This is a genomic window from Luteibacter sp. HA06 (assembly GCF_054061215.1).
On the sequence record NZ_JBSSDZ010000001.1, the window covers coordinates 1,644,756 to 1,700,887 of the forward strand.

Consider the following 56,132-nt stretch of genomic DNA (forward strand, 5'->3'; position numbering starts at 1 on the left):
GGCACCGTCGAGGCTCTTCAGCAAGGCATCGTCGGCCTGGCCGAAAGCGGGCTCCATGTCCGGAAAGGCGTCGCGGATGTCGCCGGCGGTTTCGCGCAGTCGGGTCAGGTGGGCGGCGTTGCCCTTGGCATCGCACTGCTTCGCCCGCACGTTCGAGCGCAGTGCGCCGATGTGGTGCTGCATCACGGCCATCACCCCGTTGTGGAAAGGCGTGCCCTGTCGAAGGGCTGAGATAGCGAACGTGGCGCCCATGGCGCCCATGGCCAGTCCCAGGATGACAAGAAGCAGCGCGCGCATCGGTGATCCATGGCTTTCCGGACTGTCAGCATAGCGGACGGTCCCATTCTTTCAATATGAGACAATGGACACAGTTCCCCACACCGAGATCCCCGTGAGTACGGCCCAGGCCGAACGTTTCGCCGGCATCGAGCGGCTCTATGGCCGCGGCACCCTGGACCGCCTCGCCAACGCACACGTCTGCGTCATTGGTGTGGGTGGCGTCGGCTCGTGGGCCGCCGAAGCCCTGGCTCGCAGCGGCATCGGCCGGCTCACCCTGATCGACGGCGACGACGTCTGCCTTTCCAATACCAATCGGCAGATGCACGCCCTGGACGGCCAGTACGGCAAGCCCAAGGTTGGCGTGGTTGCCGAACGGGCGCATGCCATCAGCCCGACCATCCGCCTCGAGGCCATGGAGCGTTTCCTCACGCCCTCGACGCTGGATGAACTGCTCGACCGCAAGTACGACGTGGTTATCGATGCCTGCGACGCCCTCAAGGTGAAGCTGGAGACCGTCGTGTGGTGTCGACGCCGGAAGGTGCCCCTGGTGACGGTGGGCGCCGCCGGTGGTCGCACGGATCCCACCCTGATCCGCGTGCGCGACCTCTCGCGGACGGAGCACGACGCCATGCTCAGCATGATCCGGAAGAAGCTGCGGCAGGAGCACGGGTTTCCGCGCAACCCCGACCGTTTCTTCGGCGTCTCGGCGGTCTATTCGATGCAGAATGTCCAGTATCCGCAGGCCGACGGCAGTGTCTGTGGCGTCCGCCCCCCGGGGAGCGACGCCCTCAAACTCGATTGCGGCGGCGGCCTCGGCGCGGCCACCCATGTCACCGGGGCATTCGCGTTTGCGGCGGTCGGCAAGGCCCTCGAGAAGCTGACGGCGACGGCCTGAGGCTCAGCGAACGCTGGCCACGATCCGCAGAGCCTCGTCCAGCCGGGCCACATCTTCTTCTGCGGCCAGGCATAAGCGCACTCCCGTCGCATGCTCGCCGTCGGCGGCAAGCGGCTTCGACGGCGTAAGGCGTACGCCCTGCGCCAGGGCACGTGCTTCGAGGCCCGTTGCTTCCTTGTGGGGCAGCCAGGCGTGCAGTCCGTCTGCCGTCACCAGGTCGACACCGATGATGGACCGGGCGAGGCGGTTGCGCTCGACCATGCTTTCTGCAAGATGCGCCAGCAAGGTGTCCGCCGTGCCGTCCGCCATCCAGCCTGCCACGATGGACGGGAGCAACGCAGGGATTCCGTCGGTCGCCAGACGAATCGCCGATGCCGCGCGCTCATGGCTCGCGTCGTCGGGAAGCAGCAGCCAGCCCACGCGGAGGCCCGGCCCCAGCACCTTGCCGATGCCGCCAGCGTGCAGGCAGCGGTCCGGAACGAGGTCTGCCAGCGGCGGAAGCGCGTCGCGCTTGTGCCAGGCGAGCGGTGAGTAGACGTCACCTTCGATAACGGTGAGGTCCCGTGCCGTCGCGACCGCCGCGATGTCCCGGCGCCGCTCTAGCGGCATCGTCGCGGTGGTGGGGTTCTGCAGCGTCGGCTGCAGGTACACGCTGCGAGCGCCGGTCGTCTCGGCCAGCCGGTCCAGTTCTCCCGGCAGCATGCCGTCCCCGTCCATGCCGACCCCGACGACGCGGATGCCGCGTGCCTCGGCACTGGCGCGGAAGCCGTGGTACGTGGACAACTCTACCAGCAGCGTATCGCAGGCGAAGCAGGCTTCGTCGAGGGCCAGCGACAGCGCATGCCGTGCGCCGAGGGTGAGGACGAGGCGACGGGGATCGACGACTACGTGCCCGCAGCGGCGTCGCATCCAGCCGGCGACGGCTTCGCGCACGCCGAGGCTGCCTTCCATGGATGGATAGGCCAGCAGGTCCGGGCCGACGGGAAACGTCGCGAGGGCGACGGCGAGACGCTCCGCTACGGCTGTGCGCAGCGGCAGGTTGACGCCGAGGTCGTAGCTGCCATTCATCGGGCCATTGTAGGCGGCAGACGGTACCCTTACGCCATGTGGTGCGTTTATCTCATCGAATGCCGCAACGGCGCCTGGTACGCGGGGATCACCAACGATCTGCCGGCGCGCTATGCCGCGCACGTCGCCGGGAAGGGCGCCCGCTACACGCGGGCCAATCCACCCGTGCGCCTGCTCGGTTCGCGCGCGTTTGCCGACCGCTCCGCCGCGTCGAAAGCCGAGTGGGCGGTGAAGCGCCTGCCGAGGGCTCGGAAGCTGGCGTGGCTGCAGGAAGAGGCCGATACCGGCACAATGTGAGCGATAGCATCGCAACGACGCAGGTCAGGCATTTGGAAACGCGCTTCCACACGAAGGTCACCCAGGATTGGCAGGACTGGATCCGCGAGGCGCTGGCGGCGGGCAACGCCCCGGCCGACCTGTTGAAGACCATGAAGGAAAACCAGTTCGACGAAGCGGTGGCGCGCGAAGCCCTCGTCACGGCATTGTTCGGCAGCGCCGTGGCCCCCGTGGCCGCGCATGCGTCGGCCCTGACGCCCTTTCACGGTCGTCTCGCCGAAGGCCATGTGCTGCATACGCCCGATCGGGATGTCCGCGTGCTGCTGCGTATCGCGCGGCCCACCATTGCCGTGCTCGACAACGTGCTCGACGCCGATGAGTGCGACGCGCTGATGCGCATGGCGATTCCCCGCCTGGAGCGCTCCGCCGTCGTCGGTGTGGCCGATGGGATCAACACCGTCATGGATATCCGCACCAGCGATGGCGCCTACTTCCAGCGCGCCGAGAACGACCTGATCCGTCGTATCGACGCGCGTACATCGGCGATCATGCGTCTACCTGAAGATCGCGGCGAGGGGCTGCAGGTGATGCGCTACGGTGTCGGCGGCGAGTACCTGCCTCACTTCGATTATTTCCAGCCCGACGAGAAGGGCAGCCAGCCGCACCTCGCCACGGGCGGCCAACGTGTCTCCACGCTGATCATGTACCTGCATGACGTCGAAGCCGGTGGGGAAACGATCTTCCCGCGCATCGACTTCAGCTACGTGCCGCGCAAGGGGCAGGCCCTCTATTTCGAGTACACCGACGCCGAGGGCGTCCTCGACCCGCTGTCGCTCCATGGGGGTGCGCCTGTCGTCCGCGGCGAAAAATGGATCGTCACCAAGTGGATGCGCGAGCGCGTCTTCCCGGGCTGAGTCGCGGCGCTCGACCGTGACCTCTGGCCTATATCGGGTCGAGGCTGGAGCCAGCAATCTCAGTGCATTACAGGGGAGGGTGGATCCATGCGCCGAAGGGCAGCCAGTGTCGTTTATTGCCTTGCCGCGGGGGCTCTCTTAAGCAGCGCGGCCGCCTGGGCCCAGGTCGGTGCACCGTCGCCGGCATCTGCAGCCACCGGGATGCCCTTACCGGCGCCCGCATCGTCACCCGCAACGGCCTCGTCGACATCCGTTGCCGCTGTCCCTGTCGAGATTCCGTTCGCGTCCCCGCATGCTGCCTTCGTCAGGACGCCCAGCGCGCCGAACGCGTGGGGTGGCGCTCGCACGGGTAGCGAGGCGACGCTGTCGGATCGCGTCGTGTCGTATCGCATCCAGGCACGACTGGACCCGGTCAAGCACACGGTCGATGGCCAGCAGCAGCTGACCTGGCGCAACCGTAGCGACCAGCCGGTAAGCGCCGTCTTTCTCCATCTTTACCTCAACGCGTTCGAAGGCCAGGGCAGTACCTTCTTCACCGAGCGCGGCGTGCTTGCCGCCCACGGCGGCTCGCGGGGCATTGCCGAGGTAAAGAAGGGTGAGTGGGGTCACATCGATCTGGGCAACGTCGAGCAGGACGGAGCCGCGCTGAAGTGGCGCTTCGTGCACCCGGATGGCGGCCCGGCCACCGACCACACGGTGGTTCGCGTCGATCTTGCGCAGCCGGTGCCGGCGGGCGGCAGTGTCACGCTCGACATGAACTTCCATAGCCAGTTGCCGCGCGTGATCGAGCGCACTGGCTATGTCGGCAGCTTCCATCTGGTCGGCCAGTGGTTCCCGAAGATCGGCGTTCTCGAACTACCCGGCGAGCGCGGTGCCACGGCGCCTCGCTGGAACGTCCACGAGTTCCACTTCAACAGCGAGTTCTTTGCGGACTTCGGTGAATACGACGTGCGCATGACGGTGCCGAAGGATTATGTGGTTGGCGCCGTGGGTGAGCAGCAGGGCGATCCCACGCCTGAAGGCAATGACCTGACCTGGCATTTCGTCCAGGCCGATGTGCATGACTTCGCCTGGATGGCCGCTCCCGGCTACAAGACGATCGATAGCGCATACACCGGTCCCGGTAGCCCGACGGTGAAGGTTCGCGTGATCTACCCGGCGGAGTATGCAGAAGACGCGAAGCCGGTGATGAAGGCGTCACTCGATTCCCTCGCCTACTTCTCGCAGACGCTTGGACTCTACCCGTACAAGACATTGACGGCGGTCGTGCCGCCGTTCAACGCGAGCGAAGCGGGCGGCATGGAGTACCCGACGTTCTTCACCGCCGATAACTACACGCCGGTAGCACCGAAGACGCTCAACGAATACCTGCTCGATTTCGTGACGATCCACGAGTTCGGTCATGGATACTTTTACGGGTTACTCGCGTCGAACGAATTCGAAGAACCGATGCTGGACGAAGGCCTGAACGAGTATTGGGACGGCCGCATGTTGCGCGAGCGCAACCAAGTGGTCTATCTCACGACGCCGTTCTGGAAATTCTTCGGCGTCGAGGCGCCGATCGGCGGCTTCATGCTCGAACGCATGTTGTCGACGCTGACGCATCCGGCCGATCCCCTCGGCGAGAACTCGTGGGACCGCCTTTCCAGCTCGGACTACGTCACCGTGTATTCGCGCACGACGACGGCCATGCACGATCTCGAGGAACGCCTGGGCAAGACCGTCATGGAGAAGGCCTTCCGTGACTACTACGCCACCTGGCACTTCCGTCATCCCTCGATTGCCGACCTGCAGGCCAGCCTCGCCGAATCCTCGGGCAAGCCCGACGTGGTAGCCCAGGTGTTCGAGCAGTACGTCTACGGCACCGAGAGCGTCGACGACCGCATCAGCGAAATCGTAAGCGACGAGGTGCTTCCGCTTGCCGGAACCTCGATCAAGGATGGCAAGCGTGTCGAGCTGAGCAACGACGACAACGACGATGCCATAGCGAAGCAAAGGAAGACGTGGGAATCAGCGCACCCCGACGCGAAGCCTGGCACGGGGCCGTTTCCGTGGAAAACCACGGTCACCGTAAGGCGCAACGGCTCGCAGGTTCCCCAGGTGCTGAAAGTGACGTTCGCCGATGACTCGGTGGAAACCGTGCGTTGGGACGACAACCGGCGCTGGGCACGGTTCGTCTTTACCAAGCCCGTGAAGGGAACCTCCGCCGAACTCGATCCGGAGCGGAAGATCTACCTCGACGCGAACAAACTCAACGATAGCCGCACGGTCGAAGAGAACCACGCCGCGTCGAATCGTTGGGCTTCGGATTTCGCTGCCCTGTTGCAGGGTATCTACGCCACGCTGGGGACGCTATGAACAACAACGCAAAACGTTCTGCCTTCGCAGCGTTAGGAAACGGTGCCGTCGGCGGCCTGCAGTGGCGTCTGCTGTTGCTCTGGATACTGATCTCGTTGCTGCCAACGCTGGTTGTCGCGCTACCGTTGTGGCGCACCCTGGACGCGCTGCTCGGACACTCCGTGCACGCGGAAGCGTGGGCCACGCACTTCGACGGCCTCATGTTCGGTGACGTTTACACGGCATTGGGAAGGGACAATCCGTGGATCGGCATGGCCTTCGTCGCCGGCATGATCCTCACTCTGGCGATCTCCCCGTTTCTCACCGGCATGGCGGTCGCCGGTGGCCGCGCCGGACGTGCGCTGAGCTTCGGCGGCCTGCTGCAGGGCGGCGCGACGGAATACGGACGCATGCTGCGCCTGCTGGTGCTGACGATCATTCCTTATGGACTGTTCGGCCTGATCGCGAAAGTGGCGTCGTCGCTTGCAGACGACAAGACCGACGTCGCCTTGCTTCCGTCCACGGCCGATATGTATTCCTACGGCGCGTTGGCCGTCGCCCTGTTGTTTTTCGTGATCGCCCAGGCAATCGTGGAATCGGCGCGTGCGCAGTTCATCGCCGATATCACGTTGCGCTCGGCGTTCCGCGCACTTGGCCGCGGCTTCATGCAGTTCGCGAAGCGTCCGTTCGCAACGGTGGCTGTCTATCTCGTGATCACGCTGTTTGGCACGGCGCTGGTCGTGTTGATCGCAGCATGGCGCGGCCACACGGTGGCGGCGGGGAGCGGCCTGCTGGTCGCCTTCGTCATCGTGCAGTTGGGTGTCATCGTGATCGCGTGGATGCGCACGGCTCGCCTTCTGGCGCTGGCGCGTATTGCCGCTGTCAATCCCGCACAGCGTCGTCGTCGCACGGATTTCGCGCCAGCACTTTAGCTGGCGCGGCGGACTTCGCGATGCGGCGGGTAGTAGGCGAAGAGATGCGTCGCGCCGCCGAGAAAATCGATGTTGTCGATATGTTCGCCGCCGAGGCGTTCTGCGACATGGTCGGACGCCTCATTACCGATGCGGACGAGGCTGATCACGCGCTGTGCGTGCATCTCGTTCCATGCAAAAGCGAGGATGGCTTCGCCGGCTTCGGTGGCGTAACCGTGGTGACGGTGTTCGGGTTTCAGCATCCAGCCCAGTTCGAGGTCAGGCCAGCCTTCCGGCTTCATCAAGCCCGCGCGGCCGATGAACTCGCCGCTGCTTTTCAGCTCGATCGCCCACATGCCGCAGCCGCGGAGCGCCCAATGGCCGAGCAACATGGCCATGGAGCGCCACGCGTTCATGCGATCCAGGGGCTGACCGTCGCCGATCCAGCGCGTGCTTTCGGCGTCCGCGAGCATTTTCGCGTAATCGTCGAAATGGCGTTCGGTGAGGGCGGTAAGCCGCAGGCGCGGCGTTTCCAGAACAGGGATATCGGACATTGCCATCGAAGTGACCAAGGTATCAGCCGAGCAGGGCGGCAAGGGCGCGTGTGCTTAACGCGAGACTGTCCTGCCAGGACAAGCCGGTTATTTTCTCACCAGTTGCCGCGTCGTTAAAGCTCTCGTTCTCATCTGGCGGCAGAAGGTGGCGATAATCGACTGTGATTTCAGTGCCTTGCGGAAGGTTCTTTGCGGCAAAAATAAATCCCAAGTGCCAGATTCCGGTCGGTTCAAAGCTGTGATTGACGTAACACTCGTCCGGCCAGTCGGGCGAAACGGTGTAGCGGTCCTCGAACCAGCGCGCCGCCGCGTACTGATTGACGGCAAGCGCGGGCGTGGCGAGGATCTCGGCCCAGGAGTGGGTACGGTCGATGGCATCGGGCGCGGTGACGATGCGTCCGGCGTCGACGGGTTCGTCGACGAACAAGCCCTTGCCAGCCCCGGGAATACCGGAAGCGGCGATGCGGTAACGCGGCAGGATCATTGGATCATCAGGCCCCTGTTCCCACCGGCAGGGCGCATGAAAAGCGCCGCCGGCACGGGGCGCGAGTGTAGCGCGTTCGGCCGGCGACGGAAGGGGGCGTTAGTCCTCCGTGTCAGCGCCGCGGGCCTTGGCCGGGCGGGCGGGACGCGCCTTCTTCGCCGGCTTGGCGGCGTCTTTGGAGCCCTCCTTGGCGGCATCGACAAGAATCGACTCGCGATTCCGGTCGACCAGCGACTGGCCGATCCCCTTGACCGAGGTGAGCTGGTCGGCGCTGTCAAAAGCGCCGTTCGCCTCGCGCCAGGCGACGATGGCCTGGGCCTTGGCAAGGCCGACGCCATCGAGGGCCTGGGCCAGGGCGTTGGCATCCGCCGTATTGACGTTGACCGGCGTGCCGGCCATGGCGGGCAGTGCGAAGAGAAGCGCCGTGAGGGCGAGAACGACAGGTTTCATGAAAGCTCCTTGGTGAGGCGCGGGATGGCGCCGATGCACTCTGCCCCTCGGCCCGGCAGCCGCGAACCGGCGTCGCGAGGCACGACCTGTCCGCCGTCGACCCGGCGCGAAGCGCTCGCACGCCCCGTTTGGGCCAGCCGAGCCCTACAGCGTGACGAGGCGGTCCTACGGGGCGCTGTTACAATCGTGCTTTGACCTCACGAGTCCTCCCCGTCATGGATACCTCCCGCATTTCGTCCTTCGTCAGCGACCTCTGGGACGCGGAGATCGTCCCGCAGCTGGTCGAGTACATCCGCATTCCGAACAAGTCACCGATGTTCGATACGAAGTGGCGTGAACATGGCTACATGGACCAGGCCGTGACCCTCATGGAGACCTGGGCGCGCTCGAAGCTGGGCGCCCTGGAAGGCGCTTCCCTGGAGGTGGTTCGCCTGGAAGGCCGCACGCCGCTGATCTACATCGACGTCCCGGCGCAGGGTGTGCAGGGCGCGGGCACGGACCAGACCGTCGTGCTCTATGGCCACCTGGACAAGCAGCCCGAGATGACAGGCTGGGCCGACGACCTCGGTCCGTGGACTCCGGTGATCAAGGGCGACAAGCTTTACGGCCGCGGTGGCGCGGATGACGGCTATGCCATCTTCGGTTCGCTCGCGGCGCTGCTCGCGTTGCGCGACCAGGGGGTGCCGCATGCTCGCTGCGTCATCATGATCGAGGCCTGCGAGGAGTCCGGCAGCTACGACCTGCCGTACTACGTCGATCACCTCGCCGAACGCATCGGCAACCCGGCCCTCGTGGTCTGCCTCGACTCGGGCTGCGGCAACTACGACCAGCTCTGGCTGACCACCTCGCTGCGCGGCATGACCGGCGGTAACCTCACGGTGCAGGTGCTCGAAGAGGGCGTGCACTCGGGCGACGCGTCCGGCGTGGTGCCCTCCAGCTTCCGGATCCTGCGCGATCTGCTCAGCCGTCTGGAAAACCCGCAGACGGGCGCCATCGTGCCCCCCGAGCTCTACGTGGACATCCCCGCGCAGCGTGTCGACCAGGCACGTCGTTCCGCCGAGGTACTGGGCAACGATATCTACGACAAATTCCCGTTCGTCGAAGGCATGAAGCCGGTGACCGACGACCTCGCCGAACTCGTGCTCAATCGCACGTGGCGCCCGCAGCTCGCCGTGACCGGCGTGGGCGGCATGCCGGCTCTCGACAGCGCGGGTAACGTGCTGCGTCCGAAGACGGCGGTGAAGCTCAGCCTGCGCGTACCGCCGACCCTGTCCGGCGCCGAGGCTGGCAAGTTCCTCAAGCAGCTGCTGGAGAAGGATCCCCCGTACGGTGCGAAGGTCACCTTCGATCTCGAAAAAGACGGCAGCGGCTGGAACGCGCCGGCGCTGTCGCCATGGCTCGAGGAAGCGGTGGCGAAGGCCTCCGAGCACTACTTCGGTGCCCCGGCTGCCTACATGGGTGAGGGCGGCAGCATCCCCTTCATGGGCATGCTGGGCGAGAAATTCCCGCAGGCCCAGTTCCTGATCACCGGCGTGCTCGGGCCGCATTCCAACGCACACGGTCCGAACGAGTTCCTGCATATCCCGACCGGCAAGCGCGTGAGCATGGTCGTGGCCGACGTCGTGGCACGCCACTTCCAGGAAGCGGCGAAGGCATGACGGCCGACCTCGCCACGCTCGGCGGTCGCCTGGCCGCCGTGCGGGCGGCGATAAGCGCGGCCTGCGCGAACGCGGGCCGCGACCCGGCGGAGGTCACCCTGCTGCCGGTCAGCAAGACCTTCGACGCCGACGTCGTTCGCGAGGCGATCGGCCTGGGTCTGCGCCGGTTCGGTGAGAACAAGGTCCAGGAGATCCAGGCCAAGTCCGTGGCCCTCGCGGAGGAACGGCTCGACTGGGTCGTTATCGGCCACCTGCAGACCAACAAGGCGAAGCCCGTGGCGGCGATCGCCAGTGAGGTGCAGTCCCTCGACCGCCTCGAGCTCGCCGTCGCCCTGGACAAGGCCCTGCAGGCCCAGGGGAGGGGCATCGACGTCCTGGTGCAGCTGAAGACCTCGCGGGAAGACAGCAAGTTCGGGCTCGCCCCGGAGGCGTTGCCGGGCTTTCTAGAGCAGATGCGCGCTTTCTCGTCCCTGCGGGTGCGCGGCTTGATGACCCTGGCTGAAGCCTCGGACGACGAAGCCGTCGTGAGGAGCTGTTTTCGGACCCTGTATCAGTGGCGCAACAGGGGTCGCGAGGCTGGATTTTCCCTCGAGCGATTATCCATGGGCATGAGTGGCGACTTCGCTCTGGCGATTAGTGAAGGCAGTACCGAAGTGCGAATAGGGAATGCCATCTTCGGGGCGAGGAACTACAAGCCCTAGCGGTGTCCAACAAGGGTAAATGTCAGTCCGGCGCTCGTGACGAGCCCCGGATCCGGTCACATATGTGAAAGCAACCCCTTATATCCATTCAGAATTCCCTCCCGCAGGCCGCAGTTTCCTGCGACTTCTCTGAATATTTCCTAGGAATGGCGTTTTTTAACTTTATGCCAACAACTATCTGGACGGGGTTTGCTAACTTCACTCATCGTTCACGGTCGTCCCACACTTTGGCGGCTTAACTTTCCGATGAAAAGGCCTTCTCGCTCATGCTGTTAAAGCGACTGACCGCTCTCGCGTTAGCCACCACATGTATCGCCGCCGTAACACCTGCCTTTGCCGATTCCGTCACGCCTTCGCAAGGCCTCGACCAGTCTGCTTCGCTGCTGTTGACCGACCTCCCGGTGTTCGCCCCGGCCGCGGCGCTCGCCCAGTCGACCATTCCTGACCTGGCCGCCCTGACCGCCTCCAAGGCGCCGGCGGCAGCTGCCAACACCCAGATTGCCGCCGCCGATGCGGACACCGACAACACGGCCGATGACGACGACGACAGCCTCGTTGCCGCCGCCACCGCCAAGCTCGCCGGCCACGTCGACGGCCACGCTCGCGAGTCGCTCCTGGCCTTTGCCATGAAGCTCCGCGACATCCGTTACCACCGCGGTGGCCGCGCTCCGTCCACCGGCTTCGATTGCAGCGGCTTTGTCCGCTATGTGTTCATTCACAGCATCGGCCTCGATCTCCCGACCAACTCCGCTAGCCAGTTCCTCGCCGGCCTGAAGGTCAAGCGCAACGAAATGAAGACGGGCGACCTGGTCTTCTTCCGCACCCGCGGCAAGGCCGTCTCGCACGTCGGTATCTACATCGACAACGGTCAATTCATTCACTCCCCGTCGGCGGGCAAGACGGTGCGCGTGGACAGCCTTAACGAGGCCTACTGGGCCCAGCACTTCGTCGGCGCCAAGCGTCCCGAAGGCATCGCAAAGATCTGACGGAAGCCCTTCAACGACTATTTCCGAAACGGTGTGCTCCGGCATGCCGTTTTTTTTGTTGTGGGAGCCGCTTCAGCGGCGAAAAACCAGGTTACCGCGCTCTTCCCGGTAGGCCCGCTGCCGCGTTCCGGTGGTGCGGCGTTATCCTGTACCGATGCCCTTCCAGCCTCGCCTCCGGCCACGCCACCCCTCCACACCCGTCTTCGGCCTCGCCCGCGTGCTCTCGAAGCGCGGCATCTGCTCTCGTAGCCAGGGTGAGAAGCTGGCCCGCGAGGGCAGGGTGCGCGTGGACGGCAAGATCGTCCGCGACCCCGAGTTCCCGATAGCGGGCCACGAACGGATCGATGTCGATGGCACCGGTACGGAGGTCGCCGCACCGGTCTATATCGCCATGAACAAACCGCGGGGCATCGTCGTCACCGCGGCGGACGAGAAGGGTCGCGAGACCGTCTATTCGCTGATCGAGGGCGCAGGTTTACCGTGGCTCGGCCCTGTCGGACGACTCGACAAGGCGAGCGAAGGCCTGTTGCTGCTGAGCAACGACACCGTATGGTCAGCGGGGATCACGGAGCCGGCTACGCATGTGGCGAAGACCTACCACGTGCAGGTCGAGGGGCAGCCTGGTGAGGAAGCCTTGGGAGCCATGCGGGAGGGTGTCGTCGATGCAGGCGAGGTGTTACGCGCCACATCGGTCTCGCTACTGCGCCAGGGAGAGCGCAATGCCTGGCTGGAGGTGACGCTCGATGAAGGGCGCAATCGCCATATCCGTCGGCTGCTCGCGGCGTTGGGTTTCGACGTGAAGCGCTTGCTGCGTACAGCGATCGGGGATCTGGTCCTGGGCGAGTTGGCCAAGGGGCAGTGGCGGCATCTGACGGGTGCCGAGGTGGCGGCATTGAGGCGGCGGTGAGGCCGGTATGCGGCGGTGAGGCGAGCACTCATCGCCGATAAATCGGCTCCCACAGGAGCCGTGCCCTGTGTGGGAGCCGATTCATCGGCGATGCTCTTCGTAGGAGCCGATTCATCGGCGAACCGCGTGACAGCGCGGCCGGGCTTACCTCAACCCTTCAACACACCCAACTGCTTCCCCACCTTGGTAAACGCAGCAATCGCCTTATCCAGATGCTCACGCGTATGCGCCGCACTCATCTGCGTGCGGATGCGTGCCTTGCCCTGTGGCACCACGGGGAAGAAGAAGCCGGTGACGTAGATGCCTTCGTCGAGCAGGGCCGTGGCCATGGCCTGTGCCTGCTTCGCGTCATAGATCATCACAGGGACGATCGGATGTATACCGGGACGGATGTCGAAACCCGCCTCGGTCATCTTCTCGCGGAAGTAACGCGTGTTCTCCTTTACCTTGTCACGCAGGTCGCCAGCGGCATCCAGCATGTCGAAGACCTTGCTGCCGGCAGCGACGACGTGCGGCGGCAGTGAGTTCGAGAACAGGTACGGGCGCGAGCGCTGGCGCAACAGTTCGATCACTTCGCGGCGGCCGGTGGTGAAGCCACCAAGCGCGCCGCCGAGGGCCTTGCCCAGCGTGCCGGTAATAATGTCGATCTTGTCGAGCACGCCGTGGAGTTCGGCGGATCCGCGGCCGGTGTCACCGAGGAATCCGGTGCAATGGCATTCGTCGATATGGACGAGCGCGTTGTACTTCTTCGCCAGTGCGGTGATCTCGGCGAGCGGCGCCACGAAGCCGTCCATCGAGAAGGCGCCGTCAGTGGTGATCAGCTTGGTGCGCGCGCCAGCCGCGTCGGCGGCCTGCAGCTGCGCTTCCAGGTCGGCCATGTCGCAGTTGGCGTAGCGGAAGCGCTTGGCCTTGCACAGGCGGATGCCGTCGATGATCGACGCGTGGTTCAGTGCATCCGAAATGATCGCGTCTTCTTCGCCGAGCAGCGGCTCGAACAGACCGCCGTTCGCGTCGAAACACGCGGCGTACAGAATGGTGTCTTCCTTGCCGAAGAAGCTGGCGATCTTCGCTTCCAGCTCCTTGTGGAGGTCCTGCGTGCCGCAGATGAAGCGCACGCTGGCCATGCCGAAGCCGTGGGTGTCCAGCGCGTCCTTGGCCGCCTGGATCACCTCGGGGTGATCCGCCAGGCCCAGGTAGTTGTTCGCGCAGAAGTTGAGCACCTTGCGGCCGCCTTCGAGTTCGATCTCGGCGGACTGCGGCGAAACGATGATGCGCTCGCTCTTGAACAATCCCTGTTCACGAATGGAGTCGAGTTCGCTGGCGAAGCGCGTCTGGCCCGGGTAGGTCATGGTGGAAGTCCAGGGAGTGGGAGTATTTCTCAATTGTGAGGCCTCTGGCCCATTGAGAAAACCCGACAGTCGCCCCGGCGTGTCAGTGCAGGCCGAAATCCACGCGGGTGGTCTTCCCGCCGTCGTCTATGCCCTTGGGATCGAGCTTGGGCGCCTGGACGAACAGCCGTTTGTCGTCGACCTTGCCCTGGAGCCACTGGCGCACCGCATTGGCCCGCCGTTCGGCCAGATGGCGCAGCGCGTCGGCGTCCACAGGCATATTGGTCTCCATCAGCGTGCGCATTTCCTCCGGCGGCTGGGACTTGGTCAGGCCGATCACGTTCTTCGGCTTGGGGAAATCGGCATGCCGATAAGCCCGTTCGAGGTACTTGTCCTGCTCCTCCGCGGTGGGCGCCGTGGTGTCGTCACCCTTGGCGTTCACCTGCTCCTTATGAATGAGATCTTCGACCATCACCTTGCGCAATCCAGCCTCATCCTTGCTCGTGTCGATGCGACCGATGATGTCGAGGCTGATCGAGGGTTTGTCGGCTAGCACCTTGACGATCTGGCCCAGCTTTTCCTGCGCCGACGCGTCGAGCACGTCCGATCCGGGAGCGAACTCCACGTAGCCGAGGTCCTCGCGACCGCCACCGCCGCCGATGGAGGCGAGGAGGCGGAAGGGCGAGGTCACCGCCTTGACGATGAGGTTGCCGATCGCGCGCCAGACCAGGCCGCCGACGCTGAAGTGCGGATCGTCGAGTGAGCCTGACACCGGCACATGGACATCGATCCGTCCCTGGCTGTCCTTGAGTAGCGCCACCGCCAGCTTGACGGGCAGGTGGCTGACGCCGGGTCCCTCGATACGGTCACCGAAGGTCAGCTGGTCGATGAAGATGTGGTTGTCCGCGCTCAGCTTGCGCTGGTCGAGCGTGTAGTGCACATCGACGTTGAGCCGCCCGCTGGTGATCGGATAGCCGGCGTACTTGCCCGAGTAAGGCGACAGGTTGGTGAGCTGGATGCCATCGGCCTTGGCCGTGATGTCGAGAAACGCCACCGGCGCGAGCGGATTGATCGTGCCCTCGATATCCACCGGCGCATTGCTGTCGAGCTGGCCCTGCAGGGTCAGGGCAGCCGGGGGCGCCCCACCGGCCGTGCCGAACGCGCCGATCTTGCCGGTCAGTTGAGTGATGTCTGCGGTGTAGTTCGGTTTGATGAAGTTGTCGGTGTAGTTCAGTTGCCCGCGGGTGAGGGTGATCTGGCCGATCCGTAAGTCAGCCTCGGGGCCGGAAGCGGCGGGGACCTCCACGGGTGCCGCGGCGGGCGCAGCCTTCGGCGCAGGATTGGCCTGCGTCTGGGTGACCGACACCGCACCAGGCGCTTCCGGGCTGGCAACCACGTCCTGCAGGTTGAGACGCCCTGTCGCGTTGATGATGACGCGTGCGTAGAAGTCGTCCAGCGCCAGGCCGCCGATCGCAACTCGGGGCACACCGTCACCCAGTGCGACCACCATGTTGCTCGCGCTGAGCGAGGTCCAGCGCAGGAAGTCGTCGTTGGTGACCTTGTCGAGAATACGAACACGCCCGAGCGTGGCGTTCCCGCGATATCCGACTTTCGCGGTGTCTTTGCCTTGCACGCTGTAACGCACCTGGCCATCCATGCTGAGCAGGCCGCTGCCCACGCGGACATTCAGCGGCACGGTGACCAGGGTCTGCAGCGGTGCGACATCGACGCGTGTGGTCTGTACTTTCAGGTCGGCGTCCAGCGGATCGGGCCTGACCGTGCCACTGACCAGGAAAGACCCGTCCCCAAGGCCGCCTTTCAGATCCAGCTTCAAAGGCTTGCGCAGGTCGTAGGATAGACCGTCGACGCTGAAAGCGCTCGCATTCAACGTCACGGCGTTGCGTTTGCCCGGCGCCTTCGCCTCGCGCAAGGTGACCTTGCCGTCGTTCAAGCCGAGATGCGCAACGCTCCAGTGCCAGTCAGAACCGGCCGGATGCGCTGCAGACGCGGAGGGCGGCATCACGCTGGCAAGGTCGAAGTTGCCATTGGCCAGGCGCTGTACGTCGAGGCTCAGGCCACCCAGCAGTACCTCGTCCACGCGAGCCTCGCTGGTGGCGATGTCGACCAGGGCGATCGATGCGCTTAGCGATGTCCACGTGACTGGGGACGCGCGGCTGCCGCGGGGCACCAGCGTGAAACCGTCCAGGCTTGCCTTCGTGCTCGTGATGCGAATCTTTGCAGCGTCGTGCCAGTCGATGGCCAGCGTGCCGTCAGCTGCGACCTTGCCACCGGTGATGTCCGCGTTGAGAAGAGGCGGAGCCAAGGGCATCAGGGAGGCGAGTGACACGTCCTTGAGGACAAGCTTGCCGGCATAGTTGCCCGCCGGGAGGTTCAATTTGCCCTGGGTGGTCGCTGAGCCATCGGCCATCCGTGCCGACATGTCGAGGGTCGCCGGGGCGGCCTTGACCGTGCTGAGTCCCCGCAGGCTGCCTTGCAGATGGTCGAGGTTGAGATGTGCGGGAGAGGGCGCGGCAAGGTCCGCGTACTCCAGATGCGAATCCTTGATCGTGAGGTTGTCGATCCGGACGTCCATCGGCGGCGCTTTTGTATCGACCGTAGTCGCTGGCTGCGCTACGGTACCCTGCGCGGTGAGGGCATCGATGTTGCTCTTGCCGCCCGGCAGGCGCGCATAACGGATCGAAGCCCGTTCGAGCGTCACGGCCCCGAGCCGATAACGGGACGTGAGTGGCTCGAGCACGGTCAGGTCGGCGTCGCCATGCCCCACCTCGAACAACGCCCCCCCATCCTTGCCGGTGACCTTGAGCTCGTCGAGCGTCAGCCGCCCCGTGAGCCGGATGCTCGGATGTGCCTCGGCCATCACGAAGTTGAGCGTCAGTAAGCCGGTCAGCTTGCCACTGGGAACGACGACCGGCAGTGGCGTGGGTACGAAGCCGACGTAGCGTGCGAGGTCCAGGCGATCGAAACGGAAGGTGATCGAGGATTCGCGACTGCTGGCGAAGGGCTTGGTCTGACCCTGCGCTTTCAGTGGGCTGCCGTCGACGTTCATGGCCAGGAGCGGCTGCACGAAGATATCCGTGTCGCTGGGTAGGCTGGCGACGAAGGGGATGCCGAGCTCCAGATGATCGATCCGGTGCGTCGCATTAAGCACGCGGTCGTCGAAATCGATCTGGCCGCCGTGCAGGGCGATATTGGAAACGGCGAAACGCGCGGGTCCGGTATCCGGCTTCGCCGGTCCGCTGGCGAGGCGTTCGAGAATGTCGGTGAAATTGAATCGCTGCGGCGCGGTCCGCTGGATACGAATATGCGGCCCTTCCACGCGAAGCTCGTCCAGGATCGGCGCCGCACGGAAGAGCGAAGCCCACGAGGCGTTCGCCGTGAGCCGGTCGACATCGACAAAGGCGGTGCGGCCGTCGGCTTCGCCAATGTGCAGGCGCTCGACGGTGAGCTTGAGAGTGAACGGGTTGAGGCTTACATCACCGACGGCGACTGGACGGCCAAGCGCAGTGCTGGCGCGGGAGGCGATCTGCGAACGAATCAGGGAGGGCGCGGCGAGGAAGCCGAGCAGGCCGAAGAGGACGACGGCAATGAGGAGCCAGAGTCCGATGCGCCGGCTTCGGCGCGAGCGATAGACGACCAGGGCCTGATCGCGGCCCTTGTCCCAGCGAATGTTCCGCCACGTTTTGCGAGTGTCCATACTTCCGCCCCTTTTACCGCGTGGCCCCCGACGGAAAGTGTACTCGTCGAGGGCCCGCGTGGGCGGTTGTCAATGACCCTGGTGACTCAGGTCCAGGAGCAAACGACCTTGCCGCACTGTCCGGCGTCCATCAGGTCGAAACCCTTCTGGAAGTCGTCGATGGCGATCTGGTGGGTGAGCACCTTCTGCAGCGGGAAGCCGGTCAGCACCATCTGGGTCATCTTGTACCAGGTCTCGTACATGCGACGGCCATAGATGCCCTGCAGGGTGAGGCCCTTGAAGATGACCTTGTCCCAGTCGATGCCGGCGCCACGCGGCATGATGCCGAGCATGGCGATCTTGCCGCCGTGGTACATGCAGTCGAGCATGTCGCCGAAGGCGCGCGGGTTGCCGCTCATTTCCAGGCCGACGTCGAAGCCTTCGATGTGCAGGTCCTTGACGACGTCCTTGAGCGACTGGTTGGCGACGTTGACGACGCGCGTGGCACCCATGTCGGCGGCCAGCTTCAGGCGGTAGTCGTTGACGTCGGTGACGACGACGTTGCGCGCGCCGATATGCTTGGCGATGCCGGCGGCGATGATGCCGATCGGACCCGCACCGGTGATCAGCACGTCTTCGCCGATCAGGTCGAATTCAAGCGCGCAATGCGCAGCGTTGCCGTACGGATCGAAGAACGCGGCCAGCTCGGACGGGATCTGGTCGGGGATCGGCCACAGGTTCGAGGCCGGCATGGTCATGTACTCGGCGAACGCGCCGTTACGATTCACGCCGATACCGACCGTGTTCGGGCAAAGGTGCTGGCGCCCTGCACGGCAGTTGCGGCAGTGTCCGCAGACGATGTGACCTTCCGCGGAGACGCGGTCGCCGATCTTGTAGCCGGTGACGCCGGGGCCCATGTCGACCACGCGGCCGACGAATTCGTGGCCGATGGTCAGGCCGGGGGTGATCGTGCGCTGGGACCACTCGTCCCACTTGTAGATGTGCAGGTCGGTACCGCAGATGGCGGTTTTCTCGACCTTGATCAGGACTTCGTTCGGGCCGACCTGCGGTACCGGCACTTCTTCCATCCAGATGCCCTGTTCGGGCTTGCGCTTGACCAGCGCTCTCATCGTCTGCTGCATGGTTATCCAGGGTTGTCGTGGGGACGGTCCGCGGCGCGGACCCAAACCGGCATTATAGGCCCGTAAGCCCGTCAGGGCTTGTGCGGCGCGGCATTGCCAGCGCCGGAAGCGGCCTCTATGGTCGGGCGGAGTCAATCGCCGACAGGGGCAACGAAATAATGCGGATCCGCTCGATGATGTTGGGAGCAGCCATGGCGCTGGCGCTGGACGCGAAGGCAGACGAGGGCATGTGGCTGCCTTCCCAGTTGCCCGGAATTGCGAAGAATCTCAAGGAAGCCGGGTTCCAGGGCGACCCGAAGGACCTTGCAGAACTCACCCGTGCGCCCCTGAATGCGGTCGTCCGCATTGGCGGCGGCACCGGGTCCTTCGTTTCGGCCGACGGTCTGGTGGTGACCAACCACCACGTAGCCTTCGGTGTCATCCAGTACAACTCGAAGCCCGACCGCGACCTGATCACCAACGGTTTCGTGGCTGCGGACCGTGCCGGTGAGTTGCCGGCCAACCCCGATTATCGCCTTCGCGTTACCGTCGGCTTCGACAAGGTCACTGATCGCGTGCTTGCCGGCGCCAGGCGCAAGACCGGCAGGGCGTACTACGACGCGGTGGACGCCGCGAGCAAGGCACTGGTCGCCGAGTGTGAAAAGGACGGTATCAAGTGCAGCGTAGCCAATATGTTCTACGGCCGCGATTTTTACCTGGTACGCCAGCTGGAGCTTCGCGACATCCGTCTTGTGTACGCGCCACCGCGAGCCATCGGTAACTACGGCGACGAGATCGACAACTTCGTGTGGCCACGCCACGCGGGCGACTTCACCATCCTGCGCGCGTACGTCGGCAAGGACGGCAAGCCGGCCGATTTCTCGCCGGACAACGTGCCTTACCACCCGCCGTCGCACCTGCAGATCGCCACCGAAGGTGTGGCCGAGGGCGACTTCGTGATGCTCGCCGGGTATCCGGGCATCACCTACCGCCATCGCACGGCTGCCGAGTTCGCCGACCAGATCGAATGGCGCCTGCCGACGTCGGTCGCGGTGCTGAAAGCCTTGCAGAACGTGATCGAGACCGAAGGCAAGGTCGACAAGGAAGCCGGCATCCGTTACGCCTCGCAGTTGCAGACCCTGAAGAATGGCATCAAGCGTTTCAGCGGGGAGCTGGAAGGCCTCGAGCGCAGCGACGCCGTCACGGTTCGCCGCGAGGACGAGGCCGCCATGCTGGCCTGGCTCGCCGCGCAGCCCGATGCGAAGACGTTGAAGCCGCAGATCGACCAGGCCATGGCGCTCATCGCGCAAGGCAAGGACGTACGTGAGCGCGATCTGCTCGTGGGATTGCTCTCGAGCCAGACGCAGCTGATGCGCGGTGCGCTCTCGGTTGACAGGCTCGCTGTCGAGAGGCTCAGGGCGGATGCCGAACGTGAGTCGGGTTACCAGAAGCGCGACGAAGAGCTCATCCAGAGCCAGCTGAAACAGATTCAGCGTCGCTACGATGCGCGCGTCGAGAAAGCCCTGGTGACATCGTTGATGACGCGCTACCAGAAGCTGCCCGACGCCCAGCACCTTCCGGAGGTCGACAAGTTGTTCGGCCGAACGCCGGCAGAACTGGCGAAAGCACTCGACCACATCTACGGTACAACGACCTTCGGCGATGACGCCGAGCGTACGCGCTTGTTCTCGGCAGCGCCGGCCGACGTCGACCGCAGCGACGATGCCTTGTTCGTTGCCGCACGCACGCTACGTCCCGCCCTCCTGCGCATCGAGGACGAGCGCAAGACACGCGAGGGTGATCTGCTGCGACTTCGTCCTTCCTACATGCAGGCGTTGATCGGCTATCGGGAGAAGCAGGGCAAGGCGGTTTATCCGGACGCCAATTCCACACTCCGCGTGAGCTACGGAAAGGTCACTCCGCTGAAAGCGCGTGACGCGGTCACCTACGCACCGCTGACCACCGTGCAGGGGATTGTCGAAAAGAATACGGGCATCACCCCGTTCGATGCACCGAAGCCCTTGCTCGATGCCATCCACAAGGGCGACTTCTCCGGTTATGCCGACCCGAAGACGGGCGCGATGCCGGTGGACTTCCTCAGCAACCTCGATACAACGGGCGGTAACTCCGGCTCGCCCGTGCTCAACGCAAAGGGTGAGCTGGTGGGTCTCAACTTCGACAGCAACTGGGAAGCGGTGAGTGCCAGCTGGATGTACGACCCGCGCTACAAGCGGGCCATCCACGTCGACATGCGCTACATGCGCTGGTTGATGGACAAGGTGTATCCCTCGCCTGCGCTGCTCAAGGAGCTCGGGGTTCCAGCGAAGTAGTGCGACGGCAAGTGTCAGGCGTTATCCACAGGGATTGTGGATACGACCTGCATAAACGTGTGGATAAGTCTGATCTAACCTTAGCAGGCAAGGACTTGCGTTGTGCTGATTAGTTTCTGCTCAGAGCGAAAGCAGTTTGACGAGTGCGTGGACAAACGCGATAGCTATACCAATCCACGTGAATATCATCGTGCCGACGACCGCATAGGGAAACCAGCGGACTTCCAGCTGGATCTTCAGGGTTTCCATCGTGAGCTTCGTTGCATCAGCATCGGCTTTCTTCGCATCGGCGTCGGCCTTCTTCGCGTCGGCTTCGGCTTTCTTTGTCTGGGCTTCGGCCTTGTCCGTCTCGGCACGCAGCCTTAATGTCTCGTCTATGGATCGAGCGGCTTCGATGTTCAGCTTCCGCATCTCCGCGTACATCTTCTCGGCCTCCGCACGCGTGCGATTGAGTTCAGCGTAGAACTTCTCTCTCTCCGAGCCGGCTTGAAGGGTTGTCATCGAATAGTCCCCGCCATTCAGCTGAAAAGGTGCTTGCTTGCAGCAAATACGGCGCCGGTGAAAGCAGCGCCAGCAACGAACGGATACCAGTCACTTTGCTTGTCGAGCCGACGGCTTTCCGCAACGAGCTTGCTGATTTCAGCCTGGATTAGGTCGCGCTGGAGGTCGTATTCCCGTTGACTGCGAGGGGCATTCGTGGGGCGTTCCATGAGTCTTGCTCCGTGCGCGGAATGGCAGTTCGGGGAAGCCTAACGCAGCGCGCAGGGCGAGTGAGGTCGGGGGTCCCTCATTCTCATGCGCGGGATATCCACAGGGAATGTGGATACCGCCTGCATAACCATGTGGACAAGTCGTATTCGGCCTTCGCCACCATGCACTTGCGTTGTGCTGCTTACTTATTGACCACGTGCCGGAATCAGCCTTCGCGATATCCACAGGCGGTGTGGACAGTCCTTGCATAAGCCTGTGGACAAGTTCGTTCTCGCCTTTGCCGCCATGCACTTGCGTTGCGCTGCTTACTTAGTGACCACGCGTGCGACGACACCCTCGCGAGGGCGATATCCACAGGCTGTGTGGATACGCCTTGCATAACCATGTGGACAAGTCGGATTACGCCTTACGCAGCATGGAGTTGCGTTGCGCTGCTTATTATTTGACCGGCCTTGCGCGGCAGTCGGCGGGGCAGGCGAGCCACGCCTTGGTTTTGCGGTAGTCCAGCGTCATCACGAAAGCGTCGAGGACGTTCGCACCGACCGCACCGTGAACCGTGCGATCCATGTATTCGGACATGAACGACTCGAAATTCGAATCAGCCCGCTCCGTGAACCACACCGGGCCAACGAGCCAGCCGGCAATGACGACGCCAGGCACCTGAATGGCTCTCGTCGCTTTTCCTTTGCCGAGCGCATCGTCGGCGGCATCGACGACGGGCCACTCGGGATGAGCAGCATGCCAACGGCTCATGATGGAGCTGGTGATGTAGCTCGCAACGCCTAGCCCGTTCACTGTCGGTGTTTTCATCGCAGCCTGGCCGGTCTGCGTCGGTTGCGCGGTGGCGCCGGTATCCAGCAGGACGTCGATGGATTCTCCGCCCACGTCGATCGTTACGCGAGGATAGGCAGAGACAAGGCCCCCCGCCGCGTTGCGCTGCATCCCAAGATCCATCGGGTGAGCAGCGAGCGAAGGGCGCCAGTGGTCATCTTCGACGCGAAGCTGGTGTGCGGGGTAGTCGAAGGTCCAGGTTCTTCCCTCGAGGTAGCGGCCGCCGGCGATGCCGTCGGCGTTGTCGAAGCCGGGCGGTTTCGCTATGGCGAGCACGTCGCCGCAGTGGTTCGTCGCCTTGGGTAGCGCCGCGCCCGCCACGTAGTCGGGGCGGGCGACGAACGTGTCCTGCGAATCCGCGTTGCGGGGGGCTGCCGTGCAGCTCGAGGCCTTTAGTTTCAACCGGGCCGCGGCATCGCGCGTGATGAAGTAGTTGCTGCCACCGGCTCCCGTGTCGAACAGGATGCGCAGCGACTTGCCATCGCGCGTCGTCGGCGTGGCATAGAAATGCCCGGCCTCGTAAACGGTAGGTACAACCGTGGCTCCCTCTGCCACGGCAATGCAGCTCCATGCGGCGGCAAGCGCCATCAAAACACGCAACATGCTTCCGTTCTCCCTTTGAGTGCAGGCCGATCCTCGCACCCGCGGCGGGCGCGTGTCACCGGGGTGCGCTAATCTTGCGGTCGTTTGATCGCCGTCCGCGTGCATGAGTCCCGACAACCGCCCCCTTGCGATCTTCCTGATGGGCCCGACGGCATCGGGCAAGACGGCGCTCGCCTGCTCGCTGGCCGACCGTTACCCGGTCGGCCTGATCAGTGTCGATTCGGCGCTGGTCTATCGTGGGCTGGACATTGGCTCGGCCAAGCCGGATGCGGCGACGCTGGCGAGGTACCCGCACGAGCTTGTCGACATTCGCGATCCGGCGCTGCCTTACTCGGCAGCGGACTTCCGTCATGACGCCCTGGCGGCGATGACCCGGGTGAGCAACGCCGGCAAGATTCCTCTTCTTGTCGGCGGCACGGGGCTCTACTTCCGTGCGCTCCAGCGAGGGCTGTCGGATCTGCCCCAGGCCGACCCCGCGCTGCGCGAGCGTCTGGGTGCCGAAGCCGCAACCGTGGGTTGGGGAGCGATGCACGCACGCATGGCCGCCCTGGATCCTCTCGCGGGCGAGCGCATCCGGCCCGGCGATGCCCAGCGCATCCAGCGAGCCCTCGAAGTCATGGAGCTCACCGGGAAGCGGCTGACGGATCTGCAAAAGCAGGCCAGTGGCGATCGTTTGCCCTGGCGCGTGCTCAAGCTGGCCCTGCTGCCGGACGACCGCAAAGCTCTTCATGAGCGGATCGCCACCCGGTTCGACGTCATGCTGGCGGATGGTTTCCTCGACGAAGTCCGCGCCCTGAAGGCGCGTAGCGACCTCCATGCCGACCTTCCGGCGATCCGCGCCGTGGGCTACCGACAGGCCTGGGAGTATCTGGACGGGCAGGGCGACGCCACGAACCTCCGCGACCGTGGTATCTATGCAACGCGCCAACTCGCGAAGCGGCAGATCACCTGGCTGCGTAGTGAACTGGACGCACGTACGTTCGACCCGGACCGGGGGGATCCGTTGCCGGAAGTGGACAAGGCTCTCGGGCAGTTCCTGGGAATGCCGATGTCGTCACGTCCGGCGCTTCCTGCTGGCGTTTAAAAGCAGTTAAGATTCAAGACACTTGGGCTGGGGCGCCATCTGGCGTTTTTTTACCCGGACCCGTACGAAAGGCGTAGGGGAGAAGAAGAAATGTCCAAAGGGCAGTCGTTGCAGGATCCGTTTTTGAACGCGCTTCGCCGTGAGCGCGTGCCGGTCGCCATCTACCTGGTGAACGGCATCAAGCTGCAGGGCACGATCGAGTCATTCGACCAGTTCGTCGTACTGCTGCGCAATCAAGTGAGCCAGATGGTCTACAAGCACGCCATCTCGACGGTCGTGCCGAGTCGCAATGTGCGGGTCGGCGGCCACGAGAATCACCCGGAATCGGGTGCGGGCGACGCCGAGGGTTGAGGGGCCCCGGTGGCAACCCATATGTAAAGGAACGGGTGCGCGTATGCTTTGGCATCGCGCACCCCTTCTTCTGCATGAGGTCATCCCCCTAAGTGTTCGATAGGCAAAAGAAAGGCGAGCGGGCCATTTTGGTCCTGCCGCATTCGCGTGGCGAAGGCGACGCGATCCGCCGTGGCGAGGAATTCGCTGAACTGGTCGCTTCGGCCGGTGCCGAGGTTCTGGCCAGCATTCCGGCCCGCGTGGCCACACCCAATCCCCGTTTCTATATCGGCAGCGGCAAGGCCGACGAAGTCGCCGAGGCCGTGCGCGCGCTCGAGGCCGATCTGGTCCTTGTCGACCATGAGCTCACGCCCGTGCAGGAACGCAACCTCGAGAAGCACCTGCAGACGCGTGTCGTGGATCGCGCCGGGCTGATTCTCGATATCTTCGCGCAGCGCGCCCGCTCCCATGAGGGCAAGCTCGAGGTCGAGCTGGCCCAGCTCAAGCACGTCGCAACCCGCCTGGTTCGTGGCTGGACCCATCTGGACGCCCAGCGCGGCGGTGCCATCGGCAATCGCGGCCCGGGTGAAACGCAGCTGGAAACCGATCGCCGCCTGCTCGCCGAGCGCGTGAAGATGTTGAGCAAGCGCCTGGAGAAGGTGCAGACCCAGCGCGACCAGCAGCGCCGTTCGCGCCTGCGCAACACAGTGCCCCGCGTGGCCCTGGTGGGCTACACGAATGCGGGCAAGTCCACGCTGTTCAACGCGCTGACCACCGGTGGCGTCTATGTCGCCGATCAGCTGTTCGCCACGCTGGACCCCACCGTCCGCAAGGTCGATGGCCTGGCCTGCGGTCCCGCCGTGATTGCCGACACCGTCGGTTTCATCCGCGAGTTGCCTCACGATCTCGTCGCCGCCTTCCGTGCCACGCTGGCCGAGGCTCGTGACGCCGATCTGCTCATCCACGTCAGTGATGCGGCAGACGAGGAGCGCGACATCCTTCGCCGGGTAGTCAACGAGGTGCTCGAGGAGATCGGCGCCGGCGATGTGCCCCAGCTGTCGGTGATGAACAAGGTCGACCTGATCGACGCCGAGCCGCGGGTGGATCGGGGCGAGGATGGCAAGCCGCGCCAGGTCTGGTTGTCCGCCGCGACCGGGGTAGGGCTGGACGGACTGCGTGACGCCTTGGGCGAACTGCTCGGTGGCGACCGGATTCGGGCCCCGCTTGAGCTTCCTCTCAGTGCCGGACGTCTGCACGCCCGCCTGAAGGCGGTTGGCGCGATTGCCGGCGAGGCGATCGACGAGCACGGCTGGCACCTGGATATCGATGCTCCACGATCCGTACTTGCCCCGCTTATCGGCGACGATGCCAACGCCAGGCCGCTCCGCGACCTGATCGACCCACCTCACGCCGAGTTCTGATCGGTCGCCGCCGAGCACCGATCCGCCCCCGTCTGCTAGAATTCACAACGTTTGCGTGCCCAATCAGTGCGGCGACGGGTGTCAATACGCCCGCCGCTCATCCCTGCTGCTCGGGTTCACCAGAAGGCTTGCCAGCCGCCCACCCTCCGGTCCCCCAAGGAGACTGTCGCTCATGGCTTGGAACGAACCCGGTAACGGCCAGAAAGATCCCTGGAACCGCAACCGGTCGAGCGGGCAAAAGCCCGATCTCGACGGCATGATCAAGAGCCTCAGGGCCCGCTTCGGCAAGTTCGGCGCGGGAAGCGGCGGCGTACTCGCCATCGTCCTCGTCTTCATCGTGGCCTGGCTGCTGGTCAGCAGCTACACGGTGATCGATGCCCGGCAGGTCGGCGTGGTGCTGCGCTTCGGCCAGTTCTCGCGCGTGTTGCCCCCCGGCTTCCACCTGAAGGCGCCGAGCCCGATCGAAACCGTGACCAAGGTCGAGATGACCCAGGTCCGCTCGATCTCGGACAACGTGTCGATGCTGACCCGCGACGAGAACATCATCGCGATCGACTTCAATGTGCAGTACCAGGTGTCGGACGCCCGCAAGTTCCTGTATTCGAACAACGACATCGAAAACGGCACGATGAAGAACGCCTCCGAAGCGGCTGTCCGCTCCGTCGTCGGCGCCAACATCATGGACAACATCCTGACCACGCCGGGCGTCGACACGCCGACGCCGGCACAGGCGCCCGTTGCGGGCGTCGCGCCGGCTGCAAAGGAAACCCTGCAGCAGCAGACTCGGGACATTCTCCAGGCCACCCTCGACAAGTACGACGCCGGCATCCTGGTCACGGGCGTTAGCTTCCAGAACGTCTCGCCGCCGAAGGAAGTGAAAGACGCCTTCGACGACGTCAACGCCGCGCGCGAAGACAAGCAGAGCGAAGAGAACAAGGCCCGCGCCTACGAAAGCCAGGTAGTGCCGGTGGCCCGTGGCGATGCCTCGCGTATTGCTGCCGAAGCTCAGGGCGAGCGGGTGGAGCGTGTCGCGCGTGCCAATGGTGACGCCGATCGCTTCAACGCACTGCTGAAGGAATACAAGGCGGCCCCCGAAGTCACGCGTCGTCGCCTGTGGCTCGAGACGGTCGAGCAGGTGATGGCCGGCAACCCGAAGGTCGTCGACGGTACCAACGGCAAGAACATCATCCAGCTTCCGGTCGAATCGAACGGCAGCACGGTTCGCAACGTGCCGGCCGTGGGTCCGGTCATTCAGTCGGCGACCACCGACGCGAACCCCAATCCGCAGGGGAATGCCCAGTGAAGTACATCTCCGGCCTCATTGTCGTCATCGTCGTCCTGCTGGGCTTCAACAGCGCCTTCGTCGTCAAGGAGGGTGAAAACGCCCTCCTGTTGCAGTTCGGCCGCATCGTGCGCGCCGACTATCAGCCTGGCCTGCACTTCAAGATTCCCGTGGTGCAGCAGGTGATGCGTTTCGACAACCGCATCCTCGGCCTCGATGCGCAGCCCGAGCGTTATTTCACGCTCGAGAAGAAAAGCGTCAATGTCGACTTCTACGTAAAATGGCGTATCGCCGACAACGCTGCGTACTACCGCGCCACGTCGGGCGAGCAGACGCAGGCGATCCAGCGCCTGACGCCTATCGTGAAGGATGCGCTTCGCCACGAGTTCAACTCGCGCAAGCTCGAAGACCTGATCGCCGGCGGCCGCGAGGACATTACCGGCCAGGTGCGCAAGGATACCGACGTCGCTTCGCGCAAGAACCTCGGCATCGCCATCGTCGATGTGCGCATCAAGCGTATCGACCTCCCTGACGAAGTGAGCGGCTCGGTGTACAAGCGCATGCGCAACGAGCGCCTGCAGCTGGCCAATGAGCTTCGCTACACCGGACAGGAAAGCGCCGAGAAAATCCGAGCCGACGCCGACCGCCAGAAGGTGGTGCTGCTGGCCGACGCCAACCGCGAGGCGACCAAGGTCAAGGGCGACGGCGACGCACAGGCGGCGGCCATCTATGCCCAGGCTTACAGCCAGGACCCCGAGTTCTTCTCGTTCTATAGAAGCCTCGCGGCGTACCGTACGGCCTTCGCCGACGGCAAGGGCGTACTGGTGCTCAAGCCCGATTCGGAATTCCTGCGCTATCTCAACGACGGCCCCGGCCGCGCGCGCTAATCAAGATCCACATCGCCCTTGCGGGCAACGCAACTAAAGAGAGTCGTCAAAATGGGTAAGTCAGTCGTTATTCTGGGCGCGCAATGGGGCGACGAGGGCAAGGGCAAGATCGTCGATCTTCTCACTGAGCGCGTCGGTGCCGTCGCGCGATTCCAGGGTGGCCATAACGCCGGTCATACGCTGGTTATCAAGGGCAAGAAGACGGTCCTGCACCTGATTCCCTCGGGCATCCTGCGCGACGATGCGCTCTGCCTGATCGGTAACGGCGTAGTGCTTTCGCCGGCCGCGCTGATGAGCGAAATCGCCGAACTCGAAGGCCAGGGCGTCGACGTGCGTCCGCGCCTGAAGATTTCGCCGGCCACGCCGCTGATCATGCCGTACCACATCGCCGTCGATAAGGCGCGCGAAGTCGCCTCCGGCGCCAAGGCGATCGGCACGACCGGTCGCGGCATCGGTCCGGCTTACGAAGACAAGGTCGCTCGCCGCTCCATCCGCGTGGCGGACCTCATGTACCCGCACGAATTGCCCGAGAAAGTGCAGGCCGCGGTCGAGTATCACAACTTCGTGCTCACCCAGTGGCTGAAGGCCGAGCCGGTCGATTACCAGACCGTTCTCGACGAAGCCCTCACGTGGGGCGAGTACCTGCGCCCGATGGTCGACGACGTCGCCACCATCCTGCACGACGTGCGCAAGGAAGGCGGCAACATCCTGTTCGAAGGTGCGCAGGGCGCGCTGCTCGACATCGACCATGGCACGTATCCGTACGTCACCTCGTCGAACACCACGGTGGGCGGGGCGCTGGCCGGTACCGGCGTGGGCGCGCGTGACATCGACTACGTGCTGGGCATCTGCAAGGCCTACGCTACGCGCGTGGGTGGCGGCCCGTTCCCGACCGAACTCAACGACGAGATGGGTGAACTGCTCCGCAAGAAGGGCAATGAGTTCGGCGCCAGCACGGGTCGCCCGCGTCGCTGCGGCTGGATCGACCTCGTCGCGCTGAAGCGCGCCGTGCAGATCAACGGCATCGACGGCCTGGCGATCACCAAGCTCGACGTGCTCGACGGCCTGGAGACCATCAAGGTCTGCATCGCGTACGAGTATCGCGGCAAGCGTCGTGAACTGGCTCCGCTGGACGCCGATGGATGGGCCGAGTGCAAGCCGGTCTACCTCGAGTTCCCGGGTTGGGAAGAGTCCACCGCCGGCATCCGCGACTGGAACAAGCTGCAGCCGGCCGCTCGTGCCTACCTGCGCTCTGTCGAGGAACTCTCGGGCTGCAAGCTGGCGCTGGTCGCCACCGGTGCGGACCGCGACGACACGATCATCCTCGACGATCCGTTCGGCGGCGACGACTGCTGATCTGGTGCGATCGGGTGCGATAGCCGGCTCCTTGTGGGAGCCGGCTTTGCTGGCGATGGGGGGTGCTGCTAAGCCGCTCTGTTGGCTTTTCGCCGCTGAAGCGGCTCCCACATGGCCTTCATCGCCGCTGAAGCGGCTCCCACATATCCCTGTTCGCCGCTGAAGCGGCTCCTACATGGTTTTTGTCATGCGCAGCCTTGCCGAATGGCTTTCCTACCAGGAGCGCACCCATCCGCGCGATATCGAGCTTGGGCTCGACCGCGTGCGGGCTGTGTGGGAAGCGATGGGCGCGCCGCGTCCCGCGCCGATCGTGATCACCGTCGGTGGCACCAACGGCAAGGGCTCTACCGTCGCTTTCCTCGAAGGCATGCTGCGCGCGGCCGGATACAGGGTCGGCTGCTACACCTCGCCGCACCTGCTTCGCTACAACGAGCGCGTGCGGATCGAGGGCGACGATGCCTCCGATGAGGCATTGGTTGCCTCCTTCGAGCGCATCGAAGCCGCGCGTGGCGCGATTCCGCAAACGTACTTCGAGTTCGGCACGCTCGCAGCCATCGATGTGATGGCGCGCGCGTCGCTCGACGTAGCCGTCATCGAGGTTGGCCTGGGCGGGCGACTGGATGCCGTGAACATCATCGACGCCGATATCGCCGTTATCACGACGATCGATCTGGATCATCAGGACTGGCTGGGCGGAGACCGCGACAGCATCGGTCGGGAGAAAGCCGGCATCGCCAGGGCAGGGCGTCCCGCCATCGTCGGCGAGCGTCACCCACCGGCTGGATTGCTCGAAGCCTTGCGGGGCATCGGGGCGAAGGTCGTCGCGAGTGGCGACGCGTTTTCGGCCAGCCACGACGACGGGAAGGGGAGCTGGCGCTGGTCGCATCGCGACGGCACGGTGCTTGAACTCCCGCGGCCGGGCCTGGATGCGCCCGTGCAGGTGGACAACGCCGCGACGGCCATCGCGGCCATTCACGCGCTGGGATCACGTGTCGATGTGTCTCCCGGGGCGATCGGGCAGGCATTGGCCGGGGTTCGTGTTCCTGGTCGGCTGCAGCGGATCGCCGAACGTCCGTTGACCCTGGTGGACGTAGGCCATAACCCGCAGGCCGCGCGGGCCCTCGCCGCCTGGGTCGACGCCACACCACGTCGGGGGCAGGTGCGAGCGGTGTACGGCGCATTGGCCGATAAAGATGTTGACGGAGTCATCGGCGCGCTCGTGGACCGGGTGGACCATTGGTATCTTGCCGGGTTGGAACGCGATACCACGCGTGGGCTTCCGTCAGGGATCCTGATGGCGGCGCTGGGGGCGGTTAGCCCCACGTCCCACGGCCAGGCCTTCGATGACGTTGCATCGGCCTGGAAGGCCGCCCGCGCGGAGGCGGGCCCCGATGACGTGCTCCTGCTGTTCGGCTCGTTCTTCGTCGCTGCCGCGGCGCTCTCCCACGGCACGTGAACGCCCGGCCGTAAGCAACGGCGGGGCCATCGATTGCCGGTTATAATCGCCGCGATTCGCATTGCGTCGGTCGTATGGAGCTTTCCTTGAAAACACGTCTGCTGGGTGCCGCCGTCCTGGTTGCTCTGTTGGTCCTGTTCGTGCCGATGATTTTCTCCACCACGCCGCCCAAGAGCGACGCGGACCAGACGGTCAGCCTGGAGATCCCGCCGGCACCGGACCGCGACCTGCAGACGCGCACCCTCGACGTCGCCCCCAACGGCTCGCCGGCCTCGGTCAGTGGTCCTCAGGCCGCCGGTGGCCCGGTTCGTCCGGCCGCCACCCCGGGCGACACGACCGCGCCGACCACCCCTGCCGCGACGGTCACGCCGGGCACGGGAAGCAAGCTCGCCTCCGTGGAAATCGCTTCGCGCAAGCCGGCGGACGCGCTGCCCGAAGATTTCGCCAACGCCCCGGCCAGCGCCAAGCCTGCCAGCGCGACCCCCACCGCTACCGCGCCGGTGAGCAGCAAGCCGGTGAAGCCGGTCGCCGCTGCCGCGCCCACACCCGTGGCGGCAACCCCGTCAGCCGCTCCGCTTCCCGCAGGTACGGCCGCGCGCGGCAGCTTCACGATCAACCTCAGCGCCTACGCTGATCGCAGCAAGGCCGATGCCCTGGTGCAGAAGGTGCGTGCGCTCGGCTATCCGGTTAACGAAGCAGCCACCAGCCAGGCGGGCAAGTCGCTGACCCGGGTAACGGCTGGTCCGTTCGAGTCGCGTGCCGCTGCTGAGGCAGCACGCCTGAAGATCACCGCTGCCGCGCCGGGTGCGCCTGCGACGCTCTCGTCCAAGGCTGAGACTCAGACCGCCGACGTGCCGGCGCCGCCCAAGGCGGCTGCGACCCCGGCTCCGGCTGCGGCCAGTGCGACGGTCCCGGCTGCGCCGCCGCGCGCTGGTGGTTTCGCGGTACAGGTCGCTGCAGTCAGCAGTGAGGCCGAGGCAACCCGCCTGCGCGACAAGCTTCGCGGCGCGGGGATCGCCGGTTACGTGGACACGGTCGCATCGAGTGCCGGAGCCAAGCTCTGGCGCGTCCGCGCCGGCCCGCAGACCCAGCGCGACGACGCCGTACGCCTGAAAGACCAGATCAAGGCCAAGGTGGGCCTGGACGGCGTCGTTGTTTCGGCGCCGTAACGCGCTGCGACCCGCTCTCATCGTGGCATCGGGGATCTCCAAGTGAACTGGATCGACTGCGTCATCCTGGGGATCCTGTTCATCTCGGTCTTGATCGGCCTCGTGCGCGGCCTCATTTCCGAAGTGCTCTCGCTCGTTATCTGGGTCGCCGCCTTCTGGGTAGCCTGGACGTATGGTCCTTCGCTGGCGCATTACTTCGAAAGCAGCGTGTCGTTGCCTTCGGCGCGCGTGGCGATCGGTTATGGCTTGTGTTTCATCGCCGTGCTGCTGGTCGGCGGGCTGATCCGGTTCATGATCTCGCGACTGGTCGCGAGCACGGGACTGGGCGGCACAGACCGGCTGTTCGGCATGCTTTTCGGCCTGGCTCGCGGTGTCCTCATCGTGGCCCTGGTCGTGTTCATCGTGGGCTTCACGCCTCTGGCCAACAGCACCATGTGGCAGGAGTCGGCGATGATGCCGCAGTTTCGTGGCGCGGCTGAATGGCTGGGTCAGCAGGTCCCGGAGAATGTGCGCGGATACATGCATCCGCCTGCCGCTCTGGAACACCTGAAGATGCCGGACGTAAAGCTGCCAAGTAAAGACGACCTCATGAAGTTGCGCGATTTCAACACCCCCGCGCAACCGGACAAAGATCACGTTCACCCTGCCGCCGCGACCACGGCGGCCACTTCGTAGAAGGCAACACCCATGTGCGGAATCATCGGCATCGTCGGCACCACGGAAGTGGCGTCGGCCCTGTATGACGGCCTGACCGTCCTGCAACATCGTGGGCAGGATGCCGCCGGTATCGCCACCGTGGATGGCGCGCGCCTGCGCCTGCACAAGGGCAACGGGCTGGTTCGCGATGTCTTCAACTCGGCTGGCGTCAGCAAGCTGCGTGGCCGTATCGGCATCGGCCACTGCCGCTACCCGACCGCCGGCTCGGAAGGCACGGACGAAGCCCAGCCCTTCTACGTGAACTCGCCCTACGGCATCGCTTTCGCGCACAACGGCAACCTCGTCAACACCGAGGCCCTGCGCAAGGAGATGTTCGAGGACGACCGTCGCCACATCGACACGGATTCCGACTCCGAAGTGCTGCTCAACGTGCTCGCGCACGAGCTGCAGGTGGACGACCGTGGCGACCTCACGCCGGAGCACGTCTTCAAGGCCATCTCGGGTGTCCACGCGCGTGCCCGCGGCGGTTACGCCTGCATCGCGCTGGTGCTCGGTTACGGTCTCATCGCTTTCCGCGATCCGAACGGCATCCGTCCGCTCGTACTCGGTGAGCGCATCACGGCCCAGGGTCACGAATACGCGATCGCGTCCGAGTCGGTCGCGTTCGACGTGCTTGGCTTCAAGCGCATCCGCGATATCGAGCCGGGCGAAGCCGTGATCGTCACCGAAGGCGGCGAGCTGCACACGCAGCGCTGCGCCGAAGGTGCCGTGCATGCACCGTGCATTTTCGAGTACGTCTACCTTGCGCGTCCGGACTCGATGATCGAGGACGTGTCGGTGTACAAGGCGCGCCTGCGCATGGGCGAAAAGCTCGCCGAAAAGATCCTTCGCGAGCGCGGTCCGGACCACGGTATCGACGCGGTGATTCCTATTCCCGACACCTCGCGCACGGCGGCCAGCTCGCTGGCGCAGGCGCTCGGCGTCCCGATGCGCGAAGGCCTGGTCAAGAACCACTACATCGGCCGCACCTTCATCATGCCGGGGCAGGGCGAGCGCGTGAAATCGGTGCGCCGCAAGCTCAATGCGATCGACCTGGAATTCCGCAAGAAGAACGTGTTGCTGGTCGACGACTCCATTGTGCGTGGCACCACCTCGCGCCAGATCATCCAGATGGCCCGCGACGCCGGTGCCAAGAATGTCTACTTCGCTTCCGCCGCGCCGCCGGTGCGCTATCCGAACATCTACGGCATCGACATGCCGGCAGCCTCGGAGCTGGTCGCTGCGGGTCGTACCGTCGAGGAAGTGGAAAAGGCGCTGGGCGCCGACTGGCTGGTCTATCAGGATCTGGAAGACCTGATCCAGGCCGTCGCCGACGGCAATGAAGAGCTCACGCACTTCGATACCTCGTGCTTCTCCGGCGAGTACGTGACGGGCGTGGATGCCGGCTTCCTCGAGCAACAGGAAGCCATGCGGTCGGATTCGGCCAAGAACGAACGTCGTAGCGCCTGAGCGATCGGCGGCACGCCCCAGCGTGCCGCCATGCCTTTCATGCACGATCTCCATGCCGCCGCGCGTCGTTGCCTCGAGGCGACCGACCCCGTTGAAAAGGTCCGCCTGAGTTTCGAGACCTGGGCGGCGCTGGGTGAGGGCGCACTCGCGCCCGATCCGGCGGCACCGCCGCCTCAGCCCATCGGTCTGCCGGGACGTCCCGAACGCCCGCGTCTTGTGCCATCGCGTGAACTGGCCCAGCGCGGTCTCGGCACACCCGAAGGGCGTGCGGCGCTTGTCCATGCGATCGCACATATCGAATTCAACGCGATCGATCTTGCCTGGGACGCGGTGTATCGCTTCCGCGGCAAACCCGACGCGTATTACCGTGATTGGGCATCCTGCGCTAACGATGAAGCACGGCACTTCACGATGCTGTCGGGACGGCTTGCCGAACTCGGCCATGCTTACGGTGACTTCGACGCCCATAACGGACTGTGGGAAATGGCCGAGAAGACGGCGCACAGCGACACCGCGCGGATGGCGTTGGTGCCGCGGGTGCTTGAGGCGCGTGGCCTGGACGTTACGCCGGGCATGATGGAGCGGCTGCGCCGGCAGAATGACGAGCGCACCGTGGGCATCCTCGAGGTGATCCTGCGCGAGGAAGTGGCTCATGTGGCGGCCGGCACGCGCTGGTTTCACTGGTGCTGTGAGCGCGATGGCATCGAGCCGGAGTCAACGTTCGCGCAATTGCTCAACGACTATATGAACGGGTCGTTGCGCGGGCCATTCAATGTTGAGGCCGGCGTGAGGCTGGGTTTTCGGAGTCTGAGCTGGTGTGGCTGGCGACGCTGGGGTGAGGTGATCGTTTGCCTCTGGCTACGCAGGGATCGCCGATGAATCGGCTCCCACAAGAAGCGTCGCCGATGAATCGGCTCCCACAAGAGGCGTCACCGATGAATCGGCTGCTGCAAGAACTGCTCTGTGTGGGAGCCGCTTCAGCGGCGATGGGTACTCGCGACAAGCCTCACGACAACCAAAGCCCACGCAAATCCAACCGATCGCCATCAATGGCCAGCACCGACCCATGGTCATACCAGTCGCCCAGCACAATGCGCTCGGCATTCGCGTCATCAAACGCGAACGGATGAATCGCCGGCCGGTGCGTATGCCCGTGAATCAGCCGGTGCACGCCAGCATGACGCAGGGCCGCTTCAACAGCCCCCTGGTTCACGTCCATGATCGTCTCGTCGTTCTGCCCCGTGCGTGCCTTGCTATCGCTACGCGCCTTCGCGGCGAAGGCGCGACGCGCTTCCAGCGGCATCGAGAGGATCTGTTGTTTCCAGGCATCCGTACGCACCTGCGCGCGCACGGCCTGGTACTCGACGTCGTCAGTGCATAGCACGTCGCCATGCATCAGCAAGGTGGGCGTGCCTTCGATATCGCGCACGACGCCATCGTGGAGCAGGGTCATGCCCGCGCGTTCGGCGAAGCGCTCGCCGAGGAGAAAATCGCGGTTGCCCGCCATGAAGTACACCGGCACGCCGCTGTCGCTGAGTGCACGCGTGGCGGTGGCGATCCGGTTCGGAAGCTCCGCATCGTCATCGTCGCCGATCCACGCTTCGACCAGATCGCCGAGGATGTAAAACGCGGACGCCGAGCGGGACTCTTCAGAAGCGAGGAACTGCTCGAACAACGCCGTGATGTCAGGGCGCGCCTCGTCGAGGTGCAGGTCGGCGATGAACAGCGTGCTCATGCGGCCTTCGGGGGTGCGGTCTTCTTCTCGCCCTTCTTCGGTGCGGCTGGCGCGGCGCTGGTCGACGCCGGAGCCGGGCGGGCCTTTTCTTCGCCGATCACATTGGCCGAATCGATGATCACGATCGGATTGGGCACATCGCCGACAAAGGGACCCTGCGCGCGGGTAGGCAGCGCGGCAATCTTGTCGACCACGTCCATGCCGGACACGACCTTGCCGAAGACGGCGAAACCCCAGGTCAGGCCACTCTGGTTGCTGACGTAATCGAGCCGGCGATTGTCGACCAGATTGACGAAAAACTGTGCCGTGCCGGAATTCGGGTCGCCACCGCGGGCCACGGCGATCGTGCCGCGCGCATTCGAGAGCCCGTTGTCGGCTTCGCTGGGAATGGCGGCGCGCGTGCGGCGCTGGGTCAGGTCGCGGCTGTAGAGGCCGCCCTGCACCATGTAACCGCTGACGACGCGGTGGAACACCGTGCCGTCATAGAAACCGTCGCGGACATACTGCAGGAAGTTGGCGACACTCTTGGGCGCCTTGTCCGGGAACAGCTCGAGGGTGACGTCGCCCTGCGTGGTGTGCATGACCACGCGCGGGTGATCGACGGACGCCGGTGCTGGCGTTGCCGGCTTGGTCGCCTGGGCCAGGGACACGGCGGGCAGGGCGAGTAAGAGGCTGGCGAAGACGGCTTTGAGCATGGGTTACCGGTCGTGACGGTGAAACAATCGCGCCATGATACGCCCGTTCGCCGGGCGGATCGCAGTCATTCGGTGACGATCTCGAGATCCAGCCCGAGCTCGGCCAGCGGCTCGCGCTCCTGGTCGAGATCCGCTTCGGTCAACGGGTGCTGGTCCAGCCAGTCCGCCGGCAGTGACAGACGGAGGCGCTGACGCGACGCACTCACGCGGATGCGGGGTAGGGACTCGGCACGGCGGGCGCGGCGGAAAAGTACGCCAAGCCGGAGGATCGCCGTGATGTGTCGGGCCAGCGCCCGGTAGCGGACGGGCAGGGCCGAGATCACAGATTTCTCGGGTTTGCGCCGATGACATTCGACGATCGCGGCGAGCAGCTGCTGTTCCTGCCGCGAGAAACCGGCGAGATCGGCGTGGCGGAGGATATAGCCGCCGTGACGCTGATGCTGGCTGTGCGCAATGGCCAGACCCAGCTCATGCACCCGCGCCGCCCACGACAGCCACTCCCGTGCGTCGTCGTCGAGTTTCCAGGCCTTGCCCAGCTGGTCGAACAGGCTGAGCGCGGTCGTCTCGACGCGGCGCGCCTGGGCGCGGTCGACGCCGTAGCGGCTTGCCAGCGAGTCGATGCTTGCCATGCGCGGATCCGTACCAGCGGAACGGCCGATCAGGTCCCAGAGCACGCCCTCACGCATCGAGCTTTCCGATACGCGCAGGCGCTCGATGCCCAGTGCCTCGAACGCCGCCTCGAAGATCGCCACGCCGCCTGCGAACACTTCGGCGCGATCCTCGGCCAGTCCCGGGAGTTTCAGGACACCGCCGGATGCACCCTGTTCGATCAGGGCTTCGCGCACGGCGGCCAGCGATTCGGGCGTGATGCCGTCGTCCGAAAGCTTCATGGCGCGAACGACCGAGCCAATCGACTTGGCAGTGCCGGAGGAGCCATAGGCATCGGCCCAACCCGACTCGCGGTAATCCTCTGAAAACTGCTGCAGGAGTACACCGATCTCGCGGCGGGCTTTCTGCCAGCGCTTACGGGTGATCTTGCCACCGGGGAAGAATCGCAACGTGGAGGCGATGCAGCCCACCTGCACGCTTTCGGTCAGCAGTGGCGCGTTGCCGCGGCCGATGATGAATTCGGTGCTGCCACCACCGATGTCGATGACCAGGCGGTGGTCGCGCGAGGCCGGGAGGTCGTGTGAGGAACCGAGGAAGATCAATCGGCCTTCCTCACGGCCCGAGACGATTTCCACCGGATGCCCTAGTGCGGCTTCCGCGGCGGAAAGGAAGGCATGCGGTGAGGCCAGGCGGCGCACGGTATTGGTCGCCACGGCGCGAACATGCAGCGCGGGGATGCCGGCGATGCGCTGGCCGAAACGGGCGAGGCTGGCCAGCGCCGCAGCGCGGTGGTTCGCGTCCAGTGTGCCGTCCGGACGCAAGCCCACGGCCATGCGTACGGAGTCGCGCAGGCGGTCGATGACACGGGGTTCGCCGTGCTCATAGCGAGCCACCACCATGTGGAAGCTGTTGGAGCCGAGGTCGACGGCGGCGAGAAATTCGCCTTCGTTGATCTGCGATTTACCTGAGGTCGCCAAGAGATGTGTCCGCAGCGGCGTATCGGTGGATTCTGGCATGGGGCCGGGGCTTGCATGCAACGCCTGTTCTCAGGCTGGCTTTGCGATGCGGCTCTTGGGCAATGCCGAAAGGATGAACAGGACAATGCAGAGAAAGCCGAAGACCCAGTAATCCGTTGGCGCAGGCCCCCACCAGTGCCGATGCCAGGGCACGTCCACCGGATTGAAGCGCGCCAGGCCGAAGGCCGGGTTGAGGATGAACCACAGGCCATCCTCGGCCACCCAGAACAGCATGACGCAGGCGATCACGCGAACCTGTGCACGCCAGCTCCAGTAACCCTGGAACACCATCGGAAAATGAAAGAACAGGGCAATGAAGGGAAACACCCAGGCGTGGTAGCCGGTCATCGGCCGGCCGCCCCAGAGCAGGTCCAGCAGCCAGCTGTTTTCGACGCGCCATGTCGGCAGGCTCGTCGCCCAGCCATGCGGCCCTTCGATCTCGACCTCCACGTGGGCGAACATGAAGGCCAGCATGAACGTGAACGCCGCGGTCGCCAGCACGGCAAACAGGCGCCGGCGCGGGGAATGACTCATCGGCTATCCAGCAGGGCGAGCACCGTGTCGACGACGTCGCGTGCCGCATGCGGCCGGCCGATGGCCCGCGCGTTGGCTGCCATGGCTGCAAGTCGCGCCGGCTGCGCCTGCAGCTGGGCGATTCGCCAGGAGAGGGCCACCGCATCGATGGCTTTCCACGCGGCGCCTTGTTCGAGCAGGTAGTCCGCATTGCGTTCTTCCTGACCGGGAATCGGCGCATTGACGATCATCGGCAGGCCGACGGCAAGGCACTCCGATGTGGTGAGTCCGCCGGGCTTGGTGATCGCCAGGTCGCAGCAAGCCATGAGGCGCTCCACCTGTCGCGTGAATCCCTGAGGAAACAGGCGGCCTGCGTGGCGTGTCTTCGCCAGCGTCCGAAGGCGCTCGAGGAGTTCCACGTTGCGGCCAGCGAGCACGACGAGCTGGAAATCGCCGGCCGCGGAAAGCAGCTTGTCTGCGAGGTCGTCCATCGCGCCAACGCCGGCGCCGCCACCCATCACCAGATACGCCGGGCGCTCCGGGTCGATGCCCAGCTCCGCACGCAGGGCCGCGCGGTCGTGGGTGGTGGCGAAGGCGGGCATCACCGGAATGCCGGTCACGTGCACCCGCTCCGGCGGCAGGCCAACCGCGTGCATGCGCTGGGCGATTTCCGGGCTCGCGGCGAAGTAGCCGGTCATGCCCGGAATCACCCACATGCGATGAAGGTCGAAATCCGTCACCTGCAGGTACACCGGCACGTTGACGCGACCCTTGCGGATCTGGCGCATCAACATCTCGGCCGGCAGGAAATGCGTGCAGACGATCGCGTCCGGCGCGAAGGCGCTGATCGCCGCGCGCAGGCGTCGGGTGTTGAGGCGCTCGATGGTCCGGCGCATCCGCTGCGTGACGGCTTCGGGCCGCGCGTCGTCGGTGATCCGGTAAAGCATGCCCCACACGCGCGGGTAGTGTGTGATCAGGCCGAGGTAGAAGTCGGCATAGATGCGCCGGAAGCTCGATGGCACGAAGTCCATCACGTCGAGATGGCGCGCTTCGACGTCGAGTCCATCCGCCGCCAGCGCGCCGATCGTTGCCTCGAGGGCATCCGCCGCGCGCACGTGGCCCGCACCCGCGGACACCGACAGGAGCAGGATGCGCCGGGTCACGCGCAGTATTCGGCCAGCAGCGATTGCTGCGCGCTATAAGGGGCTTCGCCCGTGGCAGGGATGCGTCGCGTGTAGCGTCCATCGCTGCCGAGCATCCACGCGTGCGTATTGTCGCGCAGGTAGTTGTCGAGGGTTTCGTTGTACACGCGGGCAGCCAGTTCGGGATCGAGGATGGGGACGCCCACTTCGATGCGGCGCATGAGGTTGCGCTCCATCCAGTCGGCGCTCGCGCAGAACAGTTCGGATTCGCCGTCGTTGCCGAACCAGTAGACGCGACTGTGTTCGAGGAACCGGCCGATGATCGAGCGCACGCGGATGTTCTCGGAAACCCCGGGAATACCGGGCCGCAACGTGCATGCGCCGCGGATGATCAGGTCGATCTGCACGCCGGCCGCGGAGGCCCTGTACAACGCTTCCACCACATGCGCCTCATTGAGCGCATTGAGCTTGGCGACGATGCGCCCCGGCCGACCATTGCTGGCGTGTTCGATCTCGCGTTCGATACGCGCCATGACCCCGCTGTAAAGCGTGAACGGCGAATGCAAGAGTCGCTTGAGCTGGATCATCGGACCGAGGCCGGAGAGCTGCTGGAATACCTTATGGATGTCCTCGCCGATTTCAGGGTTCGACGTCATCAGGCCGATGTCCGTGTAACCGCGGCTGTTGCCCTGGTGATAGTTGCCCGTGGAAAGATGCACGTAGCGGCGCAGGCCCGAGCCTTCGCGGCGCACGATGAGCAACATCTTGGCGTGCGTCTTGTAGCCCACCACGCCATAGACTACCTGCACGCCGGCTTCCTGCAGGCGCGTGGCGAGGCCGATATTGGCTTCTTCGTCGAAGCGCGCCCGCAGCTCGATCACCACCGTGACGTCCTTGCCGTTGCGCGCGGCTTCCACGAGCAGATCCACCAGGGGGGAATCCTTGCCGGCGCGATACAAGGTCTGCTTGATCGCCAGCACGCCGGGGTCTTCCGATGCACGTCGCAGCAGCTCGACCACGGAAGCGAAAGACTCGTAGGGATGATGCAGCAGGACGTCGCGCACACCGAGTACGTCGAACTCGTTCACGCCCTTGCCGAAAGCCGGCGAAAGGCGCGGGGTGAACCGCGGAAACTTCAGTTCGGGACGATCGACCTGATCGTAGATAAGGCTCGCACGAATGATGTTGACCGGCCCATCGCAGCGGTAGACATCCGCTTCTTCGAGCTGGAAGTTCGCGATGAGCATGTCGGTGATCGCGCGCGGACAATCCGCGCCGACTTCGAGGCGTACTGGCCGCGCATATCCGCGGCCGACGAGTTCCTCGCTCAGCGCGCGGGCAAGGTTCTCGACTTCCGCTTCCTCGACCACCAGTTCGCTGTTGCGCGTGACGCGGAACTGGTAGGAGGCGCAGACATCGAAACCCGGGAAAATCTCATCGGCGAAGGCCTGGAGCACTTCAGCCAGGAAAACGAAATCGCCATCGCCTTCGGATACTTCGCCCGGCAGCTTGATGATGCGGGGCAGTGACCGCGGCGCGCGCACCAGGGCCATATGCCCTTCGCGGCCGAATGCGTCGCGGCCCTTTAGCACCACGGCGAGGTTCAGGGTCTTGTTGAGGATACGGGGGAACGGATGCGACGGATCGAGACCGAGCGGCGACAGCACCGGCTGGATTTCATTCTGGAAATAGCCGAGCAACCAGCGGCGCTGCTTATCGGTCCACTGGTCGCGGGTGAGGTAGCGGATGCCTGCCTCGCCCAGGGCGGGACCGAGTTCGTTATGCCAGATGGCGTAGACCTCGGCGACCAGCTCGAGGGTTCGCTCGCGGATACGGGCGAGAATCTCGGTGGACGACAGCCCGTCGGCGCCGGGCGTGGCCGCGCCGAGCGCATGCTTGTGCTTGAGCACCGCCACGCGCACCTCGAAGTATTCGTCGAGGTTGTTGCTGACGATGGTCAGGTAGCGCAGCCGCTCGAGCACGGGCACATCGGGGTCACGCGCCTGGGCCAGTACACGGAAGTTGAATTCCAGTGCCGCCAGTTCGCGGTTGATGTACAGCGCCGGAGCGCCGAGGTCGACAGACTCGCTCATGCTTTCGGTTAATCCTTTCACGACGACCGATGGTGGCGTATCGGTCATCATGCCGGAAAGCGGCATCGCAGCAACCTGGCGGCGCTTGCCTGCCATCGATTACAGATGCAGGCCGGCCGCTTCCTGCAGCCGGGCGCCGTCGAGCAGGCGGTCGCTGCCGAAAACACAGGCGAAGGTCGAGCCCTTGCCCGGCTCGCTCTCGATGACGAGGCGGGCCTGGTGCAGGTTGAGAACATGCTTAACGATAGACAGGCCCAGGCCGGTGCCGCCGGAATCCCGCGAGCGGCTGGAGGACACGCGGTAGAAGCGTTCCGTCAGGCGCGCGATATGCGTGGCCGGAATACCAAAGCCGGAATCCTGCACGGAGAATCGTGCACCGCCTTCGGTTTCCGCCCAGCGGATGGCGATGCGACCACCGGTGGGCGTGTAGCGCACCGCGTTGCTCACCAGATTGGAGAAGGCGCTGTGGAGGTCCTTTGGTGAGCCGAGTACGTCGAACGGCGTGGCCATGTCGAGCGAGACGGTATGGCGGCCCTGGCTGAGTGCCTCGGCTTCCTTGCGCAGGCTGGCAAGCAACGGCGCCATCTGCACGTGCTCATCGGCGACGTGGTCCTGGGTTTCCAGTCGCGACAGGGTGAGGAGGTCTTCGACGATCTGGCCCATGCGCTTGGACTGCGCACGCATTTCGTCGAGGACGGGCGCCAGTTCGGGCACGTCCTCGGGGTCGAGCAGCTCCAGGTAGCCGTGGATCACCGTCAGCGGCGTGCGCAGCTCGTGCGAGACGTTGGCGACGAAGTCGCGACGAATCTGCTCCAGACGGGTGAGGTGGCTGGTGTCGCGCGCCAGCAGGAGCCGTTGCCGGCTTCCGAACGGAAGCAGGGTGGCGGTGACGTGGCGATTGGGATGCCCTGGGGCCGTCACGTCGTTGAGCGGTTCACGCGCGCCTTCGGCCAGCCATTCGGCCAACTCGGAGTTGCGCATCAGGTCGGCGAGGAGGCGGCCGCGATCGCGTGGCCGTTTCAGGCCGAGCAACTCCTCCGCCGCGTGATTGAACCAGCGGACGTGCAGCGAATGGTCCAGGAGGACCACGGCATCGGGAAGGGTCCCGGCCGCGCTGCGCAAATCACGCAGGCGGGAAGCGATACGACGGGTGCGAGTCATCAGACGGTCATACTCGGGGTGGGGCGTTGCGGACGATTGCAACATTGGCCCCGACTTGTGACGGAATGGCGACAGCAGTACGACGATTTCCGCCAGCGCGACGACCGTCACACCAGCCAGCACCGCACCCACGAGCGCGCCGACGACGCCGCCCGCGATAAGCAGGGCAGCGCACGTGGCAGGCAGTCGCCAGGAAGTAAGGGTGCGAGGTGGCATGGCGCCCAAGATAGCGCGGCTACCCCGCACTAGCCTAGGTGTTCGCGGAGAAGCGGTAACCCGCGCCGCGAACGGTCTGCACCATGTCGTCGAGCTTCCAGGGCTCCAGTGTCTTGCGCAGGCGGCGGATATGCACGTCGACCGTGCGTTCCTCCACGTACACGCTGCCACCCCAGACATGATCGAGCAGCTGGGCACGCGAGTACACGCGCTCAGGGTGCGTCATGAAGAAGAACAGGAGGCGGTATTCGGTCGGGCCGATGGGCACGGCCTCTTCGCCGGCGAACACGCGGTGGGCGGGTCCGTCAATGCGCAAACCGCCCAGTTCGACGATGCCGGAGCCGTCGTCGCCCTGGCTGCGGCGGAGCACAGCTTTGATACGGGCGATCAGCTCGCGGGTGGAGAAGGGCTTGATGACGTAGTCGTCGACCCCTGCTTCCAGCCCGTTCACCCGGTCCATCTCCTCGCCGCGGGCGGTGAGCATGATGATCGGGATTTCCCGGGAGAGCTCCTCGCGGCGCAGCCGGCGGGCGAGTTCGAGTCCGCTGGTGCCCGGGAGCATCCAGTCGAGCAGGATCAGGTCCGGGACACGCTCGGAGATGGCCATCTGTGCGGCGCGGGCGTCGGCGGCGTGAGCCGCGTCCATACCCGCCTTACGAAGCGCGAAAGCGACCATGTCGCGAATCGAAGCTTCGTCTTCCACGATGAGAATGCGTTTATGCACGCGTAAGGCCGCTCGTTGGCTATGACGGTCATATTGCAGCCACGTAGTGTTACACCGCAATGACAATTGTCACGAAAGTCCACCGGATCTTGCGACCGGCCGTTACTGGCTACGCCCGTCCGGGTTGTCATCCGTGGTCACGCGTTTCTTGCGTAACTCCAGCAGGAGCGGTGTGAGGTCGCTGATTCTGGCCTGGATACGGGAGCGCTGGTAGTAGTCCAGATCGTCACGTTTGAGCAGGCGGCGCAGCTGCTCCATGGCGTCGAAAGGGCGCCCCGCGAGGTATGCACTATCGGCATAAGCCTCCGCGGCGCGCACCGAATCGCCCGAGCGCTCGCTGGCGCGGGCGAAGGTGCGGAAGATTTCCGGGTCGTCGCTGTCGTCGAGCATGGGCTTGAGTAGCGTGGCCGCGACGCGGGATTCGTCGGTACGGCCGGTATCGGTCAGCGCCCGCGCATAGCCCAGGGTCACCGCGCCATTGCGTGGCGAGTTGGCGTGCAGGATCTTGTAGATGGCCATGGCGTCGCCGTGCCGGCCGGCCTCGACGTAGGCATCGGCCAGCGCAAGCCGCAGGACCACGCTGGAGGGCTGGCTGACCAGCAGGGGCTGGATCTGTGCCACCGCCTCCATGCCGCGACCACTGCGAATGAGAGCGATCGCGTAGCCATAGCGGTTGGCCGCGGTGTCGAACTCCTTGCGCTTGAGATTGGTCGCGTAGATGTCGGCGAGCTTGCGGGGATCGCCGGAGAGGACGCGGATGCGCTCGCGCATCAGGGCGTAGGTGTCGCCCGCGCTATCGGCAACGATCTTGCCCCTGTCCGGGGCAAGCTGGGTGTTGTCCTTTACGTAGAGCACGGGCGCCGTGCTCTTTTCCCAGGTGGCTTTGTCCAGCGTCGGCTGGCGGGGCTTGTTGGCGTTGCGCTCATTGATCACCCGCGCCCGCGACTTCGCGTCGCTGATGCGCTCCAGGGTCACCGGATGGGTGAGCAGGAGCGACGGCGCGGCCTCTTCATCCTCGCCGACGCGCAGGGTGTCCTGCATGCGGCCAAAGAATTCGGCCATCGCTTCGGGGTCATAGCCGGCGTTGGCCAGCGTCTGGATGCCTGTGCGGTCCGCCTCGATTTCGTCCTTACGGGTGAAGTTGATCTGCCGCTGCATGATCAGGCCCTGGCCGCCCATGAGGACCGCCGGAGCGGCATCACCGGCTCCGCCACCGGCGCCGGCGGCGATCGCGCCGAGCAGGACCAGGGCCATCAGCGGCGCGTTCTTCTTCGAGTCTTCGAAGGCGCGATACAGGTGGTTCTGGGTGATGTGGCCGATTTCGTGCGCGATGACGCCCGCCAGCTCGCTCTCGCTGGTGGTGATATCGATCAGGCCCGCGTTGACCCCGATATAGCCACCCGGGGCGGCGAAGGCGTTGATCTGGCTGTCGTTGACGATGAAGAACTGGAAGTGGTCCTTCGGCCGGTCGCTGGCTGCCACCAGCCGGAAGCCCAGGTCGTTGATGTACTGGTCGACCAGGGCATCGTCCACCGTCAGGTTGAGGGTGTGCATCTGGCGGAGCATCTGCGCGCCGTATTCGTTCGCCTCGCGCGGGCTGAGCAGCCCCGCCGCAGAGCTGCCCAGGTCGGGCAGACGCACGTTCTCCTGGGCGCCCACGGCGAACGTGGCGAGGGCGCTGGCGGCGAGCAGGGCAAGGCGGGGGAAGGGCATGCGCATAGGTCGGGGACGATACCATCACCAAACGAACAGGTGCCTTCCTTGCAAAATTCTCCCCGCGTCGCCATCTTTTGGCCATTCGTTTCCGGAGCATCCCCTCCATGTCTACCCCCGATATCACCATCTATTCGACTGCCGTCTGCCCGTACTGCGTCGCCGCCAAGAACCTGCTCAAGGCCAAGGGCCTGGCCTGGAACGAGGTCCGCATCGACATGGACCCCGCCCAGCGCGACCTCATGCTCGAAAAGAGCGGTGGCCGCCGCACCGTGCCGCAGATCTTCATCAACGGCACGCACGTGGGTGGGTTCGACGACCTTGCCGCGGCTGACCGCAGTGGCCGCCTGGCCGCAATCCTCGAGGCAGCACACTGATGGGCGATAGCCGCGTCGAAGAATTCACCGCGTTCCGTAAGCGGATGAACGAGCGCATCCTCGGTGAGGACAACCAGGTCGTCCGGCGTTTCTTCGCCCTGGACACCCAGACCTACCGTGCCGGCGCCCTGGACGTGAAGACCAAGGAGATGCTCGGTCTGGTGGCCTCCATGGTCCTGCGCTGCGACGACTGCATCAGCTACCACGTGGCGCAGTGCAAGGAAGCCGGGGTCAACCGCGATGAATTCTTCGAAGTCTTCAGCGTGGGCCTCGTGGTCGGTGGCTCCATCGTCATCCCCCACCTGCGCCGCGCGGTCGATTTCCTCGACTCGCTGGAAGGCGAGGCTGCGGGCGACGCGGAAGCCTGCGCGGACCACCCGGCGGCCTGATCGGCCGCCCTTGCCGCCCCGACCGGGGCGGCAACCTTGAAGGAAGAGGGCAGGATCGCCGATAATTAGGCGATTTTTCTCCCCGCGCGCGCCTTCGGCGCGTGTCATGCGACCCGCTTTCCTTCAGGAGTTACCCCCATGAGCAAGACGATTGCCGTGATCCCCGGCGACGGCATCGGCCCCGAGATCATGGACGCGACCATTCGCGTTCTCGACGCCCTCGACTGCGGTCTGAAATACGATTACGTCGACGCGGGCGTGGTTGCCCTCGAGAAGCATGGCGATCTCCTGCCGCAGCACACGATCGACAAGATCGCCGAGCACAAGGTCGCGCTGAAGGGTCCGCTGACCACGCCGATCGGTGGTGGCTTCACCTCGATCAACGTGACCCTGCGTCGCAAGTTCGACCTCTACTCCAACGTGCGTCCGGCGATCAGCTTCCCGGGCACCAAGGCACGTTACGAGAACATCGACATCATCACGGTGCGTGAAAACACCGAGGGTGCGTACCTGGCCGAAGGCCAGACCACCACGGGTGAGGGCGACAACGAAGTTGCCGTCTCGATGATCCGCAATACCCGCCCGGGCATGCAGCGCATCTGCAAGTACGCCTTCGAGATGGCCCGCAAGAAGGGTCGCAAGAAGGTCACGGCGGTGCACAAGGCCAACATCATGAAGACCTCGTCGGGCCTGTTCCTGACGGTGGCACGCGAAGTGGCCAAGGACTATCCGGACATCGAGTTCGGCGAGATGATCGTCGACAACGCCTGCATGCAGCTGGTGATGAATCCGTACCAGTTCGACGTGATCGTCACGACCAACCTGTTCGGCGACATCCTCTCCGACCTCTGCGCCGGTCTCGTCGGTGGCCTGGGCCTGGCCCCGGGTGCCAACATCGGCAAAGACGCCGCGATCTTCGAAGCCGTCCACGGTTCCGCGCCGGATATCGCCGGCCAGAAGAAGGCTAACCCGTGCGCACTGCTGCTCGCCGCCGCGGACATGCTCGACCACCTCGACATGGTCGCCAAGGCCACGCGCCTGCGCGCTGCCATCCGCGACGTGATGGAAGCCCGCGACCGCACCACCCCGGACGTCGGCGGCACCGGCACCACGGACACCTTCGGCGACGCGATCGTCGAGCGGATCCGCGCTACGGCGTAAGTCGTTCGCTGAGTGGTGACGAGACCCTGCAGAAATGCGGGGTCTTTTTTTTGGCTCGCTGTGGAACCTGGCGTACGGCTTGCCTTCGGCCTCTCTGGCTCGGCTTTGCCGTCGCTTTCTACACTTGGGCGTTTCGCGGGGGAGACCTTGGTGCCCACCCTCGCTGCTCAGACAGTCCTCCGCGTTCGAAAAGGAAGGCCGCTCCGCGGCTCATGTACTTATTGGCCTACGGCCGCTCCACTTGTCCGGAACTCGCATCGAGGGTGGACACCAAGGTCTCTCACGACGATACGGTCAGTGGGAAGGAGAGCCAACAGCCGAAGCGGCGTTGCTTCGTCAGCTCGACTCTCACGAACCTCAGGGTTCGGGAGAGTCTTCGGTGCCCACCCTCGAGGCGAGTTCCCGACAAGTGGAGCGGCCGTAGGCCAGATGGATACATGGGCCGCGCAGCGGCCTTTCCGATACGAAACGCGAAGGGGTGTCTGAGCAGCGAGGGTGGGCACCGAAGGCTCTGCGCCGCCCGTCCAAGCGCCCGAAGGCTCTGCGCCGCCCGCCCGCGCCCGTCGCGACGTGAGCAGGCCTTCTTTAACCGCTTCACGGCATCAGTGGTTGCCGCGGAAGAACGGGTACGGGGCGAGGAAAATCAGCCAGATCATCAGCACGATGCCGATGTACTTGATGACGCGGAACAGCTTCGGGTTCGCTTTCTTGAACTTGCGCGTACGATCGCGGCCGCGGTTGTTCATGGCGAACATGCGATTGACGAAGCCGACCTGCTCGGTGCTTTCGTCGTCATTCGGCGAAGCCGTGATCGAGCCCATGAAGGCGCCGACACGCTTGTTGATGCCGGTCATCAGGCGGCTCTTCAGTGGACGCTCGACGTCGGCGAAGAGGATCACGCGCGTCTGGTCGGTGCGGTTCTCCGCCCAGTGCACGTAGGTCTCGTCGAAGACAACGTCCTTACCGTCCCGCCAGGCGTGCATTTCGCCGTCGACGAAGATGCGGCAGTCGTCGGAGTTCGGCGTGATCAGGCCAAGGTGATAGCGCAGCGAACCGGCAAACGGATCACGGTGCGGGTTGAGCTTGCTGCCCGGCGGAAGCAGGGCAAACATGGCGGCCTTGACGCTCGGAATGGCATTGAGCAGCTTCACCGTCTCCGGGCAGAGCGCCTCGGCCGATGCAAGCGGCTCGCCGTACCATTTCAGGTAGAAGCGCTTCCAGCCCTGCTTGAAGAACGAATTGAAGCTGGCGTCGCTGTGCTTTTCGGCGGAGCGGATGAAGCCCTCGTCGAACAGGTGCATGGCTTCCTCGCGGATCTTTTCCCAGTTGCCCTGGAGCAGGTCGAGCTGGGGAAAGCCGCTGCGATCGAGAATCGGCCGCGCTGGCACGGCGGAGAACGCGTACATCAGCAGGTTGTACGGCGCGAAGATGGCCGAATGGTCGACCAGCTGGCGATCGAAGCGCAGGCGGGAGCGCCCACGCAGGTGCACCAGCAACACGCACAGCGTGAACAGGATCAGCACGTACAGGACGATGAAGCGGGGCCCGAGGAAATTCATGCGGTTGGACTCGACCAGGACAAGCGATACGTAGGGCCGGACGCGGCCTGTATCAACGCGCCTAGGATACTCCGGCCTCAGTGGCCGAGCACGTAAACCCGGCCCTTGCCCGGTCGCCAGGCGCGCTGGAAGGTCTTGTTTACCCACGAGATCGCTTCGCGGACAGCCACCTGTGGCGATTTGCCCCGCGCCAGCCCCGCCGCGACCGCCGAAGCCAGCGTGCAGCCGCTCCCATGGCCTTCGATAGGCAGGCGAGGGTGACGGACCTCGATGACACCGCTGGCGTCGTAAAAACGATCGATCACCTCGCGGCCCTTGCCGTGGCCGCCTTTGAGGAGCACGCCGCGTGGGCCAAGGGCAAGGAGGTCAGCCCCTACACTGTCCATATCGCGTCCCAGTGGTCGACCCAGCAAGGCTTCGGCTTCGGGCAGGTTGGGCGTGAGTACGTCGGCCAGGGGGATCAAGCGCTTCACCATCGCGTCTAGCGCATCGTCGTCGAGCAGGCGGGCGCCGCTCGTGGCGATCATCACCGGATCCACCACGAGCCACGCAGGCTTGCGCTGGCGCATCTCCTTTGCGACGAGTCGTGTCACCGCAGCGCTTCCAAGCATTCCGGTCTTCACGGCCGCGATCGGAAAGTCATCGAACACTGCCTCGATCTGGCTGCGGATGTGGGCAAGAGGCAACGTATGAACCGCCGTCACCCCGCGCGTATTCTGTGACGTTACCGCTGTGATCGCGGTGAGCCCATGCGTGCCGCGCGCGTGGAAAGTCTTCAGGTCAGCCTGGATGCCTGCGCCGCCGCCTGAGTCCGAGCCGGCGATGGTCAGGGTGTTGGCTTTGGCTTTGACGGTCATGGTGAAAGGATAGCTGCAAGGCAAGAGCATTCGCCGCTGAAGCGGCTCCCACAATAAAGACATGAGCTCGCGCAGCGGGTTATCCGATAAAGAAGAAAGCGCGGGCATCGCTGCCCGCGCCTTTGTCTGCTGCCCTTGCTGGTGCTTACAACGCTTCGGACGCGAAATCGGCCAGCCTCGACCGTTCGCCACGCTTGAGGGTGATGTGTCCCGAGTGCGCCCACATCTTGAAGCGGTCCACCGCGTAGGTGAGGCCCGATGTGGTTTCCGTAAGGTAGGGCGTGTCGATCTGCTCGACGTTGCCCAGGCAGACGATCTTCGTGCCCGGACCGGCGCGCGTGATCAGGGTCTTCATCTGCTTCGGGGTGAGGTTCTGGGCCTCGTCGATGATCAGGTAACGGCTGAGGAAGGTGCGGCCGCGCATGAAGTTCAGCGAGCGGATCTTCACGCGCGAAGCGAGCAGGTCGTTGGTGGCCTGGCGCCCCCACGATCCGCCTTCTTCCGGATTGGCGAGCACTTCGAGGTTATCGGTCAGCGCACCCATCCACGGTGTCATCTTCTCTTCCTCGGTGCCGGGCAGGAAGCCGATGTCTTCGCCGACCGAGACCGTGGCGCGGGTCATGATGATCTCGCGGTACCGCTGCTGGTCCATGACCTGGGCCAGGCCTGCGGCAAGGGCGAGCAGGGTCTTGCCGGTGCCGGCCGTGCCCATCAGGGTGACGAAATCGACATCCGGATCCATCAACAGATTCATCGCGAAGTTCTGCTCGCGGTTACGTGCCGCGATGCCCCACACGCCGTGCGCCGCGTGCGTGTGATCGTCGAGTAGTACGAGCTTGGCCTTGCGGTTCTCCTCATCACCGCGGATTTCAAGCACGCGTAGCTCGACATCGTTCTCGCCGGGCATGTACAGGCATTCGTTGGCGTACCAGTTCTCGTCCTCGCGCATGTCCACTTCGTAGAACGTGCGGCCACGCTCGTTCCACGAACGCAGTTCCGGATGCCGTGTCCAGAAGTCTTCCGGCAACCCGTCCGAGCCGGTAAAGAGCAGGGCGAAATCATCGAGCGCACGATCGTTCTCGTAGTCTTCGGCGGTGATGCCGTAGATCGAGGCCTTGATGCGGAGGTTGATGTCCTTGGAGACCAGGATGACCGGCCGGTCCGGGTACTGGTCACGCAGGTCGATGACCGCGGCCAGGATCTGGTTGTCGGCTTTGCCGTTGCCGTGGCCCGTGCGCTGCTGGAAGAACAGCCGGCCCACGGCACCGCGCTTGAGCTTGATGCCCTGCGGGTTGAGCAGCTCCACGCCGTTGCGGATGCCTTCGCCGCCGCCGCGTTCAATCAGTTCATTAAGGAAACGGCTTACCTGACGGCCGTTGCGCGAAACTTCCGAGCCGCCTTTCTTCTTGTCGTCCAGTTCCTCCAGCACCGTCATTGGTATGAAGACGTCGTGCTCCTCGAAGCGGAACAGTGACGTCGGATCGTGCAGCAGCACGTTGGTGTCGAGGGCGTAGATGCGCTTGCTTCCGGTCATACGGAAGTGACCTCTTGCAGAGGTTGCAAAACCGGCCGCACGGCGACGGCCGGGGGGAGGAGCCGCATGACGCGGTATCCGTCACGCGGTGGGAACACTCTCGAGAACGGCTTGCGCGTGGCCGGGGATCTTGATCCCGCGCCATTCCGCGGCAAGCTTGCCGTTGGGGTCGATCAGGAACGTACTACGGACCACGCCAAGATAGCGCTTGCCGTAGAGCACTTTCTCGTGGATGACGTCGAAGGCCTTGCACCAGGCTTCGTCGGCGTCGGAGACGAGAGGGAAGGGGAGTTCGTACTTGGTGGCGAAGTTGGCGTGCGATCGCACGGAGTCGCGGGAGACGCCGATGACTTCGGCATTGCGAGCCCGGAATTCGGCGTAAAGATCGCGGAAGTCCTTCGCCTCGTTGGTGCAGCCCGGCGTGTTGTCCTTCGGGTAGAAGAAAACCACGACCCACTTGCCGTGGAGAGAGGCCAGGGACAGGCTCGTGCCATCGCCAAGCGCGCCTTCGAGTTTCGGTAGCTTCTTGCCCTTGCCGATCATGCGTAGGTCTGTCTTCCCTTGGTCAGAACTTCACGGGGTCCATGATGGCATCGAGATTGAGGCCATCGCACAACTCGAGGAAATCGTCGCGCAGCGCGGCGATATGCGTTTCCGACGGAATGCCGATGGTGATCTGCGCCTGGAACATCTCGGCGCCGGTCTGCATGGCCTGGTAACGCATGGACGTGAGCTGCTCCACGCTGATATCGCGGCGTGAGAAGAACTCGATGATCTTGACCAGGATGCCCGGCCGGTCGGCGGCAATCACCTCGACCAGGTAAGGCAGCAGGTGTGAGGTAGGCTCGCGCGGGGTAGTGCGGTAATGGACGATCTGCAGTTCTTCGTCGCGGGCCAGCTTGCCGAGCGCTGTTTCCAGCTTGGCCACGGCATCCCAGGCGCCGGAAGCGAGCAGCATCACCGAGGTGTCGTTGCCGATCGTGGAGACGCGGGCGTCGGCCATGTTGCAGCCGGAATCGGCGATGCGCTTGGCCAACGCGAGGATCGGCGCGCGGTGCGCCGGCGACAGCGTCGAGATGAGGAGCTGGTTATCGGCGGTGGTGCTGCGTACTGCGGAACGATTCAAGGCTCGACTACCGATGGCGCGACCCGCGGGGCGCAGGGCGTCGCTACGGGCCCGAGCTTACTTGGCCGCGTCGCAAGCTAGCAAGACACTCCGCATGGAATGATGGATATGCACCCCGAATGGACTCGCCGCAGGTGCCCCGGTAACATGCGAACGGCTGGTAACTCAACGGGTTTCACCTTGGACATCTCCGGAAGCATCACCGCGCTGGCGACGCCGTTCGCCGCCGACGGCTCCCTCGATCTAGACGCGTTCGGCCGACTGCTCGACCAGCAGATCGCCGGTGGCACCCAGGCCGTCGTGGTCGCCGGGTCGACGGGCGAGTCCCATTTCCTCGAGCACGACGAATTCGAGCGCCTGCTCGCCTTCGCCGTCAAACACGTCAACCACCGCATTCCTGTCATCGCCGGCACGGGCGAGGCCGGTACCGCCAAGACGATCGCGACCACGCGCCGGGCCAAGGCCCTTGGCGCGGATGTGGCGCTGGTCGTGGCACCGTTCTACGTCCGCCCGACCCAGGAAGGCATGCGCCAGCATTTCCTTGCCGTGGCGGACCAGGGCGGTCTGCCGGTCATCCTCTATAACGTGCCTCCCCGTACCGGCTGCGACATCGCGCCAGAGACCGTGGCGGTGCTGCGTGATCATCCGGGCATCATCGGCATCAAGGAAGCCGTGGGCGATGCCGGGCGCATTCGTGCCCTGGCGGAACTTATTCGTCCGGATTTCGTCTACCTCAGCGGCGACGACGGCTCGGCCCACCAGGCCATGCTGGCGGGCGCTGCCGGAACCATTTCGGTCGTGGCCAATCTCGTGCCCGACGCCTTCCGCGCCTTCTGCGACGCCGCCCGTTCGGGCGACCCGGAGCGGGCTGCGAGGGAATCGGCACGGCTGGCCCCGCTGATCGACGCGCTTAACTGCGCGCCGAACCCCATCCCGGTCAAGGCCGGTCTGGCTGCCCTGGGGCTTGGTTCGGCCGCTCCACGGCTGCCCCTGGTCGAGCTGGAAGCGGGCCCGGCGCTGGACAGGGTGCGCGAAACGCTCGCCGCTCTGGCACCATTGTCGTCCGCTGCCTGAAGCAACCTTATTCAACGGAACCCGAGTTCATGAAGAAAACCTCGTACGCGCTGGTCGTCCCGGCATTGATTCTTTCCGCCCTGCTGGTGTCCGGTTGCGGTGCGTTCCGCTCGAAGAAGGACTGGGATCGGGCCCAGCAGGAAGCCCCGCTGGAGATTCCGCCGGGCCTGGATACGCCGTCGACGAGCGCCGCCCTGGTCATTCCTGAGGTTGGTTCGGGCGCCGCGGCCGCCAACGCCGCCGCCACCAATGCCGCGCCCGTCTCGGATGGCTTCATCCTGGCCGATGACGTCGAGACCGCCTACAAGCGCATCGGCGAGCAGCTGGCGCAGGGCGACCTGGGCAGTGTGCTGTCCCACGACGATACCAATCACACCTACCAGATCGCCGCGAAGCCGGGCCGTCCGGAAGCTCGCCCGGGCCTGTTCCGCCGGATGTTCGGTGGTGGCAAGGACGGCAACACGCAGGACGCCAAGGACGCTCCGGCTTCCGCCCAGGGCGCTTCCCATTCGGTCGTGCTGACGGTCAACCCGAGCGGCACCGGCAGTGAAGTCCGTGCGCAGGGTGACGCCGACGGCGTCCGTCGCGTGGTCGACGCGCTGAAGTCGCGGATGGGCAGCAAGTAAGCTCGCTTCCCGCCGTACGAAAAACGCCGCCCTCGAGGCGGCGTTTTTTTTTGCGCTCGGTATGGAGTGCCATGCTCTGTGTGGGAGCCGGCTATGCCGGCGATGGGGTTGCCGCGAACTGGATATCGCCGCTGAAGCGGCTCCCACAAAGAGCGGTCCCTACAACGCAAAACCGGCCTCGATGGGCCGGTTTCCTGCGAAGCGAGGGGCTGCCTCAGCGCTCGAGCAGGTCGATCTTGTCCGGCTTGCCTTCCCATTCCTTGGCGTCAGGGAGGCCGTCCTTGCGTTCGGTGATCACCGGCCAGGCCTTGGCGAGTTCGGCATTGAGCGCGACGAACACCTCCTGGCCCGCGGGGACGTCGTCCTCGGGGTAGATGGCGTTGATCGGGCATTCCGGCTCGCACAGGGTGCAGTCGATGCACTCGTCCGGATTGATCACCAGGAAGTTAGGACCCTGGTGGAACGCATCCACCGGGCAAACTTCGACGCAGTCCGTGTACTTGCACTTGATGCAGTTGTCGGTAACGACAAAGGTCATGCGAAGAATAGGCGCCGAAAGAGGAAAGTGGTGCTCCCTACGAGGTTCGAACTCGTGTTCCCGCCTTGAGAGGGCAGTGTCCTAGACCACTAGACGAAGGGAGCAGGTCGTACGTGGGGTACGAAGCGCGCTAGTATAGCGAAATCCCGGAGCCGGGCAACGGTTTTTTGCATGCTCGTCGACCGGGGCCGAATTCGTTACATTTCCCACTTGAAGGGCGCATACGCACCCGCCAGGACCACGACCGCTTGAATCCCGAAACCAGGAATGAGGTTGCGCCGACGCTCCGCGTCATCCCGCGCGAACAGCACTCCATTTCCCGCAAGAACATCAGCAAGGCCGCGCTGCGCGTCCTCTACCGTCTGCACGACGCGGGGTTCGCGGCCTACCTGGTCGGCGGTGCCGTGCGCGATCTCCTGCTCGGCGGGCACCCCAAGGACTTCGACGTGGCGACCAACGCCACCCCGGACGAGGTGAAGGGGCTGTTCCGGAATTGCCGCCTTATCGGCCGGCGGTTCCGGCTGGCCCATGTCGTCTTCGGGCCCGAGATCATCGAGGTGGCCACCTTCCGTGGTACCGGCGAGGATGGAACGGGCGGCGAGGGCGATCGCCACATCGTCGACGGCCGGATCGTCCGGGACAATATCTGGGGCACGATCGAGGAAGACGCTGTCCGCCGCGACTTCCGCGTCAACGCGCTCTATTACGATATCTCCGACTTCAGCGTGCGCGATTACGTCGGCGGCATGCAGGATCTCCAGGATAAGACGATGCGTCTTATCGGCGATCCCGACCTGCGCTATCGCGAAGATCCGGTGCGCATGCTTCGTGCGGCCCGGCTCGCCGCCAAACTGGGTTTCACCATCGACAGGGAAGCCCTGGCGCCGTTCGCGTCGCTGGGCCACCTGCTGGGTGAAGCCGCGCCGGCTCGCTTGTTCGACGAATCGCTGAAGCTCTTCCTTGCCGGCCACGGCCTCAAGAGCTTCAAGATGCTCGAAGCCTGCGGCCTGCTCAAGTTCCTCTTTCCTGCCACGGCCCGTGCCCTCGAGCGCGGCGATCAGGCGCTACGTGCGCTGGTCGAGCAG

Annotated in this window: 53 protein-coding genes and 1 tRNA gene (2 of these 54 cut by a window edge); 27 read left to right on the forward strand and 27 right to left on the reverse strand. The window is 64.8% G+C overall.

Features of this window, described 5'->3' with window-relative positions; genetic code table 11:
• Positions 1-297, reverse strand: the 5' portion of a protein-coding gene (locus ACVWWJ_RS07380) for a cytochrome c (protein ID WP_456967262.1). The gene continues 93 nt to the left of window position 1, outside the view; 297 of the gene's 390 nt are visible here — the first part of the coding sequence; its start codon is at positions 295-297; the stop codon falls past the left edge of the window.
• Positions 298-361: 64 nt separating this feature from the next.
• On the opposite strand from ACVWWJ_RS07380, the gene ACVWWJ_RS07385 reads away from it, so the two are divergent.
• Positions 362-1,174 carry a tRNA threonylcarbamoyladenosine dehydratase gene (locus tag ACVWWJ_RS07385; protein WP_159890358.1) on the forward strand — a complete coding sequence of 271 codons (813 nt, stop codon included), beginning with the start codon at positions 362-364 and terminating at the stop codon, positions 1,172-1,174.
• A gap of 3 nt (positions 1,175-1,177) precedes the next feature.
• On the opposite strand, the gene ACVWWJ_RS07390 is transcribed toward ACVWWJ_RS07385, so the two are convergent.
• A complete protein-coding gene (locus tag ACVWWJ_RS07390; protein WP_456967263.1) occupies positions 1,178-2,242 on the reverse strand; it encodes an aminotransferase-like domain-containing protein in 1,065 nt (354 codons plus the stop codon).
• Positions 2,243-2,278: 36 nt separating this feature from the next.
• Here ACVWWJ_RS07390 and ACVWWJ_RS07395 point away from each other — a divergent pair, with 36 nt between their 5' ends.
• The 4 genes from ACVWWJ_RS07395 to ACVWWJ_RS07410 all read left to right on the forward strand — a co-directional run bounded on the left by ACVWWJ_RS07395 (position 2,279) and on the right by ACVWWJ_RS07410 (position 6,701).
• The gene (locus ACVWWJ_RS07395; RefSeq protein ID WP_456967264.1) at positions 2,279-2,539 is read left to right on the forward strand and encodes a GIY-YIG nuclease family protein; all 261 of its coding nucleotides are present in this window, start codon (positions 2,279-2,281) and stop codon (positions 2,537-2,539) included.
• Complete coding sequence (locus ACVWWJ_RS07400; RefSeq protein ID WP_456967265.1) at positions 2,536-3,432, forward strand: 2OG-Fe(II) oxygenase; 897 nt, start codon at positions 2,536-2,538, stop codon at positions 3,430-3,432. Before ACVWWJ_RS07395 ends, ACVWWJ_RS07400 begins: the two co-directional genes overlap by 4 nt.
• Before the next feature lie 87 nt (positions 3,433-3,519).
• Positions 3,520-5,790 carry a M1 family metallopeptidase gene (locus ACVWWJ_RS07405; protein WP_456967266.1) on the forward strand — a complete coding sequence of 757 codons (2,271 nt, stop codon included), beginning with the start codon at positions 3,520-3,522 and terminating at the stop codon, positions 5,788-5,790.
• Entirely contained in the window at positions 5,787-6,701 is a 915-nt protein-coding gene (locus ACVWWJ_RS07410; protein WP_456967267.1) for a hypothetical protein, read from the forward strand. Before ACVWWJ_RS07405 ends, ACVWWJ_RS07410 begins: the two co-directional genes overlap by 4 nt.
• Here ACVWWJ_RS07410 and ACVWWJ_RS07415 read toward each other — a convergent pair.
• The 3 genes from ACVWWJ_RS07415 to ACVWWJ_RS07425 all read right to left on the reverse strand — a co-directional run bounded on the left by ACVWWJ_RS07415 (position 6,698) and on the right by ACVWWJ_RS07425 (position 8,168).
• Positions 6,698-7,234 carry a GNAT family N-acetyltransferase gene (locus tag ACVWWJ_RS07415; RefSeq protein ID WP_159890368.1) on the reverse strand — a complete coding sequence of 179 codons (537 nt, stop codon included), beginning with the start codon at positions 7,232-7,234 and terminating at the stop codon, positions 6,698-6,700. The genes ACVWWJ_RS07410 and ACVWWJ_RS07415 overlap by 4 nt on opposite strands.
• A gap of 22 nt (positions 7,235-7,256) precedes the next feature.
• A complete protein-coding gene (locus tag ACVWWJ_RS07420) occupies positions 7,257-7,718 on the reverse strand; it encodes an SET domain-containing protein-lysine N-methyltransferase (RefSeq protein WP_456967268.1) in 462 nt (153 codons plus the stop codon).
• A gap of 99 nt (positions 7,719-7,817) precedes the next feature.
• The gene (locus tag ACVWWJ_RS07425; protein ID WP_456967269.1) at positions 7,818-8,168 is read right to left on the reverse strand and encodes a ComEA family DNA-binding protein; all 351 of its coding nucleotides are present in this window, start codon (positions 8,166-8,168) and stop codon (positions 7,818-7,820) included.
• 215 nt (positions 8,169-8,383) lie between these two features.
• Here ACVWWJ_RS07425 and ACVWWJ_RS07430 point away from each other — a divergent pair, with 215 nt between their 5' ends.
• From ACVWWJ_RS07430 to ACVWWJ_RS07445, 4 genes are all read left to right on the forward strand, one after another.
• On the forward strand, positions 8,384-9,826 hold the full coding sequence (locus tag ACVWWJ_RS07430) for a M20 family metallopeptidase (protein WP_159890374.1): 1,443 nt from the start codon (positions 8,384-8,386) through the stop codon (positions 9,824-9,826).
• Complete coding sequence (locus tag ACVWWJ_RS07435) at positions 9,823-10,527, forward strand: YggS family pyridoxal phosphate-dependent enzyme (RefSeq protein ID WP_456967270.1); 705 nt, start codon at positions 9,823-9,825, stop codon at positions 10,525-10,527. Before ACVWWJ_RS07430 ends, ACVWWJ_RS07435 begins: the two co-directional genes overlap by 4 nt.
• 266 nt (positions 10,528-10,793) lie before the next feature.
• Positions 10,794-11,513: a C40 family peptidase gene (locus ACVWWJ_RS07440; RefSeq protein WP_159890378.1), complete on the forward strand. Its 720-nt coding sequence runs from the start codon at positions 10,794-10,796 to the stop codon at positions 11,511-11,513.
• Between the two features lie 154 nt (positions 11,514-11,667).
• On the forward strand, positions 11,668-12,420 hold the full coding sequence (locus tag ACVWWJ_RS07445) for a pseudouridine synthase (RefSeq protein ID WP_456967271.1): 753 nt from the start codon (positions 11,668-11,670) through the stop codon (positions 12,418-12,420).
• Between the two features lie 149 nt (positions 12,421-12,569).
• Here the strand turns inward: ACVWWJ_RS07445 and kbl are convergent, their stop codons facing one another.
• From kbl to tdh, 3 genes are all read right to left on the reverse strand, one after another.
• Complete coding sequence (kbl, locus tag ACVWWJ_RS07450) at positions 12,570-13,769, reverse strand: glycine C-acetyltransferase (protein WP_159890382.1); 1,200 nt, start codon at positions 13,767-13,769, stop codon at positions 12,570-12,572.
• 82 nt (positions 13,770-13,851) lie between these two features.
• Complete coding sequence (locus ACVWWJ_RS07455) at positions 13,852-17,463, reverse strand: DUF748 domain-containing protein (protein WP_456967273.1); 3,612 nt, start codon at positions 17,461-17,463, stop codon at positions 13,852-13,854.
• A gap of 86 nt (positions 17,464-17,549) precedes the next feature.
• On the reverse strand, positions 17,550-18,584 hold the full coding sequence (tdh, locus tag ACVWWJ_RS07460) for an L-threonine 3-dehydrogenase (protein WP_181016735.1): 1,035 nt from the start codon (positions 18,582-18,584) through the stop codon (positions 17,550-17,552).
• Between the two features lie 173 nt (positions 18,585-18,757).
• Here tdh and ACVWWJ_RS07465 point away from each other — a divergent pair, with 173 nt between their 5' ends.
• A complete protein-coding gene (locus ACVWWJ_RS07465) occupies positions 18,758-20,893 on the forward strand; it encodes a S46 family peptidase (protein WP_456967274.1) in 2,136 nt (711 codons plus the stop codon).
• A gap of 120 nt (positions 20,894-21,013) precedes the next feature.
• Here ACVWWJ_RS07465 and ACVWWJ_RS07470 read toward each other — a convergent pair whose 3' ends face one another.
• The 3 genes from ACVWWJ_RS07470 to ACVWWJ_RS07480 form a co-directional block, all read right to left on the reverse strand.
• Entirely contained in the window at positions 21,014-21,394 is a 381-nt protein-coding gene (locus ACVWWJ_RS07470) for a hypothetical protein (protein ID WP_456967275.1), read from the reverse strand.
• Between the two features lie 17 nt (positions 21,395-21,411).
• A complete protein-coding gene (locus tag ACVWWJ_RS07475; protein WP_456967276.1) occupies positions 21,412-21,603 on the reverse strand; it encodes a hypothetical protein in 192 nt (63 codons plus the stop codon).
• A gap of 439 nt (positions 21,604-22,042) precedes the next feature.
• Positions 22,043-23,038 carry a hypothetical protein gene (locus tag ACVWWJ_RS07480; protein WP_456967277.1) on the reverse strand — a complete coding sequence of 332 codons (996 nt, stop codon included), beginning with the start codon at positions 23,036-23,038 and terminating at the stop codon, positions 22,043-22,045.
• A gap of 103 nt (positions 23,039-23,141) precedes the next feature.
• Between ACVWWJ_RS07480 and miaA the strand changes: the two genes are divergently transcribed.
• The 11 genes from miaA (at position 23,142) to ACVWWJ_RS07535 (ending at position 35,068) form a co-directional block, all read left to right on the forward strand.
• On the forward strand, positions 23,142-24,122 hold the full coding sequence (miaA, locus tag ACVWWJ_RS07485) for a tRNA (adenosine(37)-N6)-dimethylallyltransferase MiaA (protein ID WP_456967278.1): 981 nt from the start codon (positions 23,142-23,144) through the stop codon (positions 24,120-24,122).
• Between the two features lie 90 nt (positions 24,123-24,212).
• Entirely contained in the window at positions 24,213-24,473 is a 261-nt protein-coding gene (gene hfq, locus ACVWWJ_RS07490; RefSeq protein ID WP_046967362.1) for an RNA chaperone Hfq, read from the forward strand.
• A 92-nt stretch (positions 24,474-24,565) separates the two neighbouring features.
• Positions 24,566-25,873, forward strand: a complete 1,308-nt coding sequence (hflX, locus tag ACVWWJ_RS07495; RefSeq protein WP_159890396.1) for a ribosome rescue GTPase HflX — start codon at positions 24,566-24,568, stop codon at positions 25,871-25,873.
• 172 nt (positions 25,874-26,045) lie between these two features.
• Positions 26,046-27,176: an FtsH protease activity modulator HflK gene (gene hflK / locus ACVWWJ_RS07500; RefSeq protein ID WP_159890398.1), complete on the forward strand. Its 1,131-nt coding sequence runs from the start codon at positions 26,046-26,048 to the stop codon at positions 27,174-27,176.
• Entirely contained in the window at positions 27,173-28,042 is an 870-nt protein-coding gene (hflC, locus tag ACVWWJ_RS07505; protein WP_159890400.1) for a protease modulator HflC, read from the forward strand. The genes hflK and hflC overlap by 4 nt, the downstream gene beginning before the upstream one ends.
• 51 nt (positions 28,043-28,093) lie before the next feature.
• Positions 28,094-29,398 (forward strand): adenylosuccinate synthase, encoded by a 1,305-nt coding sequence (locus ACVWWJ_RS07510; RefSeq protein WP_456967279.1) that lies wholly within the window; start codon positions 28,094-28,096, stop codon positions 29,396-29,398.
• Between the two features lie 187 nt (positions 29,399-29,585).
• Entirely contained in the window at positions 29,586-30,854 is a 1,269-nt protein-coding gene (folC, locus tag ACVWWJ_RS07515) for a bifunctional tetrahydrofolate synthase/dihydrofolate synthase (protein ID WP_456967280.1), read from the forward strand.
• An 86-nt stretch (positions 30,855-30,940) separates the two neighbouring features.
• Positions 30,941-32,023: an SPOR domain-containing protein gene (locus ACVWWJ_RS07520; protein WP_456967281.1), complete on the forward strand. Its 1,083-nt coding sequence runs from the start codon at positions 30,941-30,943 to the stop codon at positions 32,021-32,023.
• 42 nt (positions 32,024-32,065) lie between these two features.
• Entirely contained in the window at positions 32,066-32,698 is a 633-nt protein-coding gene (locus ACVWWJ_RS07525; RefSeq protein WP_159890408.1) for a CvpA family protein, read from the forward strand.
• A 12-nt stretch (positions 32,699-32,710) separates the two neighbouring features.
• Positions 32,711-34,189, forward strand: a complete 1,479-nt coding sequence (purF, locus tag ACVWWJ_RS07530) for an amidophosphoribosyltransferase (protein WP_159890410.1) — start codon at positions 32,711-32,713, stop codon at positions 34,187-34,189.
• A 30-nt stretch (positions 34,190-34,219) separates the two neighbouring features.
• Entirely contained in the window at positions 34,220-35,068 is an 849-nt protein-coding gene (locus ACVWWJ_RS07535) for a ferritin-like domain-containing protein (RefSeq protein WP_456967282.1), read from the forward strand.
• Between the two features lie 127 nt (positions 35,069-35,195).
• Here the strand turns inward: ACVWWJ_RS07535 and ACVWWJ_RS07540 are convergent, their stop codons facing one another.
• The 9 genes from ACVWWJ_RS07540 to ACVWWJ_RS07580 form a co-directional block, all read right to left on the reverse strand.
• The gene (locus ACVWWJ_RS07540) at positions 35,196-35,924 is read right to left on the reverse strand and encodes a UDP-2,3-diacylglucosamine diphosphatase (protein ID WP_456967283.1); all 729 of its coding nucleotides are present in this window, start codon (positions 35,922-35,924) and stop codon (positions 35,196-35,198) included.
• Positions 35,921-36,619 (reverse strand): peptidylprolyl isomerase, encoded by a 699-nt coding sequence (locus tag ACVWWJ_RS07545; RefSeq protein WP_456967284.1) that lies wholly within the window; start codon positions 36,617-36,619, stop codon positions 35,921-35,923. The genes ACVWWJ_RS07540 and ACVWWJ_RS07545 overlap by 4 nt, the downstream gene beginning before the upstream one ends.
• Before the next feature lie 65 nt (positions 36,620-36,684).
• Positions 36,685-38,244, reverse strand: a complete 1,560-nt coding sequence (locus ACVWWJ_RS07550; protein ID WP_456967285.1) for a Ppx/GppA phosphatase family protein — start codon at positions 38,242-38,244, stop codon at positions 36,685-36,687.
• Between the two features lie 30 nt (positions 38,245-38,274).
• Entirely contained in the window at positions 38,275-38,778 is a 504-nt protein-coding gene (locus tag ACVWWJ_RS07555; RefSeq protein ID WP_456967286.1) for a hypothetical protein, read from the reverse strand.
• Positions 38,775-39,920, reverse strand: coding sequence for an MGDG synthase family glycosyltransferase (locus ACVWWJ_RS07560; RefSeq protein WP_456967287.1), 1,146 nt, complete (start codon positions 39,918-39,920; stop codon positions 38,775-38,777). The genes ACVWWJ_RS07555 and ACVWWJ_RS07560 overlap by 4 nt, the downstream gene beginning before the upstream one ends.
• Entirely contained in the window at positions 39,917-41,992 is a 2,076-nt protein-coding gene (gene ppk1 / locus ACVWWJ_RS07565; RefSeq protein ID WP_456967288.1) for a polyphosphate kinase 1, read from the reverse strand. Before ppk1 ends, ACVWWJ_RS07560 begins: the two co-directional genes overlap by 4 nt.
• A 99-nt stretch (positions 41,993-42,091) precedes the next feature.
• Positions 42,092-43,369 carry a phosphate regulon sensor histidine kinase PhoR gene (gene phoR, locus ACVWWJ_RS07570; protein WP_456967289.1) on the reverse strand — a complete coding sequence of 426 codons (1,278 nt, stop codon included), beginning with the start codon at positions 43,367-43,369 and terminating at the stop codon, positions 42,092-42,094.
• Between the two features lie 34 nt (positions 43,370-43,403).
• Entirely contained in the window at positions 43,404-44,093 is a 690-nt protein-coding gene (gene phoB, locus ACVWWJ_RS07575; protein WP_063570381.1) for a phosphate regulon transcriptional regulator PhoB, read from the reverse strand.
• Between the two features lie 102 nt (positions 44,094-44,195).
• Positions 44,196-45,806: a M48 family metalloprotease gene (locus ACVWWJ_RS07580; RefSeq protein WP_456967290.1), complete on the reverse strand. Its 1,611-nt coding sequence runs from the start codon at positions 45,804-45,806 to the stop codon at positions 44,196-44,198.
• A 107-nt stretch (positions 45,807-45,913) separates the two neighbouring features.
• Here ACVWWJ_RS07580 and grxC point away from each other — a divergent pair, with 107 nt between their 5' ends.
• From grxC to ACVWWJ_RS07595, 3 genes are all read left to right on the forward strand, one after another.
• Positions 45,914-46,183, forward strand: a complete 270-nt coding sequence (gene grxC / locus ACVWWJ_RS07585; protein ID WP_456967291.1) for a glutaredoxin 3 — start codon at positions 45,914-45,916, stop codon at positions 46,181-46,183.
• Positions 46,183-46,572 carry a carboxymuconolactone decarboxylase family protein gene (locus ACVWWJ_RS07590; RefSeq protein ID WP_456967292.1) on the forward strand — a complete coding sequence of 130 codons (390 nt, stop codon included), beginning with the start codon at positions 46,183-46,185 and terminating at the stop codon, positions 46,570-46,572. Before grxC ends, ACVWWJ_RS07590 begins: the two co-directional genes overlap by 1 nt.
• Before the next feature lie 138 nt (positions 46,573-46,710).
• A complete protein-coding gene (locus ACVWWJ_RS07595) occupies positions 46,711-47,733 on the forward strand; it encodes an isocitrate dehydrogenase (RefSeq protein ID WP_159890428.1) in 1,023 nt (340 codons plus the stop codon).
• A gap of 602 nt (positions 47,734-48,335) precedes the next feature.
• Here ACVWWJ_RS07595 and ACVWWJ_RS07600 read toward each other — a convergent pair.
• From ACVWWJ_RS07600 to ACVWWJ_RS07620, 5 genes are all read right to left on the reverse strand, one after another.
• The gene (locus ACVWWJ_RS07600) at positions 48,336-49,292 is read right to left on the reverse strand and encodes an aspartyl/asparaginyl beta-hydroxylase domain-containing protein (protein WP_159890430.1); all 957 of its coding nucleotides are present in this window, start codon (positions 49,290-49,292) and stop codon (positions 48,336-48,338) included.
• Between the two features lie 77 nt (positions 49,293-49,369).
• Entirely contained in the window at positions 49,370-50,149 is a 780-nt protein-coding gene (gene thiD, locus ACVWWJ_RS07605) for a bifunctional hydroxymethylpyrimidine kinase/phosphomethylpyrimidine kinase (RefSeq protein ID WP_456967293.1), read from the reverse strand.
• Positions 50,150-50,294: 145 nt separating this feature from the next.
• Complete coding sequence (locus ACVWWJ_RS07610; RefSeq protein WP_159890434.1) at positions 50,295-51,683, reverse strand: PhoH family protein; 1,389 nt, start codon at positions 51,681-51,683, stop codon at positions 50,295-50,297.
• Between the two features lie 81 nt (positions 51,684-51,764).
• Positions 51,765-52,226, reverse strand: a complete 462-nt coding sequence (locus tag ACVWWJ_RS07615; protein WP_456967294.1) for a peroxiredoxin — start codon at positions 52,224-52,226, stop codon at positions 51,765-51,767.
• 22 nt (positions 52,227-52,248) lie between these two features.
• Positions 52,249-52,824: a glycine cleavage system protein R gene (locus ACVWWJ_RS07620; RefSeq protein ID WP_046967334.1), complete on the reverse strand. Its 576-nt coding sequence runs from the start codon at positions 52,822-52,824 to the stop codon at positions 52,249-52,251.
• A 165-nt stretch (positions 52,825-52,989) separates the two neighbouring features.
• Here ACVWWJ_RS07620 and dapA point away from each other — a divergent pair, with 165 nt between their 5' ends.
• Positions 52,990-53,883 carry a 4-hydroxy-tetrahydrodipicolinate synthase gene (gene dapA / locus ACVWWJ_RS07625; RefSeq protein WP_159890438.1) on the forward strand — a complete coding sequence of 298 codons (894 nt, stop codon included), beginning with the start codon at positions 52,990-52,992 and terminating at the stop codon, positions 53,881-53,883.
• A 29-nt stretch (positions 53,884-53,912) separates the two neighbouring features.
• Positions 53,913-54,509: a hypothetical protein gene (locus ACVWWJ_RS07630; protein ID WP_159890440.1), complete on the forward strand. Its 597-nt coding sequence runs from the start codon at positions 53,913-53,915 to the stop codon at positions 54,507-54,509.
• A 214-nt stretch (positions 54,510-54,723) separates the two neighbouring features.
• Here the strand turns inward: ACVWWJ_RS07630 and fdxA are convergent, their stop codons facing one another.
• Together fdxA and ACVWWJ_RS07640 are read right to left on the reverse strand one after the other, a co-directional pair.
• Positions 54,724-55,047, reverse strand: coding sequence for a ferredoxin FdxA (gene fdxA / locus ACVWWJ_RS07635; protein WP_456967295.1), 324 nt, complete (start codon positions 55,045-55,047; stop codon positions 54,724-54,726).
• Between the two features lie 28 nt (positions 55,048-55,075).
• Positions 55,076-55,151, reverse strand: a tRNA-Glu gene (locus tag ACVWWJ_RS07640).
• Positions 55,152-55,295: 144 nt separating this feature from the next.
• Between ACVWWJ_RS07640 and pcnB the strand changes: the two genes are divergently transcribed.
• A protein-coding gene (gene pcnB, locus ACVWWJ_RS07645; protein ID WP_456967296.1) for a polynucleotide adenylyltransferase PcnB crosses the window boundary here: on the forward strand, positions 55,296-56,132 show its 5' portion. It continues 531 nt past the right edge of the window; the window shows 837 of its 1,368 coding nt (coding positions 1-837); its start codon is at positions 55,296-55,298; the stop codon falls past the right edge of the window.

Excerpts from the sequence above, each read along its gene's own strand:
- purF (WP_159890410.1), top strand. The coding sequence starts at position 32,711 with ATGTGCGGAATCATCGGCATCGTCGGCACCACGGAAGTGGCGTCGGCC.
- phoR (WP_456967289.1), bottom strand. The coding sequence starts at position 43,369 with ATGCCACCTCGCACCCTTACTTCCTGGCGACTGCCTGCCACGTGCGCT.
- fdxA (WP_456967295.1), bottom strand. The coding sequence starts at position 55,047 with ATGACCTTTGTCGTTACCGACAACTGCATCAAGTGCAAGTACACGGAC.
- ACVWWJ_RS07445 (WP_456967271.1), top strand. The coding sequence starts at position 11,668 with ATGCCCTTCCAGCCTCGCCTCCGGCCACGCCACCCCTCCACACCCGTC.
- ppk1 (WP_456967288.1), bottom strand. The coding sequence starts at position 41,992 with ATGAGCGAGTCTGTCGACCTCGGCGCTCCGGCGCTGTACATCAACCGC.
- ACVWWJ_RS07540 (WP_456967283.1), bottom strand. The coding sequence starts at position 35,924 with ATGAGCACGCTGTTCATCGCCGACCTGCACCTCGACGAGGCGCGCCCT.
- ACVWWJ_RS07535 (WP_456967282.1), top strand. The coding sequence starts at position 34,220 with ATGCCTTTCATGCACGATCTCCATGCCGCCGCGCGTCGTTGCCTCGAG.
- ACVWWJ_RS07480 (WP_456967277.1), bottom strand. The coding sequence starts at position 23,038 with ATGTTGCGTGTTTTGATGGCGCTTGCCGCCGCATGGAGCTGCATTGCC.
- ACVWWJ_RS07510 (WP_456967279.1), top strand. The coding sequence starts at position 28,094 with ATGGGTAAGTCAGTCGTTATTCTGGGCGCGCAATGGGGCGACGAGGGC.
- ACVWWJ_RS07390 (WP_456967263.1), bottom strand. The coding sequence starts at position 2,242 with ATGAATGGCAGCTACGACCTCGGCGTCAACCTGCCGCTGCGCACAGCC.
- ACVWWJ_RS07415 (WP_159890368.1), bottom strand. The coding sequence starts at position 7,234 with ATGTCCGATATCCCTGTTCTGGAAACGCCGCGCCTGCGGCTTACCGCC.
- ACVWWJ_RS07600 (WP_159890430.1), bottom strand. The coding sequence starts at position 49,292 with ATGAATTTCCTCGGGCCCCGCTTCATCGTCCTGTACGTGCTGATCCTG.
- ACVWWJ_RS07385 (WP_159890358.1), top strand. The coding sequence starts at position 362 with ATGGACACAGTTCCCCACACCGAGATCCCCGTGAGTACGGCCCAGGCC.
- ACVWWJ_RS07420 (WP_456967268.1), bottom strand. The coding sequence starts at position 7,718 with ATGATCCTGCCGCGTTACCGCATCGCCGCTTCCGGTATTCCCGGGGCT.
- ACVWWJ_RS07555 (WP_456967286.1), bottom strand. The coding sequence starts at position 38,778 with ATGAGTCATTCCCCGCGCCGGCGCCTGTTTGCCGTGCTGGCGACCGCG.
- ACVWWJ_RS07455 (WP_456967273.1), bottom strand. The coding sequence starts at position 17,463 with ATGGACACTCGCAAAACGTGGCGGAACATTCGCTGGGACAAGGGCCGC.
- ACVWWJ_RS07595 (WP_159890428.1), top strand. The coding sequence starts at position 46,711 with ATGAGCAAGACGATTGCCGTGATCCCCGGCGACGGCATCGGCCCCGAG.
- hflK (WP_159890398.1), top strand. The coding sequence starts at position 26,046 with ATGGCTTGGAACGAACCCGGTAACGGCCAGAAAGATCCCTGGAACCGC.
- miaA (WP_456967278.1), top strand. The coding sequence starts at position 23,142 with ATGAGTCCCGACAACCGCCCCCTTGCGATCTTCCTGATGGGCCCGACG.
- ACVWWJ_RS07440 (WP_159890378.1), top strand. The coding sequence starts at position 10,794 with ATGCTGTTAAAGCGACTGACCGCTCTCGCGTTAGCCACCACATGTATC.
- ACVWWJ_RS07590 (WP_456967292.1), top strand. The coding sequence starts at position 46,183 with ATGGGCGATAGCCGCGTCGAAGAATTCACCGCGTTCCGTAAGCGGATG.
- ACVWWJ_RS07405 (WP_456967266.1), top strand. The coding sequence starts at position 3,520 with ATGCGCCGAAGGGCAGCCAGTGTCGTTTATTGCCTTGCCGCGGGGGCT.
- ACVWWJ_RS07580 (WP_456967290.1), bottom strand. The coding sequence starts at position 45,806 with ATGCCCTTCCCCCGCCTTGCCCTGCTCGCCGCCAGCGCCCTCGCCACG.
- ACVWWJ_RS07395 (WP_456967264.1), top strand. The coding sequence starts at position 2,279 with ATGTGGTGCGTTTATCTCATCGAATGCCGCAACGGCGCCTGGTACGCG.
- ACVWWJ_RS07410 (WP_456967267.1), top strand. The coding sequence starts at position 5,787 with ATGAACAACAACGCAAAACGTTCTGCCTTCGCAGCGTTAGGAAACGGT.
- ACVWWJ_RS07630 (WP_159890440.1), top strand. The coding sequence starts at position 53,913 with ATGAAGAAAACCTCGTACGCGCTGGTCGTCCCGGCATTGATTCTTTCC.
- ACVWWJ_RS07465 (WP_456967274.1), top strand. The coding sequence starts at position 18,758 with ATGATGTTGGGAGCAGCCATGGCGCTGGCGCTGGACGCGAAGGCAGAC.
- ACVWWJ_RS07430 (WP_159890374.1), top strand. The coding sequence starts at position 8,384 with ATGGATACCTCCCGCATTTCGTCCTTCGTCAGCGACCTCTGGGACGCG.
- ACVWWJ_RS07545 (WP_456967284.1), bottom strand. The coding sequence starts at position 36,619 with ATGCTCAAAGCCGTCTTCGCCAGCCTCTTACTCGCCCTGCCCGCCGTG.
- tdh (WP_181016735.1), bottom strand. The coding sequence starts at position 18,584 with ATGCAGCAGACGATGAGAGCGCTGGTCAAGCGCAAGCCCGAACAGGGC.
- ACVWWJ_RS07435 (WP_456967270.1), top strand. The coding sequence starts at position 9,823 with ATGACGGCCGACCTCGCCACGCTCGGCGGTCGCCTGGCCGCCGTGCGG.
- grxC (WP_456967291.1), top strand. The coding sequence starts at position 45,914 with ATGTCTACCCCCGATATCACCATCTATTCGACTGCCGTCTGCCCGTAC.
- ACVWWJ_RS07610 (WP_159890434.1), bottom strand. The coding sequence starts at position 51,683 with ATGACCGGAAGCAAGCGCATCTACGCCCTCGACACCAACGTGCTGCTG.
- kbl (WP_159890382.1), bottom strand. The coding sequence starts at position 13,769 with ATGACCTACCCGGGCCAGACGCGCTTCGCCAGCGAACTCGACTCCATT.
- hfq (WP_046967362.1), top strand. The coding sequence starts at position 24,213 with ATGTCCAAAGGGCAGTCGTTGCAGGATCCGTTTTTGAACGCGCTTCGC.
- ACVWWJ_RS07425 (WP_456967269.1), bottom strand. The coding sequence starts at position 8,168 with ATGAAACCTGTCGTTCTCGCCCTCACGGCGCTTCTCTTCGCACTGCCC.
- ACVWWJ_RS07550 (WP_456967285.1), bottom strand. The coding sequence starts at position 38,244 with ATGCCAGAATCCACCGATACGCCGCTGCGGACACATCTCTTGGCGACC.
- thiD (WP_456967293.1), bottom strand. The coding sequence starts at position 50,149 with ATGACCGTCAAAGCCAAAGCCAACACCCTGACCATCGCCGGCTCGGAC.
- ACVWWJ_RS07615 (WP_456967294.1), bottom strand. The coding sequence starts at position 52,226 with ATGATCGGCAAGGGCAAGAAGCTACCGAAACTCGAAGGCGCGCTTGGC.
- ACVWWJ_RS07475 (WP_456967276.1), bottom strand. The coding sequence starts at position 21,603 with ATGGAACGCCCCACGAATGCCCCTCGCAGTCAACGGGAATACGACCTC.
- folC (WP_456967280.1), top strand. The coding sequence starts at position 29,586 with ATGCGCAGCCTTGCCGAATGGCTTTCCTACCAGGAGCGCACCCATCCG.
- ACVWWJ_RS07470 (WP_456967275.1), bottom strand. The coding sequence starts at position 21,394 with ATGACAACCCTTCAAGCCGGCTCGGAGAGAGAGAAGTTCTACGCTGAA.